Annotated in this window: 54 protein-coding genes (1 of these 54 only partly in view); 10 read left to right on the top strand and 44 right to left on the bottom strand. The window is 67.1% G+C overall.

What is annotated here, in order from left to right:
- The 3 genes from Q1W26_RS05095 to Q1W26_RS05085 form a co-directional block, all read right to left on the bottom strand.
- Positions 1 to 592 carry the start of a cytochrome D1 domain-containing protein gene (locus tag Q1W26_RS05095; RefSeq protein ID WP_300436714.1) on the bottom strand. The gene continues 971 nt to the left of window position 1, outside the view, so the window shows 592 of its 1,563 coding nt (coding positions 1-592); the start codon lies at positions 590 to 592; the stop codon falls past the left edge of the window.
- 20 nt (positions 593 to 612) lie between these two features.
- Positions 613 to 1,806: a heme d1 biosynthesis radical SAM protein NirJ gene (gene nirJ, locus Q1W26_RS05090; protein WP_300436711.1), complete on the bottom strand. Its 1,194-nt coding sequence runs from the start codon at positions 1,804 to 1,806 to the stop codon at positions 613 to 615.
- Positions 1,807 to 1,922: 116 nt separating this feature from the next.
- The gene (locus Q1W26_RS05085) at positions 1,923 to 2,387 is read right to left on the bottom strand and encodes a CreA family protein (protein WP_300436708.1); all 465 of its coding nucleotides are present in this window, start codon (positions 2,385 to 2,387) and stop codon (positions 1,923 to 1,925) included.
- A gap of 88 nt (positions 2,388 to 2,475) precedes the next feature.
- Between Q1W26_RS05085 and Q1W26_RS05080 the strand changes: the two genes are divergently transcribed.
- Positions 2,476 to 4,125: an ATP-binding domain-containing protein gene (locus Q1W26_RS05080; RefSeq protein WP_300436705.1), complete on the top strand. Its 1,650-nt coding sequence runs from the start codon at positions 2,476 to 2,478 to the stop codon at positions 4,123 to 4,125.
- A 20-nt stretch (positions 4,126 to 4,145) separates the two neighbouring features.
- On the top strand, positions 4,146 to 4,571 hold the full coding sequence (locus tag Q1W26_RS05075; protein ID WP_300436702.1) for a gamma-glutamylcyclotransferase family protein: 426 nt from the start codon (positions 4,146 to 4,148) through the stop codon (positions 4,569 to 4,571).
- Between the two features lie 49 nt (positions 4,572 to 4,620).
- On the opposite strand, the gene Q1W26_RS05070 is transcribed toward Q1W26_RS05075, so the two are convergent.
- The 7 genes from Q1W26_RS05070 to Q1W26_RS05040 all read right to left on the bottom strand — a co-directional run bounded on the left by Q1W26_RS05070 (position 4,621) and on the right by Q1W26_RS05040 (position 12,184).
- The gene (locus Q1W26_RS05070) at positions 4,621 to 5,529 is read right to left on the bottom strand and encodes a recombination-associated protein RdgC (RefSeq protein ID WP_300436699.1); all 909 of its coding nucleotides are present in this window, start codon (positions 5,527 to 5,529) and stop codon (positions 4,621 to 4,623) included.
- Positions 5,530 to 5,614: 85 nt separating this feature from the next.
- Positions 5,615 to 6,274 carry a 5,6-dimethylbenzimidazole synthase gene (gene bluB, locus Q1W26_RS05065; RefSeq protein ID WP_300436696.1) on the bottom strand — a complete coding sequence of 220 codons (660 nt, stop codon included), beginning with the start codon at positions 6,272 to 6,274 and terminating at the stop codon, positions 5,615 to 5,617.
- A gap of 125 nt (positions 6,275 to 6,399) precedes the next feature.
- Positions 6,400 to 7,884, bottom strand: coding sequence for an ATP-dependent RNA helicase DbpA (gene dbpA, locus Q1W26_RS05060; RefSeq protein WP_300436693.1), 1,485 nt, complete (start codon positions 7,882 to 7,884; stop codon positions 6,400 to 6,402).
- Between the two features lie 118 nt (positions 7,885 to 8,002).
- Positions 8,003 to 8,884 carry a DnaJ domain-containing protein gene (locus Q1W26_RS05055; RefSeq protein WP_300436690.1) on the bottom strand — a complete coding sequence of 294 codons (882 nt, stop codon included), beginning with the start codon at positions 8,882 to 8,884 and terminating at the stop codon, positions 8,003 to 8,005.
- A 114-nt stretch (positions 8,885 to 8,998) separates the two neighbouring features.
- A complete protein-coding gene (locus Q1W26_RS05050; RefSeq protein ID WP_300436687.1) occupies positions 8,999 to 9,697 on the bottom strand; it encodes an ABC transporter ATP-binding protein in 699 nt (232 codons plus the stop codon).
- The gene (locus tag Q1W26_RS05045) at positions 9,694 to 10,914 is read right to left on the bottom strand and encodes an ABC transporter permease (protein ID WP_300436685.1); all 1,221 of its coding nucleotides are present in this window, start codon (positions 10,912 to 10,914) and stop codon (positions 9,694 to 9,696) included. Before Q1W26_RS05045 ends, Q1W26_RS05050 begins: the two co-directional genes overlap by 4 nt.
- A gap of 31 nt (positions 10,915 to 10,945) precedes the next feature.
- Positions 10,946 to 12,184, bottom strand: coding sequence for an efflux RND transporter periplasmic adaptor subunit (locus Q1W26_RS05040; protein WP_300436682.1), 1,239 nt, complete (start codon positions 12,182 to 12,184; stop codon positions 10,946 to 10,948).
- Between the two features lie 184 nt (positions 12,185 to 12,368).
- Here Q1W26_RS05040 and Q1W26_RS05035 point away from each other — a divergent pair, with 184 nt between their 5' ends.
- Genes Q1W26_RS05035 through Q1W26_RS05020 form a run of 4 tightly spaced genes read left to right on the top strand, consistent with a single transcriptional unit; the run spans position 12,369 to position 15,557 of the window.
- Positions 12,369 to 13,028 (top strand): DUF4197 domain-containing protein, encoded by a 660-nt coding sequence (locus Q1W26_RS05035; RefSeq protein ID WP_366143639.1) that lies wholly within the window; start codon positions 12,369 to 12,371, stop codon positions 13,026 to 13,028.
- Positions 13,029 to 13,031: 3 nt separating this feature from the next.
- Positions 13,032 to 13,730, top strand: coding sequence for a 5-oxoprolinase subunit PxpB (pxpB, locus tag Q1W26_RS05030; protein ID WP_300436676.1), 699 nt, complete (start codon positions 13,032 to 13,034; stop codon positions 13,728 to 13,730).
- Entirely contained in the window at positions 13,727 to 14,743 is a 1,017-nt protein-coding gene (locus Q1W26_RS05025; RefSeq protein WP_300436674.1) for a biotin-dependent carboxyltransferase family protein, read from the top strand. Before pxpB ends, Q1W26_RS05025 begins: the two co-directional genes overlap by 4 nt.
- A gap of 37 nt (positions 14,744 to 14,780) precedes the next feature.
- A complete protein-coding gene (locus tag Q1W26_RS05020; RefSeq protein WP_300436672.1) occupies positions 14,781 to 15,557 on the top strand; it encodes a 5-oxoprolinase subunit PxpA in 777 nt (258 codons plus the stop codon).
- A 6-nt stretch (positions 15,558 to 15,563) separates the two neighbouring features.
- Here the strand turns inward: Q1W26_RS05020 and Q1W26_RS05015 are convergent, their stop codons facing one another.
- The 4 genes from Q1W26_RS05015 to Q1W26_RS05000 form a co-directional block, all read right to left on the bottom strand.
- A complete protein-coding gene (locus tag Q1W26_RS05015) occupies positions 15,564 to 16,325 on the bottom strand; it encodes a hypothetical protein (protein WP_300436669.1) in 762 nt (253 codons plus the stop codon).
- 118 nt (positions 16,326 to 16,443) lie between these two features.
- Positions 16,444 to 17,136, bottom strand: a complete 693-nt coding sequence (locus Q1W26_RS05010) for a DUF799 domain-containing protein (protein ID WP_300436666.1) — start codon at positions 17,134 to 17,136, stop codon at positions 16,444 to 16,446.
- Entirely contained in the window at positions 17,136 to 17,516 is a 381-nt protein-coding gene (locus tag Q1W26_RS05005; protein ID WP_300436664.1) for a DUF4810 domain-containing protein, read from the bottom strand. Before Q1W26_RS05005 ends, Q1W26_RS05010 begins: the two co-directional genes overlap by 1 nt.
- A gap of 22 nt (positions 17,517 to 17,538) precedes the next feature.
- Complete coding sequence (locus tag Q1W26_RS05000) at positions 17,539 to 18,225, bottom strand: CsgG/HfaB family protein (RefSeq protein WP_300436662.1); 687 nt, start codon at positions 18,223 to 18,225, stop codon at positions 17,539 to 17,541.
- 312 nt (positions 18,226 to 18,537) lie between these two features.
- On the opposite strand from Q1W26_RS05000, the gene Q1W26_RS04995 reads away from it, so the two are divergent.
- The 3 genes from Q1W26_RS04995 to Q1W26_RS04985 all read left to right on the top strand — a co-directional run bounded on the left by Q1W26_RS04995 (position 18,538) and on the right by Q1W26_RS04985 (position 24,007).
- Positions 18,538 to 19,824, top strand: coding sequence for a Glu/Leu/Phe/Val dehydrogenase (locus Q1W26_RS04995; protein ID WP_300436660.1), 1,287 nt, complete (start codon positions 18,538 to 18,540; stop codon positions 19,822 to 19,824).
- A 319-nt stretch (positions 19,825 to 20,143) separates the two neighbouring features.
- Positions 20,144 to 22,852, top strand: a complete 2,709-nt coding sequence (locus Q1W26_RS04990; protein ID WP_300436657.1) for an ATP-binding protein — start codon at positions 20,144 to 20,146, stop codon at positions 22,850 to 22,852.
- 129 nt (positions 22,853 to 22,981) lie between these two features.
- Positions 22,982 to 24,007 (top strand): transporter, encoded by a 1,026-nt coding sequence (locus tag Q1W26_RS04985; protein WP_300436654.1) that lies wholly within the window; start codon positions 22,982 to 22,984, stop codon positions 24,005 to 24,007.
- A 219-nt stretch (positions 24,008 to 24,226) separates the two neighbouring features.
- Here Q1W26_RS04985 and Q1W26_RS04980 read toward each other — a convergent pair whose 3' ends face one another.
- The 26 genes from Q1W26_RS04980 to Q1W26_RS04855 form a co-directional block, all read right to left on the bottom strand.
- Positions 24,227 to 24,973, bottom strand: a complete 747-nt coding sequence (locus Q1W26_RS04980) for a polysaccharide deacetylase family protein (RefSeq protein WP_300436651.1) — start codon at positions 24,971 to 24,973, stop codon at positions 24,227 to 24,229.
- A complete protein-coding gene (locus Q1W26_RS04975; protein WP_300436648.1) occupies positions 24,970 to 26,040 on the bottom strand; it encodes a glycosyltransferase in 1,071 nt (356 codons plus the stop codon). The genes Q1W26_RS04980 and Q1W26_RS04975 overlap by 4 nt, the downstream gene beginning before the upstream one ends.
- On the bottom strand, positions 26,037 to 27,119 hold the full coding sequence (locus tag Q1W26_RS04970) for a glycosyltransferase family 4 protein (RefSeq protein WP_300436646.1): 1,083 nt from the start codon (positions 27,117 to 27,119) through the stop codon (positions 26,037 to 26,039). The genes Q1W26_RS04975 and Q1W26_RS04970 overlap by 4 nt, the downstream gene beginning before the upstream one ends.
- Positions 27,116 to 28,165: a glycosyltransferase family 9 protein gene (locus tag Q1W26_RS04965; RefSeq protein ID WP_300436644.1), complete on the bottom strand. Its 1,050-nt coding sequence runs from the start codon at positions 28,163 to 28,165 to the stop codon at positions 27,116 to 27,118. Before Q1W26_RS04965 ends, Q1W26_RS04970 begins: the two co-directional genes overlap by 4 nt.
- A gap of 19 nt (positions 28,166 to 28,184) precedes the next feature.
- Entirely contained in the window at positions 28,185 to 29,243 is a 1,059-nt protein-coding gene (pseI, locus tag Q1W26_RS04960) for a pseudaminic acid synthase (protein ID WP_300436641.1), read from the bottom strand.
- The gene (pseG, locus tag Q1W26_RS04955) at positions 29,240 to 31,537 is read right to left on the bottom strand and encodes a UDP-2,4-diacetamido-2,4,6-trideoxy-beta-L-altropyranose hydrolase (RefSeq protein ID WP_300436638.1); all 2,298 of its coding nucleotides are present in this window, start codon (positions 31,535 to 31,537) and stop codon (positions 29,240 to 29,242) included. The genes pseI and pseG overlap by 4 nt, the downstream gene beginning before the upstream one ends.
- Before the next feature lie 114 nt (positions 31,538 to 31,651).
- Positions 31,652 to 32,695 (bottom strand): glycosyltransferase, encoded by a 1,044-nt coding sequence (locus tag Q1W26_RS04950; protein ID WP_300436635.1) that lies wholly within the window; start codon positions 32,693 to 32,695, stop codon positions 31,652 to 31,654.
- Between the two features lie 21 nt (positions 32,696 to 32,716).
- The gene (locus Q1W26_RS04945) at positions 32,717 to 33,256 is read right to left on the bottom strand and encodes an acyltransferase (RefSeq protein WP_300436633.1); all 540 of its coding nucleotides are present in this window, start codon (positions 33,254 to 33,256) and stop codon (positions 32,717 to 32,719) included.
- A 14-nt stretch (positions 33,257 to 33,270) separates the two neighbouring features.
- Entirely contained in the window at positions 33,271 to 34,293 is a 1,023-nt protein-coding gene (locus tag Q1W26_RS04940) for an NAD(P)-dependent oxidoreductase (RefSeq protein ID WP_300436630.1), read from the bottom strand.
- A gap of 74 nt (positions 34,294 to 34,367) precedes the next feature.
- Positions 34,368 to 35,063, bottom strand: a complete 696-nt coding sequence (gene pseF, locus Q1W26_RS04935) for a pseudaminic acid cytidylyltransferase (protein ID WP_300436627.1) — start codon at positions 35,061 to 35,063, stop codon at positions 34,368 to 34,370.
- A complete protein-coding gene (pseC, locus tag Q1W26_RS04930) occupies positions 35,060 to 36,208 on the bottom strand; it encodes a UDP-4-amino-4,6-dideoxy-N-acetyl-beta-L-altrosamine transaminase (RefSeq protein ID WP_300436624.1) in 1,149 nt (382 codons plus the stop codon). The genes pseF and pseC overlap by 4 nt, the downstream gene beginning before the upstream one ends.
- A 2-nt stretch (positions 36,209 to 36,210) precedes the next feature.
- Positions 36,211 to 37,209: a UDP-N-acetylglucosamine 4,6-dehydratase (inverting) gene (gene pseB, locus Q1W26_RS04925; protein ID WP_300436621.1), complete on the bottom strand. Its 999-nt coding sequence runs from the start codon at positions 37,207 to 37,209 to the stop codon at positions 36,211 to 36,213.
- Between the two features lie 122 nt (positions 37,210 to 37,331).
- Positions 37,332 to 38,360, bottom strand: coding sequence for a polysialyltransferase family glycosyltransferase (locus tag Q1W26_RS04920; protein WP_300436618.1), 1,029 nt, complete (start codon positions 38,358 to 38,360; stop codon positions 37,332 to 37,334).
- A complete protein-coding gene (locus tag Q1W26_RS04915; RefSeq protein WP_300436616.1) occupies positions 38,357 to 39,652 on the bottom strand; it encodes an O-antigen ligase family protein in 1,296 nt (431 codons plus the stop codon). Before Q1W26_RS04915 ends, Q1W26_RS04920 begins: the two co-directional genes overlap by 4 nt.
- Positions 39,639 to 40,667 carry a hypothetical protein gene (locus Q1W26_RS04910; protein WP_300436614.1) on the bottom strand — a complete coding sequence of 343 codons (1,029 nt, stop codon included), beginning with the start codon at positions 40,665 to 40,667 and terminating at the stop codon, positions 39,639 to 39,641. The genes Q1W26_RS04915 and Q1W26_RS04910 overlap by 14 nt, the downstream gene beginning before the upstream one ends.
- A complete protein-coding gene (gene msbA / locus Q1W26_RS04905; RefSeq protein ID WP_300436611.1) occupies positions 40,664 to 42,415 on the bottom strand; it encodes a lipid A export permease/ATP-binding protein MsbA in 1,752 nt (583 codons plus the stop codon). The genes Q1W26_RS04910 and msbA overlap by 4 nt, the downstream gene beginning before the upstream one ends.
- Positions 42,412 to 43,074, bottom strand: a complete 663-nt coding sequence (locus Q1W26_RS04900) for a tyrosine-protein phosphatase (protein WP_300436608.1) — start codon at positions 43,072 to 43,074, stop codon at positions 42,412 to 42,414. Before Q1W26_RS04900 ends, msbA begins: the two co-directional genes overlap by 4 nt.
- Before the next feature lie 9 nt (positions 43,075 to 43,083).
- The gene (gene rfaE1 / locus Q1W26_RS04895) at positions 43,084 to 44,394 is read right to left on the bottom strand and encodes a D-glycero-beta-D-manno-heptose-7-phosphate kinase (protein WP_366143638.1); all 1,311 of its coding nucleotides are present in this window, start codon (positions 44,392 to 44,394) and stop codon (positions 43,084 to 43,086) included.
- A 100-nt stretch (positions 44,395 to 44,494) separates the two neighbouring features.
- The gene (gene ureG / locus Q1W26_RS04890) at positions 44,495 to 45,109 is read right to left on the bottom strand and encodes an urease accessory protein UreG (RefSeq protein ID WP_300436605.1); all 615 of its coding nucleotides are present in this window, start codon (positions 45,107 to 45,109) and stop codon (positions 44,495 to 44,497) included.
- Positions 45,110 to 45,113: 4 nt separating this feature from the next.
- A complete protein-coding gene (locus tag Q1W26_RS04885) occupies positions 45,114 to 45,806 on the bottom strand; it encodes an urease accessory protein UreF (protein WP_300436602.1) in 693 nt (230 codons plus the stop codon).
- Positions 45,807 to 45,808: 2 nt separating this feature from the next.
- Complete coding sequence (gene ureE, locus Q1W26_RS04880) at positions 45,809 to 46,330, bottom strand: urease accessory protein UreE (protein ID WP_300436600.1); 522 nt, start codon at positions 46,328 to 46,330, stop codon at positions 45,809 to 45,811.
- 8 nt (positions 46,331 to 46,338) lie between these two features.
- Positions 46,339 to 48,057 carry an urease subunit alpha gene (ureC, locus tag Q1W26_RS04875; RefSeq protein WP_300436597.1) on the bottom strand — a complete coding sequence of 573 codons (1,719 nt, stop codon included), beginning with the start codon at positions 48,055 to 48,057 and terminating at the stop codon, positions 46,339 to 46,341.
- Positions 48,057 to 48,362 carry an urease subunit beta gene (locus Q1W26_RS04870; protein ID WP_300436594.1) on the bottom strand — a complete coding sequence of 102 codons (306 nt, stop codon included), beginning with the start codon at positions 48,360 to 48,362 and terminating at the stop codon, positions 48,057 to 48,059. Before Q1W26_RS04870 ends, ureC begins: the two co-directional genes overlap by 1 nt.
- A complete protein-coding gene (locus tag Q1W26_RS04865; protein WP_300436592.1) occupies positions 48,359 to 48,538 on the bottom strand; it encodes a hypothetical protein in 180 nt (59 codons plus the stop codon). Before Q1W26_RS04865 ends, Q1W26_RS04870 begins: the two co-directional genes overlap by 4 nt.
- 15 nt (positions 48,539 to 48,553) lie before the next feature.
- Positions 48,554 to 48,856, bottom strand: coding sequence for an urease subunit gamma (locus tag Q1W26_RS04860; RefSeq protein ID WP_300436590.1), 303 nt, complete (start codon positions 48,854 to 48,856; stop codon positions 48,554 to 48,556).
- Between the two features lie 9 nt (positions 48,857 to 48,865).
- On the bottom strand, positions 48,866 to 49,720 hold the full coding sequence (locus Q1W26_RS04855) for an urease accessory protein UreD (RefSeq protein WP_300436588.1): 855 nt from the start codon (positions 49,718 to 49,720) through the stop codon (positions 48,866 to 48,868).
- 132 nt (positions 49,721 to 49,852) lie between these two features.
- Here Q1W26_RS04855 and Q1W26_RS04850 point away from each other — a divergent pair, with 132 nt between their 5' ends.
- Positions 49,853 to 50,734 (top strand): ACP phosphodiesterase, encoded by an 882-nt coding sequence (locus Q1W26_RS04850; protein WP_300436586.1) that lies wholly within the window; start codon positions 49,853 to 49,855, stop codon positions 50,732 to 50,734.
- A 16-nt stretch (positions 50,735 to 50,750) separates the two neighbouring features.
- On the opposite strand, the gene urtE is transcribed toward Q1W26_RS04850, so the two are convergent.
- The 4 genes from urtE to urtB form a co-directional block, all read right to left on the bottom strand.
- Positions 50,751 to 51,443 (bottom strand): urea ABC transporter ATP-binding subunit UrtE, encoded by a 693-nt coding sequence (urtE, locus tag Q1W26_RS04845; protein ID WP_300436584.1) that lies wholly within the window; start codon positions 51,441 to 51,443, stop codon positions 50,751 to 50,753.
- Positions 51,444 to 51,445: 2 nt separating this feature from the next.
- Positions 51,446 to 52,219: an urea ABC transporter ATP-binding protein UrtD gene (urtD, locus tag Q1W26_RS04840; protein ID WP_300436752.1), complete on the bottom strand. Its 774-nt coding sequence runs from the start codon at positions 52,217 to 52,219 to the stop codon at positions 51,446 to 51,448.
- 68 nt (positions 52,220 to 52,287) lie between these two features.
- Entirely contained in the window at positions 52,288 to 53,391 is a 1,104-nt protein-coding gene (urtC, locus tag Q1W26_RS04835) for an urea ABC transporter permease subunit UrtC (protein WP_300436582.1), read from the bottom strand.
- A gap of 12 nt (positions 53,392 to 53,403) precedes the next feature.
- Positions 53,404 to 54,990 carry an urea ABC transporter permease subunit UrtB gene (gene urtB, locus Q1W26_RS04830; protein WP_300436746.1) on the bottom strand — a complete coding sequence of 529 codons (1,587 nt, stop codon included), beginning with the start codon at positions 54,988 to 54,990 and terminating at the stop codon, positions 53,404 to 53,406.
- Positions 54,991 to 55,023: the final 33 nt, after the last annotated feature.

The raw sequence follows: 55,023 nt of genomic DNA, 5'->3' as shown, positions 1-55,023 counted from the left end.
AGATGTCGAACTTGCTCACCCAGCCGTCCCGCGAGGCGAAGAACACGTAGCGTCCGTCGGGCGTGAACTTCGGCCCGCCGTGCAGCGCGTAGCGGGACGGGAAGCGGTGGATGCGCTCCATGCGGTCGCCGTCGAGCACGCTCACGTGGTGGTCGCCGGCTTCGACGACGATGAACAGGTTCATCGGGTCGGCCCTGGCGATGTCGCCCTGGCGGGCGTCGGGCAGGCTGCCGGGCGGGAAGGGCTCGAGGCGCGAGGCGCGGATGTCGGCCTCGCTCCAACTCGGGGCTGGCGTGACGGGCGAGTAAACCCATTCAGCCAGCGCGTCGATGTCGGCGGCCGACAGCACGGCGCCGAAGGCCGGCATCTGCGTGGCGGCGCGCCCGTCGCGGATGGTGGCGACGGCGTCCTTGCGCTTGAGGCGTTCGAGGCTTTCGGGGAGCAGGGCCGGGCCCATCGCGCCGAGGCGGCTGGCGCCGTGGCAGCTGGCGCAGTGCTGGGTGAACAGCGCCGGGGCGTCGGCGCGGGCCGGGCTGCTCAGGCCGCCGAGGGCCAGCGCGGACAGGAGAAGCGTGGAGAAAAGGCGTTTCATCGCGGGATTCCTTGTACGCGTCAGGCCGCCGGAGCCAGGCGTATCCACGGCTTCACTTCCAGGCGATCGCCTTCGGCCACGCCGATTTCGGCGTTGTCGAGGTAGCAGCCGGGGTCTTCCTGCCAGGGGTCGCCGGTGAGTTGCTGGGCGCGCACGCGGGTGTTGCCGTTGCACATGGCGAGGTAGCGGCATTGGGCGCAGCGCCCGGTGACCGGCCGTGGCGATTGCTTGAGGCCGGCCATGAGCGGATCGGACAGGTCTGTCCAGATGTCGCCGAACCTGCGTTCGCGCACGTCGCCGAGGGTGTGGTGCCACCACATGGTGTCGGGGTGGACCTTGCCCAGGTTGTCGATGTTGGCGACGTTGATGCCGCTGGAGTTGCCGCCCCACTGCATCAGTTTGGCCTCGACGTGGGCGGCGTGTTCGGGGAAGCGGCGCTGCACCCACTGCAGGAAGAAGGGCCCGTCGGCGTCGTTGTTGCCGGTGGTGAAATCACGGGTGAGGCCGCGGGCTTCGTAGTTCCAGGCGGTTTCGAAGAGCAGCTCCATCGCCTCGCGGGTGAGGATGTGGTGGGCGTCGTCGGCGCGGTTCTTGTTGCCGCGGCCGGCGTAGTTGAGGTGCGAGAAATAGAAACGGTCGATGCCTTCGTCCTCGACCAGTTGCAGCACGCCGGGCAGGTCGGCGGCGTTGTCCTGGGTCATGGTGTAGCGCACGCCCACTTTTACGCCCAGCTCGCGGCACAGGCGCAGGCCGGCCAGCGAGCGCTCGAAGGCGCCGTCGAGGCGGCGGAAGCGGTCGTGGGTGCCCTTGATGCCGTCGATGCTGACCCCCACGTAGTCGAAATCGGCGGTGGCGATGGCGTCGATGTTCGATTTGTCGATCAGCGTGCCGTTGGACGACAGGCCCACGTAGAAGCCCATTTTCTTGGCGCGGCTGGCGATTTCGAAGATGTCGGGGCGCAGCAGCGGCTCGCCGCCGGAGAGGATCAGCACCGGGACGCGGAAGCCCTTCAGGTCGTCCATCACCTTGAAGACTTCGGTGGTGCCCAGCTCGCCGGCAAAGTCCTTGTCGGCGGAGATCGAGTAGCAGTGCTTGCAGGTCAGGTTGCAGCGCCGGATCAGGTTCCAGATCACCACCGGCCCGGGCGGATTGCGCTTGGGCCCTATGGGGGTGGGCGCGGCAATCTCGCGGATGTAGCTGGAAATTCGGAACATGGCCTGACTCTCCTGAGGGTTTTACGGATTGTCGCTGCCGCGGGGCTGGCGGGGCCTTGATGGGAGTCAATGGCGGCGGGAGGTGGTGGATCCGGCCGCCCGGGTTGGGCCGGGGCCTATTTGCCGCCCCACGGCATCACCGGCACGGTAGAAATGCTGTTGGCCGGGGCGCCTTCGATGAGCTTGCGGCTGATCGCCAGGTAAACAAGGGTGGTGTTGGCCTTGTCCCACAGGCGCACGACGCGGGTTTCCTTGAAGAGCAGCGAGGTGTCTTCGGAGAACACCGTTTCGCTCTCCGGCAATTTGGCCGGCAGGGTGATCGGGCCGGTCTGGCGGCAGGCCAGCGAAAACTGGGACGGATCCTGGGCGAGGCCGAAGCTGCCGGACAGGCCGCCGGTGCGGGCCTGGCTCACGTGGCAGGTCACGCCGGGCACCTTCGCGTCATGGAAGGCTTCGACGCAGATCCGGTGATTGGCGCCGACCAGCTTCCAGGTGGTGGTCACGCAGCCCACCTCGTCGGCACCGGCCGCCGTGGCGGCAAGGCAGAGCAGGGCGGCGGGCAAAAGTCGTTTTGGCAGCATCGGGGTTTTCCTTTCTGACAGAATGGGCGCACGCCGGGTTTGTTCCGGACGTCATCCAAATCCACTCTACCCGAATCGCCGTTACCTCATGGCCATTGTGCATCCCGAAGGCTGGCGCGAGCTGGCTGCCAGCGGCGCCGCCGGGCGCGAAATCGAAACCCTGGCCCGGCTCGCCGAGGGGCTTTCCGACGACTACACGGTTTTTCACGGCGTGCACTGGACGCGGGTCCGGAACGGCGGTTTTGCCATCGTTGGCGAGATCGATTTCGCCATCGTCGGCCCCACCGGCAAGCTGCTGCTCATCGAGCAGAAATCCGGCTTTCTGGCCGAAACGCCGGAAGGGCTGGTCAAACGCTACGCCAAGAAAGACAAAAGCGTGCCGCAGCAGCTGGCGCGCAGCGTCGATGCGCTGAGCCAGCGCCTGCGGGCGGTGTGCGGCGACGATCCGGTTTTTGTCGACGCCCTGCTGTTCTGCCCGGATTACGTCGTCAAGCAGCCTGGCACCGCCGGCCTCGATCCGGCGCGCATCGTCGACGCCACCAACCGGCAATACCTGCTGGAGATTATCCGCGCCATTCTGCCCGCCCACGGCGAGCGCCTGCCGAGCCGCCCGAAGGTGGAGCGTTTTCTCGGCGATGTGCTGCAACTGGTGCCCGAAGTGCATGCGGTGGTCGGCGAAGCCCACGCGCTGTACACGCGCCTCTCCGGCGGGCTGGCGGAGTGGGCGCGGCGCATCGAATGCGAGCCATTCCGGCTGCGTGTCATCGGCACCGCCGGTTCGGGCAAGACGCAGTTGGCGATGGCGGTCTTTCGCGACGCCCTAGCCGCCGGGCGGCGCCCGCTTTACGTTTGCTACAACCGGCCGCTGGCGGATCACATCGCGCTGATCGCCCCCCACGGCGGCGAGGTGGCCACCTATCACCAGCTCGCCGACCGTCTGTGCCGCGCCTGCGGTGAGGTGCCGGATTTCAGCCGCCCCGATGCCTTCGCGCGGCTGGAAGCGGCGCTCGACGCCCATAGCCCGACTGACGCTGCGTGCTTCGACGAACTGATCGTCGACGAAGGGCAGGATTTTCGCAGCGACTGGGCCGACAACCTGCTGCGCTGGCTGCGCCCCGGCGGCCGCGCCTGGTGGCTCGAAGATCCGCTGCAAAACCTCTACGAACGCCCGCCGGTGGCGCTGCCGGGCTGGGTCACGCTGCGTTCGGACATCAACTACCGCAGCCCGCAGGACATTCTCGGCACGCTCAGGCCGCTGCTGCCGCTGGAGCACCCCATCGAGGCCGGCAGCCCGCTCACCGGCCCGGAGGTGGATATCCTCACCTACGCCAGCCCCGATGAACTCGTCAGCACCTCGGTGCATGCCGTCACCCGCGCCATCGGCCTCGGCTTCAAGCGCTCGCACATTGCGCTGATCAGCTACCGCGGCCGCGAGCATTCGCTGCTGGCGCCCCTGGCCCGGCTCGGGCCGTATTCCCTGCGTGCGCCCACCGGCCGCTACGACCTGCTGGGCAATCCAATCCTTACCGACGGCGACATCCTCATCGACTCGGTGCTGCGCTTCAAGGGCCGCGCCGCGCCCTGCGTGATCCTCACCGAAATCGATTTCGAACAGCTCGACGACAAGGCCGTGCGCCGGCTTTTCGTGGGCGCCACGCGTGCCACCATGAAGCTGATGCTGGTGGTGTCGGAACGCTCGAGCGCCGTGCTGCGGGCGCGTCTCGCCGCCGCCTCATGAACCCTCTCCCGGAGATTTCCATGCCCCAGCATTGCTTTACCTACGGTTCGCTGATGTGCGATGACATCATGGCCGCCGTCGCCGGCCTGCGCGCGGCAGCCGTACCCGCCCGGCTCGACGGCTACCGGCGCTCGCCGGTGATCGGCGAGCACTACCCCGGCATGGTGCCGGCCGCCGGGGACAAGGTCGAAGGCGTGCTTTACCTCGAACTGCCCGACACCGCCTGGGCGCGCCTCGATGCCTTCGAGGGCGACGAATATCGCCGCGAGCAGGTGTCCGTGGCGTGTGCCGACGGCCGCATCGAAACCGCCTGGACCTACGTTTTCAAGCCCGAATACGCCGCCCGGCTGGCCGCCGGCGCATGGGATTTCGAGCGTTTCCTGGAAACCGGCAAGGCCCGTTTCGAGGCGCGTTACCTGGGTTTCGACTCCCTCGGCCAGACATAAAAAACGGCGACCCGCAGGCCGCCGTCGGTGTGCTGCCGTCCGTCGCCGATCAGATCACGCCGTCCGGCTGTTCGCCGCCCAGCACCTCGAGCAGCGCCGGGATCAGGCGCGCCAGTTCGCCGCTCATCAGCGCGAAGTCGGCTTCCATCTGCATGTCGGTGGCGTCGGCCTGCTTCTCGGCTTCTTCCTTGATGATGTCGAGGAAGGCGAGGCGCTTGATCTCCATCTTTTCGGTGAGGATGAAGGAGATGCGGTCGTCGAAGGTCATGGCCAGGCGGGTCGGCAGCTTGCCGGCGGCCAGGTGGTCCTGGATGTCCTTGCCGTCCAGCGCGTGGCGCACGTAGCGCACCGCGGCCTTCTCGTCGGTCACGGCGCGCAGTTCGCAGTCGAGGTCGATGGTGAAGTTGCCGGCGGCTTCGTTCGCGGCGAGCCAGGCGGTCATCACCGACACCGGTGAAAGCTGGGTCTTGACCATCTTCACGGGCAGCTCGTCCAGCGTGTCGCGCAGGGCTTCGAGGATTTCCTCGGCGCGGGCCGGGCTGGAGGCATCCACCACCAGCCAGCCGCCCACCGGGTCGATCCACGCATAGGCCTTGCGGCGGCGCGTGAAGGCGCGGGGCAGGAGTTCCTGCAGCACGGCTTCCTTGATTTCCTTCATCTGCTTGCGGCCGGGCTTGTAGCCCTGCTGGGCTTCGATCATCTCGGCCTTGTCGGCGGCGACTTCATTGACCACCGACGAGGGCAGCAGCTTTTGTTCGACCGCCAGCGCAATCAGAAACTGGCCGCCGACGGCCAGCACGAAGCGGTCGTCCTTGGTCGGCGAGGCCCAGCCGCTGGTCGACATGTCCTGGCTGCCGCAGGGCTGGAAGGGGCGAGCGGCGAGCTTTTCCTGAAGCGTTTCAGCCGAGAGGCCCCAGTTTACGGGGAGACGGTAGATCTGGAGATTGCGGAACCACATGGCGGGATAAATCCGTGCTGAGGGAAAAGAGGCGGCATTGTAGCGATTGCCGGGCCGGGTGCCAGCCCGGAAAAGCGGGGGGGTTTCAGGTGCCGGCGGGCCAGCCATTCTCCGCCATCACCGCTTCGATGGGCATGCGCTCGGCCCAGTGTTCCATCTCGAGCATGGGCCGGGGGTAGAACTCGGCCACGTGGCCGATGCACAGGATCGCCACCGGGCGGGCGCCTTCGGGCATGGCGAGCAGTTTTGCGAGTTCGAGCGGCTCGAAGATCGACACCCAGCCGAGGCCGATGCCTTCGGCGCGGGCGGCCAGCCACATGTTCTGGATGGCGCAGGCGACCGAGGCCAGGTCCATTTCGGGCAGGGTGCGGCGCCCGAAGACGTGTTGCTCGCGTTTGTCGGCCAGCGCCACGACGATCACCTCGCCGGCATCGAGGAGGCCTTCCACCTTGAGGCGCATGAAGTCTTCTTCGCGCTCGCCCAGGGCGCGGGCGGTGGCCTTGCGCTCCACCTCGACCAGCGCGTGCATGGCTTCGCGCAGGCTGCGGTCGGTGATGCGGATGAAGCGCCAGGGCTGCATGAAGCCCACGCTGGGCGCGTGGTGGGCCGCCCACAGCAGGCGCTCGAGGAGCGCCGGCTCCACCGGGTCGGGGCGGAAGTGGCGCATGTCGCGCCGCTCGGCGATGGCGTGATAGACGCCGGCGACTTCCGCGTCCGGGAAACGGTGGGGGTTGGGAGCGGCCATGATGGAGATCCGGTATCTGGGCGATTTGCAGGGACGACTTCAGTCGCCCGTTTTTTCGTTGATCGACCACCGATGGGCGACTGAAGTCGCCCCTGCAGTTCGTCTTTGGTGGTTGATCGAAGCGTTTACTCGTCGAGCAGGAAGACGCGGACTTTCTTGCCCTTGATCTTGCCTTCGGAGAGGCGTTTGAGCGCCTGGCGGGCAATGCTGCGCTCGACGGCCACGTAGGTGGATTGCTCGTTCACGTTGATCTTGCCGATCTGGCTGGCGGTAAAACCGGCCTCGCCGGTGAGGGCGCCGAGCACGTCGCCGGGGCGGATCTTCTCCTTGCGCCCGCCGAGGATCTGCAGGGTGACCATGGGCGGCACCAGCGGCGTCTGCACTTCGGCCTGCAGTTCGGCGATGGATTCCCACACCGGCTCGAAGCCGTTGGTCTGGGCGATGTTGGTGACCCGCTTCTTTTCGTAGGGAGCGACCAGGCTCAGGGCCCAGCCGTTTTCGTCGGCGCGGCCGGTGCGGCCGATGCGGTGGACGTGCACCTCCGGGTCGGGGGTCACGTCCACGTTGATCACCGCTTCGAGCTTGGCGATGTCGAGGCCGCGGGCGGCCACGTCGGTGGCCACCAGCACCGAGCAGCTGCGGTTGGCAAACTGCACCAGCACCTGGTCGCGTTCGCGCTGCTCCAGTTCGCCAAACAGCGCCAACGCGCTGTAGCCCTGGGCCTGCAGCACCGCCACCAGGTCGCGGCATTGCTGCTTGGTGTTGCAGAAGGCCAGCGTGCTTTCCGGGCGGTAGTGGCGCAGCAGCAGGCCCACGGCCTGGAGGCGCTGGTCGGCGGCGACTTCATAGAAACGCTGGCGGATCTTGTCGGCTTCGTGCTGGCCGGCCAGGGCGATCTCCTGCGGCTGGCGCATGAACTGGCGGGCCAGGCGCACCACGCCTTCGGGGTAGGTGGCCGAGAACAGCAGGGTCTGGCGATTACGCGGGCAGGCCTTGGCCACGTAGGCGATGTCGTCGAAGAAGCCCATGTCGAGCATGCGGTCGGCTTCGTCGAGCACCAGCGTGGCGAGCGAATCGAGCTTGAGGCTGCCGCGGGAGATGTGGTCCATCAGCCGGCCCGGCGTGCCCACCACCACGTGGGCGCCGTGGGCGAGGCTGTCGGCCTGCGGGCGGATCGGCGTGCCGCCGCAGAGGGTGAGGATCTTGATGTTGTCTTCGGCGCGGGCGATGCGGCGGATTTCCTGGGTGACCTGTTCGGCCAGCTCGCGGGTCGGGCACATCACCAGGGCCTGCACGGCAAAGCTGCGGGCGTCGAGGCGCTGGAGCAGCGGCAGCGCGAAGGCGGCGGTCTTGCCGCTGCCGGTTTTTGCCTGGGCGATCAGGTCGTGTCCGGCCAGGGCCACCGGCAGGCTGGCGGCCTGGATCGGCGTCATCAGGTGATAGCCGAGGCGGGTGAGGTTGGCGAGCACCGGGGCTGGCAGGGCCAGCTGGTCGAAAGGCGCGGCAACGACGGCTTCGGGGGGCGGGACGAAAGTGGCTTCCGCCGCGGGGGCGAGGGAGGCGTCGGGGCCGGAATCGGCGTCCGGCGCGGGGGGCAAGGTCGAGTTCATGCCGGATTATCGCGGAAAGCAGGCGGGTGCGGCGGGATGGCGGGTAAAAGTCCGGCCCGCCGGCTAAGAGCGTGTCCGTAAATAGCCCGGCGTCGGCCTCTTCTTTACGGACACGCTCTTAGCGCTGCAGCTCCTGTTGCCAGCGGGCCCGCTCCCTGGCCACGCGTTCCTGCACGCGGCGCTGCTCTTCCTGGTCGGCCCGGCGCTCGGCGTCCTGCTTCTGGCGTTTCTCCCATTCGGCCCGGCGTTGCTCTTCCTCGGCCTTGCGGCGGTCGGCTTCTTCGGCGCGCTGCAGCTCGGAGGAAACCTGGTCGGCATAGCGCTTGCGTTCCTGGAGCGCCCACTCGCGCTGGCGCTCTTCTTCTTTCCTGGCGTAGTCCTTGCGGCGTTCGGTTTCCTGTTCGCGGCGTTCGGCTTCCTGCTGGCGGGATTCGGCGCGCCGTCGGGCGGCCTCGGCTTCCTCTTCGGCGATCTCCTTGTCACTCATGTCGCCGTAGGTCAGGCGCCGCTCGGCGGCCATCAGGCGGGCCTGATGGGCTTCATAGGCGGGATCGCTACCGGCCGCCCGGCTGATCTGGCGGAAGGCAAAAACCGAAAAGAAGATCTGGATCAGCATGCCGATGATCGCCAGCCCGCCAACGACGCCCAGCATGATGAGCATCGGCGAGGGCTTGCCGCCGGCCTTGAGCGCTTCCTTCAGGGGGAGCGCGGGGCGGATTTCCGGTGCTTCGGGCTGTGGTTCGGGAGCGGGAGGCGGGGGCGGCGGCGGTGCCGGGGGTTCGAGAAGGCTCGCATCGTAGGCCGCCCGCCGGCCGGGGTTGGAGAGCACCCACCAGGCTTCCTTGATGACCTGTATCTGCTTGTCCGCATCGGCCTGATTCAGGCCGTGGGCGCCGATCAGGTAATACTTGGTCAGGCGGATCTGCGCGGCGTGGATGTCGCCCTCGCGTGCCGAGGGGCTGAGCCCGAGGATGTCGTAAAGGGTGGTCGTGGCCGTCATGGAAGGGGCTCAGGGGTGCTCGAACTGGGGCGGATTATATCGGCGGGATAGCCCCGGCGAGAACGCCAGCCTTCACGCTGAGGGCATGATTCGGGCCGCCGGCCCGAGCGGCGCTCAGGCGGTGGGCAAGTCGTCCGCGATGCGCCCGTCCACCAGCCTGATCACCCGGTCGCAGCGGGCGGCGAGGCGGGGGTCGTGGGTGACGATGAGACAGGCGCAGTGGCTGTCGCGGTTGAACTCGCGGAGCAGCGCAAAGATGTCGTCGGCGGTGCGGGTGTCGAGGTTGCCGGTGGGTTCGTCGGCGAGGATCAGGCGCGGCTTGAGGGCCAGCGCGCGGGCGATGGCGACGCGCTGCTGCTGCCCGCCGGAGAGCTCGCCGGGCTTCTTGTAGGCGTGGGCCTTGAGGCCTACGGCGTCGAGCAGCTGCAGCGCGGTGGCTTCCAGTGCGTCGCTGGGGGCGCCGTGGGCGATGATGGCCGGCATCATCACGTTTTCAAGGGCGCTGAAGGCCGGCAGCAGGTGGTGAAACTGGAACACGAAGCCGATGCTGCGCCCGCGAAGCTGGGTGATTTCGGCCTCCGGCAAGGTGGCCGTGTTGCGCCCGGCAAACGCGAGCCGCCCGCCGGTGGGGCGCTCCAGCAGGCCGATGATGTTGAGCAGGGTGCTCTTGCCCGAGCCGGAGGGGCCGATCAGCGCGGCAAATTCGCCTTCCATCAGCGACAGGTCCAGCCCGTGCAGCACTTCGGTTTCGACCGGCGTGCCAATGTTGTAGGTTTTGGTGAGGCCGGTGAGTTCGATGACGGGCGCAGTCATGAGCGGATCGCCTGTACCGGGTCCATGCGGGCGGCGCGGCGGGCCGGGATCAGCGCCGAGGCGAGGCCCACCGAGGTTGCGACCAGCGCGGCCATGAGGATGAAGCGCGGTTCGAGTTCGGCGGAAAACAGCGGCGTGCCGTCGGCGTTGCGGTAGATGGCCGAGAAGGTCTGGAGCAGGCCGAAGGCGAGCAGGCTGCCGATCACCGAGCCCACGGCGCCCACCAGCGAGCCCTGGATCAGGAACACCTGCAGGATCATCGCCCGGCTGGCGCCCATGGCGCGCAGGATGCCGATCTCCTTCTGCTTCTGGACGACGCTCACCACCAGCACGCTGGCAATGCCCAGCGCGACGATGATCACCACGAAGCTGCGGATCAGGTTGTTGGACACCGTCTGGTTGCGCAGCGCGGCGAGCAGCTGGGCGTTGGTCTGCATCCAGCTATCGACGGTGAGGCCGGTGGCGCCCTTGAGGCGGTCGGCAAGCGCCTGGGCCTCGAAGATGTCGGCCACGGTGAGATCGAGGCTGGACACGCCGCCGGGCAGATCGAGCAGGCTCTGGGCCAGCGGCAGCGTCACGAACACCCAGCGGCGGTTCAGATCCTTGTTGCCGATGTCGAAGATGCCGCCCACCTGCAGCAGCTCGTCGCGGCCGTTGGGCAGCATCACGCGCAGCTTGTCTTCAAGGCCGATGCCCAGATCCTTGGCCAGTTCGGTGCCGATCACGGCCCGCGGCCCCTCCACGGCAAAGCGGCCGGAGAGCATGTATTCGTCCATGCGCACGATGCGCCGGTAGAGGGTGGGGTCGACGCCCATCAGCGCCACCGATTTGCTGGCCTGGCCGCGCAGCGCGAAGGCCGGGCCGGTGGCCATCGGTGACACGGCGGTGACGCCGGGCATGTCGGCGGCGAGGCGGGCCACGTTTTCCCACTGGTCGATGGAGCGCAGGCGCTGGGCGCGGGGCTCGATGAGGGTGGCGAACGCCGGGTCGTCGATGGCGCGGAGGTTGGCTTCTTCGAGCGGGCGGATCACCACGTGGGCCTGGCTGCCGAGTACCCGGTCGACGATCTGGGCCTGCAACTGGGTGATGAGCTGGGTCAGGAACACGATCACCGCCACCCCGCCGGCGGTGCCGGCGAGAATCAGCAGGGTCTGCATGCGCCCTTCGCGCAAAAAGCGCAGGGCGACGAGGGGGGCGAAGGGCAGGCGGAGCTTCATCGCGCCGGCCCGGTGAGCCGGGACCCGGCCATCATTTGGTGAAACCCTGCGGAACCTGGACGCCGCCGACCTTCGGTTTCCTGGGTTCGCGGATACGCACCTTGTCGCCGTCGAGGGCGCCCGCGGCCGGCAGGATGGCCTGGTCGCCCTCGGCAATGCCGCCGAGGATTTCCACCCGGCCGATGCCGGTCAGGCCCAGGCTCACGTCGCTGCGGCGGGCGATGCCGTCCCTGGCGAGCAGCACCCACGGTTTGGCGCTGGCGGGTTCGCGCACGGCTTCGGCGGGCAGCACGAGGGTGGAATCCTTGTGGCCGGTGACGGTTTCGACCGAAACGGTCATGTCGGGGCGCAGAAAGGCGGGCGGGCGCGCCACGCGGAAGCGGATCTCGACGGTGCCGCGCAAAGGGTCGACGGCCGGGGCGAGGTAGTACAACTCGGCATCGAAGGCCTGGTTGGGAAAGGCGTCGGCCACGCCGCGGGCCTTTTGGCCAGTGGCCAGCAGACGCAGGTTTTTCTCGTCGACGGTGGCGTGGATGCGGGTTTCGCCGGCGTCGGCGATTTCCAGCAGCACCTTGCCGGCGCTGGCCACGTCGCCGGGTTCGGCCTTGCGGGTGAGCACCGTGCCGGCGGCCGGCGCGGTGAGGGTGAGCTGCGCGGCGCGGGCTTTGGCGTTGGCGAGCTGGGCGCGGGCCTGCTCGACGCGGGCGCGGGCGGCGTTGTGCTCGGTGCCGCCGGGGGCCTGGGCGAGCAGCTGGGCGCGGGCGGTATCGACGGCGGAGGCCGCGTTGGCGGCGTTGCGCAGCGCATCGTCGGCCTTGGAGCGGGCGTAGAAACCCTGGGCGACGAGCTGGCGGGCGCGCTCGGCTTCGGCCTGCGCAACCTTGAGGTTGGCCTCGGCCTGGGCGAGTTGCTGGGCGGCAACCGGGCGGCCGACTTGCACGGTCTGCTCGAAACGGGCTTCGGCTTCGGCCAGCGCCGCGGCGGCCTGGGCGATGAGTGCGGCGGCGTCGTCGGAGCGGAGTCGGGCCAGCACCTGGCCGGGCGCAACCAGGTCGCCCTCGCGCACGGTGATTTCGAGCACCGTGGCGGTCAGCGGGCTGCCGATGGCAATGCGCGCCGGCGTGGCGATGCGCCCGGTGGCGACCACCGACTGGGTCAGCGGCGCCTTGTTTACCGTGACGACATCCACGTCGCGGCCCTTGGGCCACAGCGCGACCGCCGCCACCGCGCCAGCCACCGCCAGCGCCACGATCAGCGTGCCGCCCTTCACGCGGCTTCGGCCAGCAGGGCGGCGGCGGGTGTCGAAGGCAGGTTGGGCATACGCCTGTGAAGGACTGCAACGAGGGGAGCAGGGGTGACGGAGCGCGTGATAGCCTTGAAAAACATCTTTTTGTTAACCGTGTTGCGATAGCTGAAATGGGAGGTTTGTCGTGCGTGCGATTCTGAGAGCTTTGGTGCTGCTTGTCATCTGTTCCCAGGCCTGGGCGCTGGGCCTGGCCGATCTGACCGACAAGGACGCTTCCGGCGGGCTGAAGGAGGCGCTGGTGCAGGGCGCTTCCAAGGCCGTGGGACAACTGGGTGCCGACGGCGGTTTCATGAACAACCCCAAGGTGAAGATCGGCCTGCCGGACAGCCTCGCGCCGGTTGAGGGCATGCTGCGCACGATGGGCCGCGGCAAGGATCTCGACGCCCTCGTCGCCAACATGAACAAGGCCGCCGAAGAGGCCGTGCCCCAGGCCAAGGCGCTGCTTGTCGATGCCGTGAAAAAGATGAGCGTGGACGACGCCAAGAAGATCCTGTCGGGGGGCGACGATTCCGGCACCCAGTATTTCAAGGAAAAAACCGCCGCCCAATTGACCGAATCCTTCCTGCCCAAGGTGCGCGAAACCACCGGCAAGCTGGCTCTTGCCGAACAGTACAACAAGCTCGCCGGCAAGGCCGGGCAGTTCGGGCTGGTCAAGGGCGACGACCTGAAGATCGAAAACTACGTGACCCGCAAGGCCCTCGACGGGCTTTACCTGATGATCGCGGAAGAAGAACGGGCGATCCGCAAGGATCCGATCGGCGCTGCCGGCAGCCTGGCCAAGAAGGCCTTCGGTGCGCTCGGGCAGTAAGCCTTGAACCTGCCTGCCGCAGGCTATCCCCGCCTGCTGGCGCTGGGCGATGCCGCCTTCACCGTCGAGTTCGGCGACGGCATCGCTCCCGAAACCCATGCCCGCGTGCTGGGGTTTGCCGCGGCGCTCGATACGCTGGCGGCTGACGGAAGGCTGCCCGGCCTTGTCGAACGGGTGCCGACCTTTCGCTCCGTCACCGTGCATTTCGACCCGGACCGGGCCGATTCCGGCGTGCTCGGCGAAACCCTGCTGGCCCTCGCCGGCGAAGGCCGCCGCGCCGCGGCCAGCGGCCGGCTGTGGACGCTGCCGGTGTGTTTCGACGACGATCTGGCGCCCGATCTGGCCGACGTTGCCGCTCGGGCCGGCCTGACGCGGGAGGCGGTCATCGCGCTGCTGACGGCCACCGAATTCTCCGTTTACATGCTGGGTTTTCTGCCCGGCTTTCCCTATCTCGGCGGCCTGCCGGCGGCGCTGGAGATGCCGCGTCTGGCTACTCCGCGCAGCCGTGTTCCGGCCGGTTCGGTGGCCATTGCCGGGCGCATGTGTGCCGTTTATCCGTGGCACAGCCCCGGCGGCTGGCGGCTGGTGGGGCGCACCGGGGCACGGCTGTTCGATGTCACCCAGGCGGCGCGCCCGGCCCTGCTGGCCCCCGGCGACCGGGTGCGCTGGCAGGCGGTGGGGCGGGAGGCGCTGGGCGAATGAGCCATGCCGCGCTGGAAATCCTCTCGGGCGGCATCGGCGTCAGCATCCAGGATGCGGGCCGTACGGGCTATCGCAGCATTGGCGTGCCGGTGTCGGGCGCCCTTGATCCGCGCTTGCTTGCTGCCGCCAATGGGCTTGCCGGCAACGCGCCGGACGTGGCCGGGCTGGAACTCCGGCTGGTCGCGACGGCGCTCAAGGCCGTGGGCGGCCCGCTGCGGGTGGCGCTGGCGGGCGATGTGTCGGCCCGGCTGCTTGCAGCCTCGGGCGACGGCCGTGCCGTGGCGGCGTGGTCGTCGGTTACGCTGTTCGATGGCGATGTGCTGCAGATCGGGCGCCCGCGGGGCACCGCCTACCTCGCGGTGGCGGGCGGAATCCTCACCCCGGAGATGCTCGGCAGCCGCTCCACCTACGCCCGCGCCGGCCTGGGGCAGTCGCTGGCGCCTGGCTGCCGGCTGCCCTGCGCGGTTTTTACGGGCGATCTGGAGCGGGATTGGCGTGCCGCCGGGCCTCTCTTTCACGCCAGCGGCCCGATTCGCGTGATGCCCGGCCCCCAGCTGGACCACTTCAGCGCGGCCGCACGTGAAGCCTTTTTCGGCACCGCTTTTGTCGTGACGCCGGCCCACGACCGCATGGGCCTGCGGCTGGCCGGCCCGTCTCTGCAGCACCTCGAAGGCGGCGCCGATATCGTGTCCGACGGGGTGACGCCCGGCGCCATCCAGGTGCCGGCCGACGGCCAGCCCATCGTGCTGCTGGCCGATTGCCAGACCGTTGGCGGCTACCCCAAGATCGCCACCGTCATCCGCGCCGACCTGCCGCGCCTGGCCCACGTAGAGGCCGGTGACGTGCTGCGCTTTTGCTGCGTCGATGCCGCCGAAGCCACCGCCGCCCGCCGCGCCCAGGCCCGCGGGCTGGCCGACTGGCTGGCGGCACTGCAGCCGGCCGGCACGCTCGATACCGCGTCACTTTTGTCCGCCAATCTGGCCGGCGCCGCGGTGCGCGGCGACGAGCCCTGAGCGGCTTTTTCAAACCTTCCAGAAAACGAGGCTTTCCGTGACCCGAACCGTCAATCTCAACGCCGATCTCGGTGAAAGCTTCGGTGCCTGGGAGATGGGCAGCGATGCCGAGATGCTGGCCACCGTCACCAGCGCCAACATTGCCTGCGGCTTTCATGCGGGTGATCCGCTGGTGATGCGCCGCACCTTGAGCCTGGCGAAGAAGGCCGGCGTCAGCGTCGGCGCCCATATCGCCTACCCCGATCTGCAGGGTTTCGGCCGGCGCCCGATGACGATTCCGGCGCCCGAGCTGGAGGCCATCATCCTTTACCAGCTGGCCGCGCTGTCCGGCATGGCGCGTGCCGAAGGGCTGACCATGTCCCACGTGAAGCCCCACGGCGCGCTCTCCAACATGGCCTGCGCCAGCCTCGAGCTGGCCCGCACCGTGGCGGCAGCGGTCAAGGCCTTCGATCCGGCGCTGATCCTCCTCGCCCCGGCGCTGTCCGAGCTGTGTCAGGCCGGCTACGAGACGGGCCTGCCGGTGGTGGAGGAAATCTTTGCCGACCGGGCCTACCTCGACGACGGCAACCTCGTGCCGCGCCGCCGCCCCGACGCCATGATTCACGGTGCCGAAGCCTCGCTGGCCCACGTCAGCGCCATGCTCGACGAACAGGCGCTGATCTCCGTCACCGGCAAGCGCCTGCCCACCACCATAGGCAGCATCTGCGTGCATGGCGACGGGCCGGATGCGGTGCGCACGGCGCGCTATCTGCGCGAGGAACTGCTCCACCGGGGTTACCGTCTGGTGGCGCTGGATGCCCTCGACGTGGCCTGAAGCCGCTTAAAAGCGCAGCCCGGCGGTCAGGCGTGTGGCGGTGATGCGGCTGAAGTTCTGATAGGGCTCGCGGGCGAGGTGTACAAACCAGTCCGGGAAGTCGTAGCCGAGGGAGGCGCCCCAGCCTTCCACCGGGCCCGTGTCGCCGATGCCGGTCTTGCGCAGGATGTCGACGGTGGCCCGCTGGCCGTCCCGCAGTGGCCAGCGGGCCACCGCATGGGTGTGCTGCTGGTGGGTGCCGAGGCGATCGTCGCGGATCGTCATCAGGTAAAAGGTGCGGCCGCTGTCGTCCCGGTAGCCAGCGGCCAGGGACAGGGCGTCGTTGGGGTCGAAGTTGAGGTTGAAGTAGGGCCGGGTGTTGGTGCGTCCGATGCCCGCCTGCACGAACCACGGCTCACCCAACTCCACGCTGAAGCTGCCGCCCCAGAAACCGCCCGAGGCCCATTGCAGCGAGGGTTGCAGCGCCAGCGTCGAGCCGCTGAAGGGCTGCCAGCTGGTATCCATGCTGCCCCGGGCCTGGTTGCCGAACGCCCGGTCGCGGTAGGCGCCCAGCCACACCGAGGAATCGCCCCGGCGGTAGCGCAGATTGAGGTCCTGTCCGCCGAAATTGCCGCCGTAGCGGTATTCGCCGATGCTGAGCTTGAAGGGCTTGTCAGCCGCCGCGGCCTGCACCGACGCGGCGTCGCCGGGCAGGCGGGCCTCGTCGCTGGCCAGGGCCGGGCCGGCGAGGCTGGCGACGAGAAGCACGAGGCGGCACGGCGTGCGCATGACAGGATTCCGTTCAGGGCGGGCGTATCGCGCCGATGATAGCGGAGCCGCTCCCCGCCGGAACACTCGCCCTGCCCGGCACAGCCCGCCGGGCAGGGCTGCGTGATGCCTTGCGCGCTCAGGGCCGGGCGTTGCCGTCCGTCTGGTACTTGGGCGAGCGGGGGCCGTACAGCATTCCGTTCTGCATCCCGGCGCCCAGCAGGCGATAGCTGGTGATGCCGGCGATCGGGTGCGAGCGGTTCGTCGAGCTTTCGATGATCTGGCTGACGACTGCCTGAACCAGCAAACCCACCAGGCCGCCGCTCGAATTGCGGCCTTCCGCGCTGGAGGCGGTGGCCGTGCCGTTCCACAAAACCTGTTCCGAGCGCAGATCGATCAGGCGCGCTTCCGCGGTGACGCGGCTTTCGCTCGAGATCACCGTGTAGCTGGTGCCGTATTCCTTGACGGTGATGTAGAGCGCGGCGTCGGCACCGAAGATTTCCCGCAGTTTCTGCAGTTTGACGTCGTGCATTTCGGCCGGGTTGTGCAGACCGTTCTGGTGGAAGGTTTCATCCACCAGGCTCACGGGAAAAACGTAATAACCCGATTCGGCCAGCGGCAGCGTGACCTGCGACAGCATGCTGTAGCTGGCGTTGATGTCCGGCGAGCCGTTCAGCGGCGGCAGCACCAGGATCGAGGCCGGCCGGCTTTGTTTGAACTGGGTGTAGTCGTACGGGCTTTTCGTCGTGGCGCAGCCCGTGGTCAGGGCCGCGGCAAAGAGGGCCAGGCAAGCGCCCTTCACGCTGCGGGCATTCAGAATATCCAGTTGCATCAGCGGGCCCCTTGTTGTGGTTGTTTGACTTTGCGCAGCAGAAAATCGATGTACGCAGCGCTTTCGGGGTAGCGCGTTTTTTCGGCTTCGAAGTATTTCAGCATCTGGTCCGGATGTTCGGCCTGGGCATGCAGGATGCCCAGGTGGGCCAGGTAGCCGGGCGGGACGGATCTGCCGCTGGCGCGGGCCTCTTCAAGCCCGGCTTCGAGCGTGGCGATCTGCTCCTGCGGGGCCTTCTCCTTCATGAAGTGCCCGTAGAGCTGGGGTTGATAGTCACCCCAGTAGTAGAGCGGCTGGGGCTTGGTGGCGCAGCCAGCCATTAGCAGGGCGCCGGCGATCGAAAGGCTGGCCGCCACGTTTGTGCAGCTAAGACGTGTCATGGTGGATTTTATGTTTTGAGGATTACTGGCCGGGTTGCCATGCACCGGACTGGATGCCATTGACCAGGTTGTTGACGGCCTCGCGCATGGCCAGATCGAGCACCTTGCCGTTCAGGGTCGAGTCGTAGCTGGAGGTTCCGCCAAAGCCGATGATTTCCCGGCTGTCGAGGCTGTATTCACCCGCGCCCTGGGCCGAGAAGACGACTTCCGAGCTCTGCACGTTGACCACGTTCAGGTTGACCTTGGCGTAGGCGACCTGGGATTTTCCCCGCCCGAGGAGGCCGAACAGTTGCTTGTCGCCGGTTTCCTTGCGGCCGAATTCGGTGACGTCGCCGGTGATCACGTAGGCTGCGCCCTTGATGTTCTGAGCGCTTTTGGCAAAGCCGGCCTCTTGCTTGATCTCGCTGAGATTGTCCCGGTCGAGCACGTTGAAACGGCCGGTCTGCTGCAGGTGGGTGATCAGGATGGTCTTGGCCTGGCTGCCGAGCCGGTCGACGCCATCCGTGAAAATGCCGCGCATGTAGTTGGAGCGGTTGTCGAACTTGCCGACCGAAATCAGGTTGCGCGTGCCGCTGTAAGGGGTGCCGGCGCTTGCAACCTTGGCGACTTCCAGCGTGCGGGATTGCTCCGTTGCGCAGCCGGCGACCAGACATACACCGCCCAGCAGGGCACAGCCGGCAAGAAATTTGCCTGCATTGATTTTTTTCATGATGGGGAAACGCTCCTGGGTTGAAGAACGGGTGGATGAGTGATGCGGAATCGGGCGGAAGGCCCGATGAGGGCGTCATTATCCTTTTTTCAGGGCATGCCTGCGCAGGGATGTGCCCTCTTGTCATAAGTCGGCGACGCCGGCTCCCGTGCCCTCGCAAGCCCGCGTGACGCGGATACGACAGGATGCCGTTCAGGGCGGGACGATTGGGCCGATGATAGCGGTGCCACCGCACCAATCTTGAACAGGCAGGCCCATTGCTGCGGCGAGCTGCCCCTGCCACGCACCCGCGCGACCCGAGGAGGAACAACCATGAACAACGTCTCCCACATTCCGTCCTACCTGTCGGCCGAGCATCTCGGCCCGTGGGAAACCTACCTGGTCCAGATCGACCGGGTCGAGCCCCACCTTTCTGCCGAGCTGCGTCCGCTGGCGCCTCTCCTTACCCGGCCCAAACGGGCACTGATCGTCGATGTGCCGATCCGCCTCGACAACGGCGAGATCGCCCATTTCGAGGGCTACCGGGTGCAGCACAACCTCTCGCGCGGGCCGGGCAAGGGCGGCATCCGCTACCACCCGGATGTCACCCTGGCCGAAGTCATGGCCCTGTCGGCGTGGATGACGGTGAAGAATGCGGTGGTCAACGTGCCCTTCGGCGGTGCCAAGGGTGGCGTGCGGGTCGATCCCAAATTGCTGTCGATGCCCGAACTCGAACGCCTGACCCGCCGCTACACCAGCGAGATCAACATTCTCATCGGCCAGGACAAGGACATTCCGGCGCCCGACATCAACACCAACGAGCAGGTCATGGCGTGGATCATGGACACCTTCTCGATGAACGAAGGCAAGACCTCGATGGGGGTGGTGACCGGCAAACCGATCAGCCTTGGCGGCAGCCTTGGCCGCAAGGACGCCACCGGGCGCGGCGTGTTCGTGTCCACCGTTGAAGCGGCCCGGCGTCTGGGCATGCAGATCGAGGGCGCCAAAGTGGCGATCCAGGGTTTCGGCAACGTGGGTGAAGCCTCTGCCCGGCTTTTCGCCAACGCCGGTGCCAAGGTGGTCGCCCTGCAGGACAGCAGCGGCGCCATCGCCAACCCGGCCGGCCTCGACGTGCGGGCAGTCAAGGCCTTTCGCCACCAGCACGACACCTTGATCGGTGCCCCCGGCGCCGAAACCATCGATGCCGGGCACTTCTGGCGCTGCGACGCGGACATCCTCGTCGCCGCCGCCATGGAAAACCAGATCACCGCCAGCAACGCCGGCTCGATCAAGGCCCGCATCCTCACCGAAGGCGCCAACGGCCCCACCACCCCGGAAGCGGATCTGATCCTGCAGGAAAACGGCGTCACCGTGATTCCGGACGTGCTCGCCAACGCCGGCGGCGTCACGGTGAGTTACTTCGAGTGGGTCCAGGACATCAGCGCCTTTTTCTGGACCGAAGAAGAAATCAACGCCCGGCTGGACCGGATCATGCGCGAGGCCTTTGCCGCGGTGTGGGATGCGGCGCAGGCGAAGGGCGTGGTGATGCGCACGGCGGCCTTTGTGCTGGGGTGCGAACGGGTGCTGATGGCGCACAAGCTGCGCGGGCTGTACCCGTGACGGGCTAAGCACAGGATGCCGGCCCCTTTGCCGGGCGCGTTCGGGCATCCATCCGTCGATGCCCGCCTGAATTTATGTGAAAGGGGTATTCCTTTCGGGTTTTTAAGGCTCTCCCGGCCAAGCGGAGCTGACGCTACCCGCGCCGGGAGGCTAAATCTTTCACTCCATTTTTCCGTAATGGTTATTACCCTGTTTCGCGCGCGGGGGCCGGACGGGCGCCGGCGAGGCGGGACCGACAGGATTCTGCGGTCCGTCCAGGGCGAGGTGGAGCCGATCCGAGCCAACACAACACTATAAAGAGACACGTGGGGAGCAATGCATGGCCGGTCTTTCATGGCAGTCCTTGAGAACGCGACTGGTCGCCGGGGCCTTGTGCGCTTCTGTCGTGTCGATCTGGATCGTTACCCTGATCATCGGCACCTATCTGCGTTCGGACATGGAGCTGGCCATCTCGGCGCAGCAGTTTTCGACGGTCTCGCTCATCGCTTCCGAGATTCACCGCTCCGTGAATGAACGGAGCGCGATCGTGGAGAGTCTCGCGCAACGCCTGGGCCGGCTCGGAGACGTTAATGGCGCCAGTGCGCAGGCCCTGCTCGACTCCCAGTTCGGACTCGCTCCGCTGTTCAACTGGGGCGTCATCGTGGTGGATGCGGACGGACTCGCCCTCGCCAGCGAGCCGGCCAGGCACAAGCGTGTCGGTACGCGATACGGGGATCTGCCGTACTTTGCCCAAGTGAAGACGGCAGAGAAGCCCGTCATCACCCCGCCGATGACAGGCCGGCGCACCGGCGCGCCGGTGATCGGCATCGTGATGCCGATCCGCACGCCGGAAGGCCGCTACGTCGGTGCGGTGATCGGGGTCATCAATCTCCGCGAGCCCAACTTTCTCGACCAGATCAGCAACGCCAAGTATGGCCATACCGGTGACTTTCTCATCACCGACATCGCGTCACGCATCTGCATCGCGTCGTCCGACAAGCGCCGCGTGATGAATGCCGGCCCGGCGGCGGGCGTGAATCCTGTCTACGACCGCTATCTTGGCGGGCATGAAGGCTCCGGTGTCGCCGTCAGCTCCCGGGGTATCGAGGAGTTGTCGTCGTCGGTGAAGATCGGCACGACAGGATGGCTGATGCAGTCGGTGCTGCCGACCCAGGAAGCCTTTCTGGTGGTCCACCAGATGCAGCGGCGCCTGCTGTTCTCGGCGGTGGCGCTGACCCTGTTCGCGGGGCTGGTGGCGTGGTGGTGGGTGCGCCGTCAGTTGAAGCCGCTGGAACGATCCGCCGTCCTGCTCGACGAGATGCGCCAGGGCAGCCGGCCGCGCCAGCCCTTGCCCGTCGAGCGGGAAGATGAAATCGGCAAGCTGGCCGTGGCCTTCAACGGGCTGCTCAAGTCCATCGTCGACCAGGAGGCGCTGCTCGCCCGGATCGCCGCGACCGAGCAGGTGCGCAAGATCCTTACCCACGTGCCCGGCATGGTCTTCCAGTATTGCCAGCACCCGGACGGCACGGGCGCGTTTCCGTTCGCCAGCGAGGCGGCGCGGGAACTCTACGGCGTGAGCCCCGAAGTCCTGGAGTCGAGTGCCAGCAGCATCAGGGAGCTTGTCGCGCCGGAGGACAACGAGCGCTTCTTCATGTCCCTCCAGCAGTCAGCGACGAGCATGGAGCGCTGGCTTGTCGATTACCGCATCCGTCCGTCCGGCGGCGGGGTCAAGTGGCTGCACATGGATGCGGTGCCCGAACTGGATGAGGCTGGCAGGATCGTCTGGTATGGCTTCGTGACCGACGTGACGGCGACGAAGGCGCTGGAGCACGAACTGGAAAAGCACCGCCTGCACCTGGAGGAACTCGTCCGGGACCGGACCGAGCAGCTGGAGGAAGCCCGCAATATCGCCGAGTCGGCCAACCGGGCGAAGAGCACCTTCCTGGCCAACATGAGCCACGAGATCCGCACGCCGCTCAACGCCATCACGGGCATGGCCTACCTCATGCACCGCACCGGCGTCACGCCCGAGCAGGCCGACCGCCTGAACAAGATCGAGGCGGCCAGCAATCACTTGCTGGAGATCATCAATTCCATCCTGGATCTGTCCAAGATCGACGCCGGCAAGCTGACCCTCAACGCCGAAATCATCCAGATCCAGAAACTGCTCGCCAACGTGGTGTCGATCATGAACGACCGCGCCGCGGGCAAGGGCCTCCGGCTGAACATGAACGTGCCCGCGCACCTGCCGGGCTTGGTTGGCGACGGCACGCGCATCCAGCAGGCGCTGCTCAACTATGTCGGCAACGCGATCAAATTTACCCGCCAGGGCAGCGTCACCATCGGGGTGAAGGTCGAGGCTGACGAGGGCGAGCACGTGCGTTTGTGCTTCGAGGTTCAGGACACGGGGATCGGCATTGCACCCGAGGTGCTCGGAAAAATCTTCAATTCCTTCGAGCAGGCGGACAGCTCGACGACGCGCGAGTACGGCGGCACGGGCCTGGGGCTGGCGATCACCAAGCGGCTGGCCGAGCTGATGGGCGGCACGGTCGGCGTGAGCAGCACGCCCGGCGTGGGCAGTACCTTCTGGTTTACCGCGCGGCTCGGCAAGTGCGAGCCGTCGGGTACGGAGCACGGCGTGCCGGACTTCGACAGGGCCGAGGCGATGCTGGCAGAGGCCGGCCAGGGCAAATCCGTGCTGCTGGTCGAGGACGAACCCACCAGCCAGATGGTGGCCGAGGAGTTGCTCGCGGCCGTGGGCTTCCTTGTCGACACGGCGGACAACGGCAGCCAGGCCGTCGAAATGGCCGAGCGGAAGGCCTACGACCTGATCCTGATGGACATGCAGATGCCGAAGATGGACGGCATCACGGCCACCCGCTGCATCCGCCAGTTGCCGGGACGCCAGTCGGTGCCGATCCTCGCCATGACCGCCAACGTGTTCAGCGAGGACAAGTCCAATTGCCTCGACGCCGGCATGAACGATTTTCTGACCAAACCCGTCGTGCCCGAGGTGCTCTACTCGACCCTGCTGCGCTGGCTCGGCTGACACCGCGCCCACCGGCTTGCCGGTGCGTGTTGATCCTGACGTTTTGCCGGCGGCCCAAAGGTCTGGCTGTCATGCCCCTGTGACACGGCCCCGGTATCCTCGTGGCCCCGCCACCCTTCAGGCTGCCCAGTGATTCCCGCCGACGCTTCTTACGGCTCCGATCGTTCGGGGCTGATTTCCGGATTTCTTTTTCGCCCCGGCGCTGCCGGTTCCCCGCTCGATACGGCGGGCGCGGCGCGGTGGCTGGCGGGGGTGGGCGCCGAGGCGAAGGCCGGCGACGGCGCCTTCGCCTGGCTGCATTTCAACCTAGCCCACGCGGCCACCGAGCGCTGGCTGCGGGATCACCTGGGCGAGGTGGACGAGTTTTTCGATGCGCTGCACGAGGGCTCGCGCTCGACGCGCATCGAGTACGCCCACGCCGCGCTGATCGCGGTGGTGAACGACGTGCTCTACGAGTTCGACTTCGAGCCCTCGCAGATCGCCACGCTGTGGATGTGGGTGGATGAGCGCACGGTGGTGACGGCGCGGCTGCAGCCGCTGCGATCCATCGACCGCCTGCGGGCGGCGGTGAAGCGGGGCGAGAGCTTCGGCTCGTCGGTGGCGCTCCTGACCCACCTGCTGCGTGACCAGGCCGACGTGCTGGTGCAGATCGTGCGGGCCGCCACGGGGCGGGTGGACGAGGTGGAGGACAGCCTGCTGGCCGAGCGGGTCGCCCGCAGCCGGACCCGCCTTGGCGCGCTGCGCCGGGTGCTGGTGCGCCTGCGCCGCCTGCTGGCACCGGAGCCGGGGGCCTTGTTCCGGCTGCTCAACCAGCCGCCGGGCTGGGTGGCGAATGAGGACGTGCAGGAACTGCGCCATTCGACGGAAGAGTTTTCGGCCGTGCTGGCCGACATGACGGCGCTGCAGGAGCGCATCAAGTTGCTGCAGGAAGAGATTGCCGCGCGGGTGACCGAAGAGACCAGCCGCAGCGTGTATGTGCTGACGATGGTGACCGTGCTGGCGCTGCCGATCAACATGATCGCCGGCCTGTTGGGCATGAACGTGGGCGGCGTGCCGCTGGCGGAGCATGCCGAGGGCTTCTGGATCGTCGTGGCGATCATCGCCAGCTTTACGGCGGTTGCCGGCTGGTGGGCCTTCCGGCGGCGTGAAGAGTAGGGCGACTGAAGTCGCTATGTCACCGCCGTCTATGGAAATGCATCAACCCGACGATGCACCCTGTGAGATCCAGGGGCCATGCAGATACTGTTAGCCCGCAGGGCGTAACCCGACACCAACATGAACATCGATGGACACGTCCGATGTCGGGTTACGCTGCGCTAACCCGACCTACCCAAGATTCCACAGGTAACGATTACAGAGCTCATTCATTAACCCCTACGGGCGGCGGATTGGCGGGCGCTTGGGGGTGTTCTTGGCCAGCAGTTTCCAGGCCACGCCGAACACGTCGTCGCCGCGGGACACGGCCTTGCGCGGCAGGGTGAGGAGGTCGTCCTCGGGCGTGGCGGCGGCGCGTTCGCAGGTGGTGCCGGTGAGGTAGCCGGCGGCGGCGGCGGCGTTCACGGCGCGGATGTCGTGGCTGCCGTAGGGGTAGCAGAAGTGGTCCACGCGCCGGCCGAGGAGATCTTCGAGGGCGGACTTGCTGTCGCCGAGTTCGGCGGTGATGCAGGCGTCGTCCTGTTGGGCGAGGCGCAGGTGGCTTCTGGAGTGGGAGCCGATGGTGAAGCCCATGTCCTGCACTTCACGCAGTTGCGCGGCGTTCATCAGCGGGGCGGGTTCGGGCCCCACGCCGTAGTCCCAGCTGGACGTGGTGCCGACAAGCCCGCTGACCGCGTAGATGGTGGCCGGGTAGCCGTGGGCCTTGAGCACCGGGGCGGCGTTGTCGAGAAAATCCACGTAGGCGTCGTCAAAGGTGAGCACCAGCGGGCGGGCCGGCAGCGGGGCGTTGCCGCGCAGGCCGGCGGCGGCCGCGTCGAGGCTGATGACCTCGTAGCCCAACAGCTTGAACATCGTCATCTGGGCCTTGAAGCGCGGCAGGTGGCAATACAGCGCGCCATGGGCCTTCACGCGGCCGGGAAAATCGCCAACCCGGTGGTACATCAGGATGTGCACGCGTTTCATCATGGGCCTTCGCAGGCTTCCCGGTAGACCGCCACGGTTTTGTCGAACATGGCTTTTTCGGTGAAGCCGGCTTCGAAGCGTTGCCGGGCCCGGGCGCCGCAGCGCGCGCGGAGCGCCGGGTCGCCGAGCAGCGGGGCGAGGGCCGCGGCCAGTGCGGCGGGGTCGTCGGGGGGGACGAGAAAGCCGCTGGCGCCATCCTCGACCACTTCGCCGATGCCGCCGACGCGGGTGGCGACGATGGGCAGCGAGCAGGCCGAGGCTTCGAGCAGGGTGAGCGACAGGGCCTCGCGGCGCGAGGGGGCGAGCAGCACGTCGGAGGCTTTGAGCAGGGCCGGCACGTCCTCCCTCAGGCCCAGGAAGCGGACCCGGTCGGCAATCCCGAGCGTCTGCGCAAGGGCCTGCATTTCAGGGCCGAGATCGCCTTCGTGGTCGCCGGCCAGGAGCAGCGTCCAGCGTGTGTCCTTGAGCAGGGCCAGGGCCTTGAGCGCGGTGTCGTGTCCCTTGGCGGGCACGATGCGGGCGGCCATCAGCAGGCAGGCCTCGTCGGGCGGCAGGCCCAGTTCGCGGCGGGTCGTGTCGCGGATGTGGGCGGGCAGGTGGGCGGTGATGTCGGCGATGCCGTGATGCACCATGCGGATGCGGGCGGCGTCGTAGCCACGCCGTTGCAGAAAATCGGCCACCGCCTGGGACACGGCGATGATGCGTCTGGCGCGGCCGAAATGCTTGCCGGCGTTGTCGGAGTGGGCGGTGGCCACGCTGGGCAGGCCGGCCAGCTTGGCGGCCAGCCCGGCGTACCAGGCGCCACGGGTCAGGTGGCCGTGGATCAGGTCGGCGCCGACGCGGCGGGCGTACAGGGCCAGGCGCGTGATGGAGGGCAGGTCGTAGAGGCCGACGAGGGGCAGGTCGATGCCGCCAAAACCGTCGGCGCTGAGCTGCTGGCCGAGCCAGCCGTCCATCGGGCCGGCGTAGAGCGCCTCGTGGCCGCGGGCGCGCAGGCCGCGCATCAGCTGCAGCGCGTGGCGTTCGGCGCCGCCGCTTTTCATGCTGTGAAGAACGGTGATGATTTTCATCGGCCGAGCACCTGGCGGTAGATGGCGAGGTTGCCGTCCACCATCGCGTCGATGGAAAACTCGGCAAGGATGCGGGCGCGGCCGGCGGCGCCAAAGCGTGCGCGCAGGGCCGCATCGCCGGCCAGACGGTCGATGGCGGCAGCCAGCGCGGCCACGTCGCCCGGCGGGCACAGAATGCCGGTGACGCCGTCCTGCACCGCTTCGGGCAGGCCGCCGGCGCGGCTGGTGACGATGGGCACGCCGGCCGCCGAGGCCTGCAACAGCGAGACGCCCAGGCCTTCCATGTCGGCCGGGTGGATCAGCATGTCGAGCCCGCCGAGCCAGCGCGGCAAATCGTGGCGAAAGCCGGTGAAGCGCACTGCGGCAGCAAGATTGCGGGATTCGACTTCGGCGCGCAGTTCGGCCTCGAGCGGGCCCTGGCCGAAGATCAGCACCTGCAGATCCGGGTGGCGCTCGAGCAGGCCCGGCAGCGCCGAGAGCAGGTAGCGGTGGCCCTTGCGGGGGATCAGCTGGGCCACCACGCCGGCCACCAGCGCGTTCGGCGGCAGGCCGAATTCGGCGCGAAAGGCGGCACGGTCGACGGGCGGAAGATAAGGCGCGGCATCCACGGCGCTCCTGACGCAGCTGACCTTTTGCGGCGCGAGGCCTTCGGACAGCAGCACCTGGCGGATGCCCTCCGAGATGGTGATGACGTGGTCGTACAGGCGGTATTTGAGCGCCACCGCCCAGCGGGATTCGGGGTTGTCCACCCGGCGCGACAGCACACAGGGCACGCCGGCCAGCTTTGCCGCCAGGCCGCCCCAGGTGTCGGCGCCGCGGCGGCTGTGGAGGTGCACCAGATCGGGCTGCTCGGCGCGAATCAGCCGGGCGAGCCGGAGGACGAGGCCCATGTCGCCGTCGCCACCCATCTTCATCGGCAGCACGCGGGCGCCGACGGGCTGCTGGCGGGACATTTCGCTGCCGGCGGGGCAGGCGAGCAGGTTGTCGACACCGCGCGCGGCAAGGCCTTCGACGATGTAGAGCACCTGCCGGGCGCCGCCGTAGAGGTGCTTGCCGGCTTCGACGTGGAGGATTTTCATGGGGCTGCGGCTCCGGCCGCGAGCATGGCCTGGGCACGTTCGAGCACCATTGCCGGGGTGATGTCGCGCAGGCAGGTGAACTTGCCGCCGCAGGTGGGGCGGCGCCGGCAGGGCGAGCACACCATGCCGAGCCAGATCACGCTGCCGGTGGGGCGGCCGGTGTCGGTGTAGGGGCAGGTGGAGCCGAAGATGGCCACGGTGGGCCGCGCCAGCGCGGTGCCCATGTGGGTGAGGCCGGTGTCGACGCCGATGAGCAGCGCCGAGTGGGCGATGGCGGCGACGGCCTCGGGCAGCCGGGTTTGCCCGGCGAGGTTGACGATGCGCGAATCGCCGGCCGCAATGCGGGCCGCGGCTTCGGTATCGCCCGGGCCGCCGAGGATGACCGGAATCAGCCCGGTGGTGTCGATGAGCCGGGGCGTCAGCGCCTGCCAGGCGTCTTCGAACCAGTGCTTTTGCGGGCGCGTGGTGAAGGGCGCGAAAACCGCATAGCGGCCGGAGGCGAGGCCGTGGGCGGCCAGCTTGGCGAGCACGGATTCCTGCGCCGCCGGGGTGACGGTGAGCGTGGGCAGAAAATCGCCGGCGTCGAGGCCGAGCTGCCGGGCGAGAAACTGGTATTCGGAGCCGATGCGCCCCTTTTGGCCGCTGCGGGGGATGACCTCGCTCATCAGCCACTGGCTGCCTTCCTTGGAGCCGAGGCCGACGCGCCGCGGGGCGCCGCTGAGCCAGGTGAGGAAGCCGCTCTTCATCAGGCCCTGCAGATCGAGGGCGGTGTCGAAGTGGCGGGCGTGGAGTTCGCGGCGCAGCTTGAGCACGCGGCGGGCCAGCTCGAGCTTGTGGCCGCCCTTCCACAGCTTGACCCACTCGGCCTTCGAGAAGGGAATGACCTCGTCGATGTCCGGGTCGGCCAGCAGCAGCTCGTGGATGCCCGGCTCGACCAGCCAGGCGATGTGGGCATCCGGGTGGCTGCGGCGGATCGCCGCCGGCAGGGCCGACGAGAACACCACGTCGCCGATGGCGGACGTGCGGACGATGAGGATGCGTTTCACGGGCGGCTTGCGGCGGGGCTCAGAGCAGCAGATCCCAGGAAACCGGGGTGCCGCGCTTCACGTCGTGCTTGACCGCCTTGCCCATCACCATGTCGATGAACTTGGGCGCCAGGCCGAGGCCCGGGCGGATGGCGCGCACCGAGGTGGCGTCGAGGATTTCACCGGCCTTGAGGTCGCGGGAGACGTACAGCGAGCGGCGGTAAACCTTGGACTTTTCTTCCTGGGCCGAGGCCGCGCCGTAGGTGATGCGGCCAAGGGCCTGCCAGGCGCGTTCGGATTCAAGCACCAGCGAGGCCATTTCGGCCGGTTCCATCGAAAACGCCGAATCGACGCCGCCTTCGGCACGGCTGAGGGTGAAGTGCTTTTCGATGACCGTTGCCCCCAGCGCCACGCTGGCGACCGACACGCCGGTGCCCATGGTGTGATCGGACAGGCCGACTTCGGTGCCGAACAGATCCCGGAGGTGCGGAATGGTGCGGATGTTGGTGTTCTCGGGGGTGGCCGGGTAGGTGCTGGTGCACTTGAGCAGGATGAGATCCTTGCAGCCGGCTTCGCGGGCGGTGCGCACGCTCTCGTCGAGTTCGGCCACCGAGGCCATGCCGGTGGAGATGATCATCGGCTTGCCGGTGGCGGCCACCTTGCGGATCAGCGGCAGGTCGGTGTTTTCAAACGAGGCGATCTTGTAGCAGGGAACGTCCAGGCTCTCGAGAAAATCCACCGCGCTTTCGTCGAAGGGAGTGCTGAAGGCCAGCATGCCGAGTTCGTTGGCGCGCTTGAAGATCGGCGCGTGCCATTCCCAGGGCGTGTGGGCGAGCTGGTAGAGCTTGTGCAGCGAGGCACCCTTCCACAGCACGTTAGGGTCGGAAATGAAAAACTCGCCCTCGTCGATGTCGAGGGTCATGGTGTCGGCGGTGTAGGTCTGCAGCTTCAGCGCGTGGGCGCCGGCCTTGGCCGCGGCTTCCACGATGGCCAGCGCCCGGTCGAGGGACTGGTTGTGATTGCCGGACATCTCGGCGATGACGAAGGGGGGATGGTCCTGGCCGACCTGGCGGTTGCCGATGGTGATGGAGGTGTTCATCGGGTGATCCTTTTCTCGTAATGGGTCGGAAGGCAGGTGTAGCCGTTCTTCAGGAACAGCCGGTGCGAGGTGTCGTTGGCGCCGAGCACGACGGCGACGAGGCGCTGGATGGCTGGCCGGGTGGCCCTGATCCAGGCTTCCTGCGCCCGCAGCAGGGCGCTGCCGTTGTTCTGGCCGCGGGCGTCCGGCGTGAGGTAGATCGACACTTCGCCGGTGTCGTCGCGCTCGTCGAGGCGCACCACGCCGATGGGCTTGCCGCCACGGTAGCCGATCAGCAGGTGGCGGGCGGGGTCGGCAATCACCGTGGCGAGCCAGTCGGCGTGTTCGGCGAGGTCGATGACTTCCTGGCTGCGGGAGTGGACGCGCACGTCTTCCTGGTTGCGCCAGGCGAGCAGGTCGCTGGCATCGTCCTGGTGGGCGGAGCGCAAGTGCACGCCTTCGAATTCGAAGGTTTCCTCGCCGGCGAGGATGTCGTCGAGGGATGGGCCGGTCGCCTGCATCAGCGCCAGTGCCGCGGTCGACATTGCGCGGCAACGGGCCGGGTTGGTGGCCAGGCGGTCGAAGGCGGCGCTGATATCCGTGACGCCGACTGCATCGGCGTGCCCCAGGCTCTCCACGGCGCCGGCTTCCACGAGACCGCGGGTCGGTGCTTCCTGGTTCTGCGCGAAGATCACCACAATAGCCGGCAGGCCAAGCAGGCAGCGTTCCCAGCTGGCGGTGCCGCAGGCGCCGAAGGCGAGGTCTGCAGCGGCCATCAGCTCGGCCATGTTGCCGGGCTGCACATGCAGGCGGACGTATGGGGTGGCGGCGCAGCGCTCGCGCAGCACCTCGACGTGGGGGTTGATCGCACCCACAACCACGTCCACCTCGATCTCCGGGCCCAGGCGCGGAGCGAGGGCGTCAATGGTGCGACCGGTGAAGTCGTTCGGGTCGGCGCCGCCGTAGAACACGAAGATGCGGTGGATGCTGCCGTCGCGCTGCCGCAACTTTGTCCGGGCGGCGTGAAACTCGGGCCGCAGTGGCGCGTGGCCTGGTCCGAAGAGACTGCGGCATGCCGTCGGCAGGAGACCGTGGTAGCGGCTAGCCGGGTTGGTGACGAAGTTCTGGTCGAGTAGCACGTCGCAGTCGTGGGGGCGGTCGGCCAGGTCGTCGATGACGCAGATCAGCCCGGCGTGAGGACGCAGCACGGCTTCCCAGCGTTGGTCTACCCCGTAGTGGTCGATGACCAGCACGTCGGTGCCGCCCCAGGCTTCGATGGCGGCGGCCGTCTGCGCCGCGTCGTCCTCCCAGTGGGCACCGAGCCAGGCAGCATGAGCCGGGCCGGCGGCGGTGTCGGCCGGACGCGGAGCGGAGGGCAGCATGGCGACGCCGCAGCCGAAGCTCAGGATTTCGTCACGATAGGTGTCCGGCAGAGTGCGGGCGATGAAGCGGACCTCGCCACCGCGCTCGCGCAGGCGCCGCGCCAGGGTCAGGCAGCGCATCACGTGGCCGATGCCGATGTCGGTGGAGGCATCCGCCCGAAACGCATAGCGGCGCGGGGGCGCGGGGATGCCGAGGGGGCGGGCCGGACGGCGGCCGCTACGCAGGATCGCGAGGGCTTCCGGTCCGGTGTTGAAGATCAGATCGAGAACGCTGGCATAGGGCTCGAAGGGCTTGAAACATTGCCGGTATTCGGGGTGCTCATAGACGTGCAGGCACACCGAAATGTTGCGCCGGTCGAAGGCCGGGCGATCGAGCAGGAGGTATTCCTCGGCACCGGCTGGCGACAGGTAGCGGGTTGCACCGACCTCCTCGCACAGCGCGGCCACGTACTCGCCGCGCTTGCCGTCGGTTTCGAGCTCGCTGGCGCGGACAAGCGGCACGCTGATGCCGAGGGTCTGCATGATCCAGCGGATCACCGCGATGTTGAGTTCAGCAAGCTTGCCGGTGGCGGCGCCTTCCCGCATCGCGGTGCCAAGGCCGGGGAACAATTCACGGAAATAGGGTGCCCGTGCGTAGTAACCCTGGACCGTGCGCAGCAGCTTTTCCACCGAGGCCTCGTTGGCCAGCTCGACCTCGTTGATGAGTTGGTGGCTGCGGCCGGCGCTCTTTACCGACACCGACAGGAAGTCGAGCCCCTGCGGGGTGCGCAGGCGGTTGCGCTGCTGCCAGCTCTGCTTGGAGAACTGCACGTCGTCGAGAATGATCATCACGTCCGCCTGATCGGCCAGGTCGAACCAGCCCATCCACGGAATGAAGGTTGGCTGTGCGATCACGCAGGTGCGCGGGATGGGGGCAACGGGGGGCTTGCTCATGGGCTTTGGTCGGTCGGATCACTCCGGCAGGTGCGTCGTCGGGCTGGGTCTTGGCGGGCTGTTGTGGGATTCCCTTGCGGCGGATCTGAAGGCTGACGATGGACGCTCATGGGGTCATTGGGGGAGGATTGAATCGATCAGTTCCTCGAGTCCGTCGCCGATTTCCATCGCGGCGATGATGGGGTTCCCGGAGCTTGAGAAATCCCCCCGCCCAATGATGTCTCCCAGTTGCGCGAGTTCATCCACCTCCAGCAGGCGCATCACGCCCCGGTAGGTGTCCCTCTGCAGGGTGTCCTGGGGGATCACGATGACCGGGGTGCCTACGCACAGGGCCTCGAACATGGATATTCCGGCGGCGGTGATGGCGAGGTCAGCCGCGTACATCAGTTCGGCGACATTGCTCACGTTGCGGTGCAGCGTGACTGCCTGCCGGCGTTCCGGATGGCGCTCGAGGACGCGCTCGACGGCGTCCTGGTGGGCGAAGTGCCGGCCGAGGATCACGTCGATTGCGTTAAGGGTTTCCCCTCCGAGCAGCGTGTCGAGGACGACGGAGGTCAGATTGGTTGGGTCGCTGCCCCCGAAGGCCAGCAGAATCCGCTGTGGCGGGCGACGGGGCGTCTTGCCGCGCTGCCGGTAGGCATGGAACTCGGGGCGGAGCACCCAGTAGCGCGGCCCGTAGAAATACCGTGTGCCGCTGGTCGGGTCGGTGAAGGCCTCGTTCCTGAAGCGGCTGGCAGGATCGGTGCCGAGGTCGGCCGCGCGCTGCAGCACCACCATGTGCGCGACTGCGTTGGCTGCGGTGAGGTTGGTGAAAATCACCAGCCGCGAGGGCAGGCCGGCACGGATCTGCCGGGCCAGGCCCACGTCCACGTCGATCTTGTCGAACAACACCACGTCGGGGGGGGCGGACTGTAGAAGGGCGAATATCTGCGCGTCGTCGGCGAGTGCGCTCACCTTGAAGCCGGCCTCGCTGATCGCGGCCACGACGTGTTCGTCGCTTTTGGTAAGGAAGAACACGTCGGCTGAGCGTCGGAGCGCTTTCGCCAGCGTTGTCGATTGCTGGACGTGCCCCATGCCCATCTGCTGGCCACCATCGGTGATTACACAGATCCGCGGGCGGGGTCCGCCGTCCGGCAGGTGCTTTTCAGTGGTGACCACTAGTCGCGCCTGGTGCCGTGCTCAGAGCTTCGGCCGCTCGCCGATCCGCCGGGCTGGGCTGCCCACGTAAATGCCCCAGGGTTCGCAGTCTTTGTTGACGAAGCTGCCGGCGCCGATCACGCAGCCTTCGCCGATCTTCACCGGCATGATCACCGAGCGGGCACCGATGTAGACGTCGTTGCCGACTTCCAGGTGGCCGCCGAGGATCGCGGTTTCGCCCTCCTGCATGCCGTCCACCATCTTGAGGCCCGCGGCATGGGAGTAAGTGGCCGACAGGAAGACGGTGCCCGGCCCGGTGGATACGCGATCGCCGATGATGGTCAGGCCACCGCCCCAGATCACCGTGTGGGGCTGAACGTCGGTGTACTCGCCGATCTTCACACCCTCGCCGGCGAAGATGAACGCGAAGTCGCGGATCCGGCAGTTGGCGCCCAGGTCCACCACATGGGGGAAGGCGATCTTGGCCATCGGGTAGATGCGCGCGCCTTCGCCGCAGGAACGTAGTTTGTCGCGGACGTTGTCGCCCATCAATTCGATGCCATCGAGCTTGTATTCTTCCATTTTCATCTCCCTGTTTATTTCAGCATTTTCAAGCGTTTGTCCACGAGGTAACGGTACTTTCCAGTTTCCGTTTCGTTCTGGTAATCGATCAGCATGGCGCGGAAGTCGTACCGAGGGCTCCAGTCCAGATCGCGGCAGGCCTTGGCATTATCGTAGAGGAAGGCGTCCATGCCGTTGTCGATCTCAGGCCGGAACACGATTACCGGCTCCTCGTCCGAACCCCAGAAGGTGCGGGCAATCGTTTCGGCCTGGTCGCGCAGGGTCAGATAGACCCCCGAGGTGATGTTGTACAGGCCGGTAATGCCGGGCCGGCTGATCGCCTGCAGGAATGCGGCAACCACATCCTTCACGTAGATGATGTCGCGCCCGACCTCGCTGTCGCCCCAGACCTCCAGGGGCTGGCAGGCGAGGGCTTTGTCGATGAATATCTGGAAGCCGGTCTTGATCGGCTTGCCGTCCTTGAAGATCTCGGTGTGCGGCCCATAGCCATACACTGGCGGGAGGCGGAACAGGATGCCCGGCAGGCCGTGCTGGGCTTGATAGTGCAGCACGCAGTCCTGCGCGGCGCTCTCCGAGATGCTGAACATCGCGTATTCGCCGCTGTATTTGACGGCGCGGCCGTCCTCTTCGGTGATGGCCCGGTTCGCGGCCCACAGCCCCTGGGTGTTGCGGTGGGAACTGGCGTAGATGATCTTGCCGGCCCCGCATTCCCGGCAGAAGTCGAGAATGTTCAGGGTGCCGATCACGTTGACGTTGATGTAGTCCCGCGGATCGTATTTCTTCTCGGCCACGTTGGCGGGCTGACAGGCCGCCAGATGGACGACAGCGTCGTAGGCCTTGCGCTCCAGGCGGTTGAAATCTTCCCTGCGGGTGATGTCTACATTGACGTAGGCGACGTTCTTGTGGGCGTAGAAATCCCGGCCCTCGTCGCTGATGTCAGACGCGGTGACCTCATGCCCTTCGGCCAGAAGTGCGTCGATCAGATAGGTGCCAATGAAGCCGGAGGCTCCGAAGACAAGGATGTTTTTTTTATCCACGGTGGGGGTTCCAGGTGCGGTCTCGAGGGGGCTCTGCAGGGCGGCGGGGGAGGCAGATGCGTCGCGGGCAGGCATCAAACACCGTGCTCGCTGATCAGCTGGGCCAGCAGTTCGGCACGCACCCAGTCCTCGGGGGTGTCGATATCCTGCACGCGCCAGCGGGGGATCACGACGACCGTCGAGCTGGGGGCGAAAACCCTGCGGCCTTCCAGCCAGGCGACGGGTTTGCCCCAGTAGAACTGGGCCGCGTCGTGCAGCGCGGCGGGCAGGTCCTGGGAGCGGGTGTTGAAGTGTTCGGGGAAGAACATCTCCACGCCGCCCTCCGGCGTTTCCTGGAAGGCGCGGAAGATTGGTGCCGCGAAGTCGGTGGCCGAGAACACGTAATCCCAGTCGCCGCTGGAGAAGGCCTTCCAGCCTGCCTGCAGGTCGGACTGCTGCACGAAGGGGGCCGTCGCGAACAGGCAGCACACCGCTTCCACGTCCAGGCCCGCCCCGATTGCCCACTCGGTAGCGTGGGCGACCACCGCCGTTGCTCCGGTGTAGTCGTTGGCCAGTTCGTCGGGGCGCATGAACGGAACCTCAGCGCCCCACTGTCGGGCTACGTCGGCGATCTCGGCGTCGTCGGTGGACACCACGATTCGCTCGAAAAGCCCCGATGCGCGCGCAGCCTCGATAGACCAGGCAATCATCGGTTTGCCGCCGAATGGCTTGATGTTCTTGCGTGGGATGCGTTTGCTGCCGCCACGCGCTGGGATTACGGCCAGTCTCATGTGAGGCTCACCTTCAGCGCAGAGATCACTTCGTCCTGCTGGACGGGGGTGAGGGTCGGGAACATCGGCAGCGAGATGGCGCCGGCGTAGTAGTTTTCGGCCTCGGGGAAATCGCCGGCACGGAAGCCGAGCCGGAGGTAGTGGGGCTGGGTGTGCACCGGGATGTAATGCACGTTCACGCCGATGCCGGCGGCGCGCAGGCCCTCGAAGACCTGCCGACGCTGGCCGGCGTCGTGCAGGCGGATCGGGTAGAGGTGCAGCGCGGAGCGGGAATCCGGGTGCTGGTGGGGCGTGGTCAGCGGCAGGCCGGCGAGGGCTGCGTCGTAGCGGGCGGCGATGGCGTGGCGGCGGGCCACGTAGTCGTCGAGGCGCTGGAGCTGCGAGTGGCCCAGCGCGGCCTGCATGTCGGTGATTCGGAAGTTGTAGCCGAGTTCGATCTGCTGGTAGTACCACGGGCCTTCGGTTTCCGATTCCATCAGCGCCGGATCACGGGTGATGCCGTGACTGCGCAGGCGTTCCATGTGGTCGGCCAGCGCCGGGTCGTTGGTGAGCGCCATGCCGCCTTCGCCGGTGGTGATGATCTTGACCGGGTGGAAGCTGAAAATCGTGATGTCGCTGTAGCGGCAGTTGCCCACCGGCGCGTCGAGGTAGCGCCCGCCGACGGCGTGGGAGGCGTCCTCGATGATGCGAAAACCGTACTTCTGGCCGAGGGCGTGGATCTCGCGCATCTCGCAGCTCTGGCCGGCGAAATGCACCGGGATCACCACCTTGGGCAGGCTGTTGCTGGCGGCGGCCTGGACGAGCTTGGCCTCCAGGGCCGCTACCGACATGTTGTAGGTGAGCGGGTCGGTGTCGACGAAATCCACTTCGGCGCCGCAGTAAAGGCCGCAGTTGGCCGAGGCCACGAAGGTGTTGGGGCTGGTCCAGAGGCGATCGCCGGGGCCGAGGCCGAGGGCCATGCAGGCCATGTGCAGGGCCGCCGTGGCATTGCACACGGCCACCCCGCGGGCCGCGCCGCAGTAGGCCGCCAGCGCTTTCTCGAAGCCCGGGATGGCCGGGCCCTGGGTGAGGAAATCGGAGTGAAGGACCGCTTCGACGGCGGCGATGTCTTCGGGGGTGATGTCCTGGCGGCCGTAGGGGATCATGCTCAGATGTTTCCGATCTTGTGCTGGTTGGCGGCGATCCAGGCCTGCAGATCGGCCGTGCTCATCCATTCGGGATTGTTGTCGCTGGAATACTCGAAGCCCTCCGCGACCTTCCTGCCGTCCTTGATGCGCTCGGTGGTGGTGTCCCAGTTGTGGATGGCCGGCAGGATCTTGTAATGCTCAGGATATTCGTAAGTGTAGAAGGAATCTTCCGGGCTGATCATCTGCTCGTGGAGTTTCTCGCCCGGACGGATACCGACGAACTCGACCCGGGCCTCTGGCGCGACGGCTTTGGCCAGTTCGGTGACCTTCATCGACGGGATCTTCTTCACGTAGATCTCGCCGCCGACCATGTCGTCGAAGGCGTGCCACACCAGCTCGACCCCCTGTTCAAGGGAGATCATGAAGCGCGTCATGCGCTCGTCGGTCACCGGCAGCACGCCCTTGTCACGGATCGACATGAAGAAGGGAATCACCGAACCGCGCGAGCCCATCACGTTGCCGTAACGCACTACCGCGAAGCGGGTTTCGTGGCCACCGGCGTAGGAGTTGCCGGCGACGAAGAGCTTGTCGGAGGCGAGCTTGGTGGCGCCGTAGAGGTTGACCGGGCTGCTGGCCTTGTCGGTGGACAGGGCCACGACGCGCTTGATGCCCTTGTCGATACAGGCGTCGATGAGGTTCATCGCGCCGTTGATGTTGGTCTTGACGCACTCGAAGGGGTTGTATTCGGCGGTCGGGACGATCTTGGTGGCGGCGGCATGGACCACGTAATCCACGCCATCCAGCGCGCGGTAAAGGCGTTCGCGGTCGCGCACGTCGCCGATGAAGAAGCGCACGCGGGGATCGCCCTGGAACTTTTTGGCCATGTCCCACTGCTTCATCTCGTCACGGGAGTAGATGATCAGGCGCTTCGGGTTGTACTTCGCCAAGGTCATCGGCACGAAGGTGTTGCCGAAGGAGCCTGTCCCGCCGGTGATGAGGATGGATTTGTTGGTGAGCATGAGCGGACCTCGGTAAATGGGGGCAGCACGCCAACTGCGCGGGCGGCATGCAGGGGTGGGATTTTCGGTCAGAATCGACGGCGAGGAAAGGGGGCGTCTGGGCTTGGCTTGGGCGGCAGGCCTTAGCGGACCTCTATGGCGAGCTTTTTCAAGAGTGCCAGCAGGCGTTCGTCCTCGCCACTGATCTTGAATTCGAGCCTGTCCATTCCAAACGACAGGATGGGCGTGGCGGGGCCGCAGATCTGCCGGGCCATGAAGAGCGAGGTCGAACAGACGCCGACAATGGCGCCGTAGCCTGCGTGGGCGATATGGCTTTCGAGGGGCTCGTCGATTTCCAGCAACGTGCTGCCGGGGGGGCGGAACTCGTGCTTGGGGTCGCGGGGGTGCGCCTTGTAGGCCACATCGGCGAAACCGTGTTCCGACAGCCAGTTGGCGATGCGCTGGGTGATGTCCTGGAGGCCGGCCTGGTCCAGGGCGCCGATGCCCACCAGCGGCTGGCCGACAACGAGCGCGCGCTGTCCGAGGCCACCGGCGGCGGCTTCAACCAAGGGGGGGAGTTCGACGACCTTGTGCGGAGGGTAGGGGTTTGGAAAGCCAGGCAGCGTGTAGATGCGGTCGACGAAGGGCGCGTCGGAGCCGATGCGGTCGCCGCTAAAGCTCCAGTAGTCGAGTTCGGGGGATATCAGCCGGCGCAGCCGGCGGAAGTGCTGGGTGATGCGCTTGGCGCGGCTCAGCGGGTAGCGCTGGATGTTGAGCAGGCCGTCCGGCAGGATGCGTGCGCGCATGTGGCGTGCGCTGCACAGGCGCTGCAGGCCGCGCAGGAAGTAGTTGACCGCCTCGGTGTCAAAGACCGGGCTGTGCAGGCGCAGCTCTTCGACGGGGCCGACGGCGGCGGCCACCCGGCGCAGGTTGTCGAGCAGGCGCCGGTGGCTGCCAAAGCGTCCGGGCAGCGGGTCGAAGCGTGGCCATGGGGCGTAGATGACCTGTTCCCAGTCGCCGGGCCGGACCAGCTTTTCCACCTTGTCCCGGTAACACACCAGGATGCAGCGGCTGTCCGCCTCGAAATGCTGGGCGACGCTGCGGGCCGCAAGGTAGTGGAGCGGCGAGGCGACGAAGAACAGGCTCGCCGGCCGGGGGGATGTTGTCGTCATGGTCGGGTCGGGGGTGGGGTCACTACCGGCCTCCAGCGGTAGCCGTAGGCCAAGCCTCCGAAAAGCACCAGGAAGTGCCAGCCCTGCTGAAAAAACAAAATGCTGTTAGCCGTACAAAGGAGGGCGTAGATCAGGAAGCTAACGAGCAAGAAGTCACCGAGCGCACGCGGCATTGCTCCGGTCCGGGTCGCCTGCACCGCCGCATGCACGACCAAGAGCGCAGCACTGAGGTAGAAGGTGGCACCGATCAAGCCGGTACGAAGCAGCAGTTCCACGTAACTGTTGTGAAACTGGTTGAATCCGGCCAGGAAGGGCCGTTGGGGATCGCTGGCCAGCAAGTGCGACACGCTAGGCCCGACACCTGTGAGGGGGTGAGCTATCCAGTAAGAATGCGCCAGTTGCCACATGTGGATGCGATAACCTGTCGCGTCGATTTCCACGGCATCGAGGCGGCCGCTGATCAGTGCTCGCCATGTGGCGCCATCCTTGATGAGTTCGGCGGCAATCTCTGACCAATAGGTCGCCACGCCCAGTGCCATGCCGAGGAGCAGCGCAACATAAAGCGCCCGCACCGTTCTGTGATTGTGGGGCAGGGTGCGCCGACGGAGCACGAAGAGGAGCACAAGGCACAGCGGGAGGCCGATCAGGGATAGCCGGGAACGTGCTTGCACCCAGGCGTACACAAGAAGGACAACGCAGGCTCCAATAGCGACAATTGCCGTGAAACGTCTCACTGGCGGCCATGAACGGCCAAACAGGCACGTCAGGAGCGTAATGCATCCCAGAATCCCCACGTCGATGAAGAGCACGCCGAGATTTCGCCCCCCGCCCAGGGCAAAAGCGTCATAACGGAGCCACGCCCCCCCGTCGAAATTGAGATCGCGAACGAGACGAAACATCAATCCGCCCAGCGCAAGTAAAAGCACGCCAAGCACCCGCCGCGAATTGCCGCGGGTCGCCAGCGCGACGAGGGGAATGAAGGCGAACGACCACGTTTCGGTCAGCGCAGAATACTGCCCCGTATCGGGATCGCGCCAGTTGGCCCAACTTGCGAGAGCGAGGATGTAGCCCATCCACGCCAGCCCCAGCAGTACCAGCGGATCACGCCGCAGAAAACGGTGACAACGAGGCAGCTGGAGTAGAAACGCCAGCAGTAACAGGCCCAAGCCGATGTTGGCTATTGCACGGCCACCGATGTAGCCAAAAGCAAATACACCCAGCCCGAGCAAGCCGGCGGCTTCTGCAAGGCGCTGCGCGACGGGGGCCTGGCAAGCCGTCTTATTGGGCCACATTCGCCGCTCCGGCGGGATTCATGTCGATGATCTTGAATCTCTTTTCCATGGCGCTCGTGTACATGCCGCGTACGGACTCGCGACGAACCGGATCGACGGCTTCGTCAGGAATCCGGAAAAGGGTAATCGGCGGGTGCACGAGAATGTCGATGGTGTCCACCGCGCTGCTGCCGAAGGACACGAAGGCAGCCGGGATGGTCGCTGCATTGATCAGCTCGATCTCGAGAATGTCGTTCAGACGGCGGATCTCCATGCCGAAGCGGCGCGAGATCGTCGCAAGATAGTCGTCCGGCTCCTTGCGGTGGGGGATATAGACGACCCGCGACAGATCAATGTGGCGATGCACCTGCTCGAGGAAGTCGTCGTAGTCGTCCATGCGAATCAGTACCTCGCGACGGATGTTGCTGCCGATGAACCAGATCTCCTCCGAGCGTGGCTTCTCGCCGATGCGCGACTTGCAGAAGGACAGCGGGTTGCGGACGACCCGTCCGCGCAGCGCCGGCTGCGGGATGTCGTAGATCGTGAACAGCTTGGCGCGGTAGTTGAAGGTCGGGCTGAGGCCTAGCCCGGCCAGCACCCAGGAGGCCAGCGGGTTGCGGTAGGTAAAGTTCTTGCGCTGCAGGTGCAGGGTGCGTTCGGCGATCTGGCGCGCGTGGTGCAGCGTTGCGGTGCCGTCATCGACCATGTAGAGCGCGTCGAAGTGCCCCACCTTGTTGAGGAAGAAGTTGATCAGGTGGGTCGAGTCACCATAGAAGAGGTGAGCAAAATGGCGCCGCCCGCGGAACACCTTGAGCATCACCGGCAGCTGCGCCTTGGTGGGATAGAGAGGGAAAAAATACAGCTCGGACCAATGGGGGTAGTGCTCGAGCAGGCGCCGCATCAGATCCCGGTCGCGCTCGGCGCGCCAGGCGCAGACCAGCACGTTGTGGCCGTCGCGCAGCCCGAACTGTTCGCAGGCCTCGATGCAGTTGAGCAACTGCAGCGGACTGCGGCAGATGTAGAGGCTGGGTTTCATGGGGCCAGCCTGGCAGGCTCGCCTGCCTCGCCGCTGGCCAGCAGCCGGGCGTAGGCGCCGCCGGCGGTCTGCAGGGATTCGTGGGTGCCGGTTTCGACGATGCAGCCGCGTTCCATCACGACGATCTTGTCGGCGTCGTGGATGGTGGACAGGCGGTGGGCGATGACGATCACGGTGCGGTTCTTGCGGAGTTGGACCAGCGCGTCCTTCACGGCGCGCTCGGATTCGTTGTCGAGGGCCGAGGTGGCTTCGTCGAGGAGCAGGATCGGTGCGTTGCGCAGGAAGGCGCGGGCGATGGCGATGCGCTGGCGCTGGCCGCCGGAGAGCTGGCTGCCGTTGGCGCCGACGCGGGTGGCGAGGCCCTGGGGCAGCTTGTCGATGAATTCCATCGCGTGGGCGGCGCGGGCGGCGGCAACGATGTCGGCCTCGCTCACGTCGGGGCGGCCGTAGGCGATGTTGGCGGCGATGGTGTCGTCGAACAGCACCACCTGCTGGCCGACCCAGCCCAGTTGCGCGCGCAGGTGGGCCAGCGGCAGGCTGGCCAGCGGCGTGCCGTCGAGCAGGATGCGGCCTGCGCCGGGCTCGAAGAAGCGGGCGATCAGGTTGACCAGGGTGCTCTTGCCGCTGCCCGATGCGCCCACCAGGGCTACCGTCTGGCCGGGATGCACGTCGAGGCTGAAGTGCTGCAGGGCCAGTTCGGCCTGGCCGGGGTAGCGAAAGCTCACGTCGTCGAAGCGCAGCTCGCCTTTGGCGCGGGGCAGGCTGGCGCTGGCGCTGTCCACTTCGGGCGGGGTGTCGAGAAGCTCGAAAATGCTCTGGGCGCCGGCCAGGCCGCGCTGGATCACCGCGTTGATGTTGGTGAGGCGGCGGATCGGCTCGAAGAGCATCGACATGGCGGTGACGAAGGAGACGAACTCGCCGGGGCTGAGCTTGTCCTGGGCCGACAGCGAGCCAGCCGTCCAGATCACCGTGGCCACGGCCGCCGCGGCCAGCACCTGCACCAGCGGCACGTTGATGGCCGACACGCGCACGGTGCGCATGGTTTGCTGGCGCAGTTGTTCGGAGACGCTGGCGAAGCGCGCGTCCTCGTGGTCGTGGGTGCCGAAGAGCTTGATCTCGCGCACGCCGTTGAGGGTTTCCTCGACCATGCCGGTCATGCGGCCGGTGGTGTCCTGCATTTCGCGGTTGGAGCCGCGCAGCTTGCGGCTGGCCACGCGGATCAGCCAGGCCACGATGGGGGCGATGGCCAGGATCACCAGGGTCAGCTCCCAGGCGGTGTAGATCAGGTAGCCGGTGAGGCCGATGATGACCATCGTGTCGCGGATCACGATGATCCAGGCGTTGGACAGCGCGGCGCCCACCTGCGGAATGTCGTAGAGGATGCGCGACAGCATGCGCCCGCCGGTTTCAGCCTGATGCACCGGGATCGGCAGGTGCATCTGGTGGCGGAACACCTGCTGGCGCAGATCGGTGATGGCCTTGTTGGCGATCCACTGGCTCGACACGCTGGCCACGTATTCGGCGACGCCCTTGGCCAGGAAGGCCAGCATCAGGAACAGCGGCACCTGCCACTGGGCGGTGTGGCTTTTCTTGATGAGGCTTTCGTCCACCAGCGGCTTGAGCAGCGCCGGCAGCACCGGTTCGAGGGAGGCCGCGGCGATCATCGCCAGAATCGACAGCACCACCACCTTGAGGTAAGGGCGCGCCGAGCCGAGCAGGCGGCGGTAAAGCTGGAAGGAGTCTTTCATTCCCGGTGCAGGACCTTGTCGACGATCAGGCTGGCCCAGCCTTCTTCCCGGAAGCGGGTCTGGGTTTCGAGGCGGTTGTATTCGGTGTCCACCCATTCCAGGAAGCCGATCGGCGACTGCTGGTTGCGGGCGACGTAGGTGGCGAAGAAGAAATCCAGCACGCCGGTGCGGGCGCGCTTGAAGTGGCCGTACTTCCAGCCGAGTTCGCTCATGGCGTCCTCGACCTTGTGTCCCAGGTGCAGGATACGGTACAGCGCGGCGCCGATGCCGGCCCGGTCGGCGCCGGATTTGCAGTGCAAGAGCGCCGGGTATTCGATTTTCTTGAAGAGTTCGTCCATCGCGTGCACCTCTTCAATCTCGGGCGGGGTGCGCGAATACAGCTTGATGTCGTGGAGTGCGATACCCAGCGCCTCGCAGGCTTCCTTTTCCAGCGCGTAGGAGCCGTAGCCGTGGGGGCCGCGCAGGTTGATGACGGTGCGGAGGCCGAATTTTTTCTGGTACTTGGCGAGCTGGGCCGGGCTGGGCTGGCTGGAGCGGTACATGCCGCCGCCCAGGTCGTAGAAATTGTTGTAGATGGCCCGGATGGCCCCGTGGTCAACAAGATGCATGTCGAACCAGGCGCGAATGCGGCCGCTGGTCGTGGAGATGTCCATCGTCATCGGGTGACCTCAGGTCGCGAGCAGCACGGATTTCAGGCCGGCCGGCAGGCTGGCGGCGGTGGCAGCGTCGCACAGGAGCGCGTCCGGGCGGATCTGCAGCAGCAGCCCGGCGCCGGTGGCGGGGTCGGCCTGCACCACCCAATCCACCGGGCGCAGGGCCGCCAGCACGGCCAGCGTGCCGGCGTCGGTGGTGGAGGGCTCCAGCACCAGCACCCGCTCGGCGGCCTGGCCGGCTTTTTCGAGCCGGGCCAGCAGGGCCGCGTCGGGCAGGCCCAGCGGCCCCAGCAGCACCGCAACGCGCTCGCCGGCGGCGCGGGCGCGCTGGCAGGCGGCGCTTGCCGCGTCGGCGGCCAGCAGGCCGTGGGCGAGCGGGGCGTGGGTGTTCATCGCGGCGTAGAGTTCGTCGGGGCTGGCGGTGGCGGTGCCCAGCTTGCCGACCACCACGCCGGCGGCGAGGTTGGCCAGCGCGGTGGCTTCGCGCAGGTCGAGGCCGGCGGCAATGCCACAGCCGAGGGCCGCCGAAACGGTGTCGCCGGCGCCGGTCACGTCGAAGACTTCGAGCGCGCGGGTGGGCTGGTGGTGGGCGGGCTGGCCCTTTTGCAGCAGGGTGACGCCGGCTTCGCCGCGGGTGACCAGCAGCGCTTCGAGATCAAGCTCGGCGCGCAGGGCCTCGCCCTTGGCCACCAGCGTGGCTTCGTCCGGGCAGGGGCCGACCACGGCTTCGAATTCGGAGAGGTTGGGCTTGACGATGGTGGCGCCGCGGTAGCGCGAAAAATCCGAGCCCTTCGGGTCGACGACCACAGGGATGCCCTTTTTGCGGGCGGCGGCGATCAGCGCCTGCACGTCGGAGAGGGTGCCCTTGGCGTAGTCGGAGAGCACCAGCACGTTCACGCCGTCGAGGTGCCCGGCCAGCGCCGCGCTGATGCTGGCCGCGTGGCGGGGGTCGAAACGTTCTTCGAAATCGAGGCGGATCAGTTGCTGGTGGCGGGAGATGACGCGCAGCTTGGTGATCGTGGGGGCGTCCGGCAGGCGGGTGAAGGCGCACTCGACGCCCCGGGCGGCGAGGCTTTCTTCGAGCAGGCGGCCGGCCTCGTCGTCGCCCACCAGGCCGATGACCCGCGCCCTGGCGCCCAGCGAGGCGGCGTTGAGCGCCACGTTGCCGGCGCCGCCGGCGCGCACTTCATCGTTTCTCACCTGCACCACCGGCACCGGCGCCTCGGGCGAAATGCGCGCTGTCGCGCCATGCCAGTAACGGTCGAGCATCACGTCGCCGCACACGAGCACGCGGCAGGCGGAAAAATCCGGCAGGGAAAAATGCATGGTGGTACGGATCGTACGCCGCAGCGTGGCGCGCCGATGGAAGCAAAGGCCGGATTATCGCACCAAGGGGGGAGGGGCGGGAGAGGACCGCTCGGCCCGATCAGCCGCGGCCCAGCATTCCGTGTTCGCGAATGAACGCGATGATCATTTCAAGGCCGTCGCCGGTCTTGAGGTTGCTGAAGACGAAGGGCCGCTGGCCACGCTGGGCGCGGGCGTCGTGGGCCATGACATCCAGCGAGGCGCCCACCATGGGGGCAAGGTCGATCTTGTTGATGATCAGCAGATCCGACTTGGTGATGCCGGGGCCGCCCTTGCGCGGAATCTTCTCGCCGGCGGCAACGTCGATCACGTACAGGGTGAGATCGGAGAGTTCGGGCGAGAAGGTGGCCGCCAGGTTGTCGCCGCCGGATTCGACGAGGATCAGTTCGAGACCGGGAAAGGCGCGCTGCAGGCGGTCGATGGCTTCGAGGTTGATCGAGGCGTCTTCGCGGATGGCGGTGTGCGGGCAGCCGCCGGTTTCGACGCCGATGATGCGCTCCGGGGCCAGGGCCGAGTGATTGACGAGGAATTTCGCGTCCTCGGCGGTGTAGATGTCGTTGGTGACGACGGCCATGTCGATCTCGCCGCGCAGGGCCTGGCACAGGGCCAGGGTGAGGGCGGTTTTGCCGGATCCGACGGGGCCGCCGATGCCGACGCGCAGTGCTTGCTGGGTCATGGTTTTACGATCTGAAAAGACGTGAATACTGGGTTTCGTGACGGGCGCAGGCGATCGCGAAGGCCGGGGCGAGGTTGGACCACGCGGCCTCCGGTCGCACCCGCGCGTCGGCGGCAATGGCGGGAATCCGGCTGCCCAGCCCGGCCAGCAGGCGCTGGCCCGAGGCCTGGCCGAGTGGCACGGCCTTGAGCGCGGCCATGACCTGGTTTTCGGCCCACGACCACAAATAGGCCGTGAGCGCGGCGTCAGTGGGGATGCCCCACTGTGCGGCAACGCCGCTCCAGGCTACCGGAAAGGCCACTTCCGGCAGGGTTTCGATCTGTTCGGCAACACAGGCCAGGCGCTCGTCGCGCAGGTCGCGAATCAGGCGGCGCAGCGAAAAGCCCATCTGCACGGTTTCGGCGCGCAGCTCAAAGGATTCGCGGCTGGCCAGGAATTCGGCATTGAGGCGGCGGATTTCGGGGTGCTTGCCGGCCGTCCAGGCCTCCATCAGGGCCGCCACCAGCGGTGCTTCGTAGCGGCCGATGCCGTGTCCGAGCAGATCGGCAATCCAGCGGCCGGCGCTGGCTTCGTCGCGGATCACGCCGGATTCGACGGCCCATTCGAGGCCCTGCGAATAGGTGTAGGCGCCCACCGGCAGGGCCGGGCTGGCCAGTTGAAGCAGGCGGACGAGTTGCAGGCTGGCAGGGGGCGTCACGGTCAGCGCGGCTTGAATTCGTGGATCCTGGGAATGGAGCGGTGGGGGCCGTGACCGGGGTCGTGCAGGTCATCGTCGTCAGCGTGTCGGTGGCCACCGCCGTAGGCGCCGGATTCCGGCTGGAAGGGCGCCAGGGTTTCGCTCGCGGCACAGCCCAGCCCGCGCACCATTTCGGCCAGCACGTGGTCGGTCTGAAAAAGCAGGCGGCCGCCGCCGGGCTCGGGAATGATCTGCACCGGCACGTGGCGGTTGCCCAGGTGGTAGGCCGCGCGGGCGAACAGCAGCGGGCTGTCGGCACGGGCTTCGATGAGTTTTTCGGGCGCCGCGACGACCTCGACCACGGCGCTGCCATCTTCTGAAATCAGCCGGTCACCGCCCTGGAGGTGCTCGCCCCGCTCCAGAAAGATGCCGGCCTCCGCGCCGGACGCCAGCTTGACGCGCAGGCGGCTGCGCTTGCGGGAATCGTAGGTGAGCGCCACCGTATCGGTGGCGGGCTGCCGGGTGCGTTGGGTCAGGATCAGCATGGGCGGGGTCAGAACAGGAAGTAGCGCTGCGCCAGTGGCAGTTCGGTGGCGGGCTCGCAGCTCAGCAGTTCGCCGTCGGCGCGCACCACGTAGGTTTCGGGGTCGACGTCGATGACGGGCGTGGCGCCGTTGTGAACCATGTCGGATTTTTGCAGCTGGCGGGTGCCGGAGACGGCAATCAGCGGTTTTTGCAGTCCGAGGGCGGCAATCGCCGGATTATCCAGCGCCGCCTGTGACACGAAGGTGACCGAGGTTTTGAGCGCCTTGCCGAAGCTGCCGAACATCGGGCGGTAATGCACCGGCTGCGGTGTCGGGATCGAGGCGTTCGGGTCGCCCATGGCGGCGGCGGCGATCATGCCGCCTTTCAGGATCAGGCTCGGCTTGGCGCCGAAGAAAGCCGGTTTCCAGAGCACCAGGTCGGCCAGCTTGCCGACTTCGATGGAACCGACCGTGTGGGCGATGCCGTGGGTGAGCGCCGGGTTGATGGTGTATTTGGCGATGTAGCGCTTGACCCGGAAGTTGTCGTTGCGCGGGTTATCTTCCTTAAGTGGCCCGCGTTGCAGCTTCATTTTGTGGGCGGCCTGCCAGGTGCGGATGATTACTTCGCCGACGCGGCCCATGGCCTGCGAATCGGACGACATCATCGAGAAGGCGCCGATGTCGTGGAGGATGTCTTCGGCGGCGATGGTTTCGCGGCGGATGCGCGACTCGGCAAAGGCGATGTCCTCGGCGATGGCCGGGTCGAGGTGGTGGCACACCATCAGCATGTCGAGATGCTCGTCGATGGTGTTGACCGTGTAGGGCATGGTCGGGTTGGTGGAGCTGGGCAGGACGAAGGGCAGCCCGGCCGCCTTGATGATGTCCGGCGCGTGGCCGCCGCCGGCGCCTTCGGTGTGAAAGGTGTGGATGGTGCGGCCCTTGAAGGCGGCGATGGTCGCCTCGACAAAGCCCGATTCGTTGAGCGTGTCGGAGTGGATGGCCACCTGCACGTCCATGGCGTCGGCCACCGACAGGCAGCAGTCGATGGCGGCCGGGGTGGTGCCCCAGTCTTCGTGCAGCTTGAGACCGATGACGCCGGCCTCGACCTGCTCGACGAGGGCTTCCGGCAGGCTGGCGTTGCCCTTGCCGAGAAAGCCGAGGTTCATCGGAAAGGCCTCGGCGGCTTCGAGCATGCGGTGAATGTGCCATGGCCCCGGCGTGCAGGTGGTGGCAAAAGTGCCGGTGGCAGGGCCGGTGCCGCCGCCGATCATGGTGGTGACGCCCGAGTCGAGCGCCTCCTCGATCTGCTGCGGGCAGATGAAATGGATGTGGCTGTCGATGCCGCCGGCGGTGACGATCATGCCTTCGCCGGCGATCACCTCGGTGCCGGGGCCCACCACGATGGTGATACCGGGCTGGATGTCCGGGTTGCCGGCCTTGCCGATGGCGGCGATGCGGCCGTTCTTCAGGCCGATGTCGGCCTTCACGATGCCGGTCACCGCGTCGACGATCAGGGCGTTGGTGATGACGGTATCGACCACCTCGGCGGACACCCGCTGGCTCTGGCCCATGCCGTCGCGAATCACCTTGCCGCCGCCGAACTTCACTTCTTCGCCGTAGATCGTGTAGTCGTGTTCGACTTCGATGATCAGGGCGGTGTCGGCCAGGCGCAGGCGGTCGCCCTTGCCGTCGAGGTGGGTGGGGCCGAACATTTCGGCGTAGGCCTGACGGCTGATTGTGCTGGCCATTACAGCGCTCCCTGAATCAAGCCGCGAAAGCCATACACCTTGCGCTCGCCGCCCAGTGCCACCAGTTGCACGGTGCGCGTCTGGCCCGGCTCGAAGCGCACGGCGGTGCCGGCAGCGATGTCGAGGCGGTAGCCGCGGGCGGCGTCCCGGTCAAAGTCGAGCGCGGTGTTGGTTTCGAAGAAGTGATAGTGCGAGCCCACCTGGACCGGGCGGTCGCCGGTGTTGGCCACGGTGAGGGTGAGGGTTGGCCGGCCGGCGTTGAGTTCGATGTCGCCGGGCTCGGCGAGGAGTTCGCCGGGGATCATCGTCCATCCTTCCGGCGCATCAGCAGGTAGGCGACCAGGCCCGCGGCAACGATGGCCGGCAGGATGTGCTCCGCTTCGAAGAGATGGGCCAAGCCGTCGAGGACGCCATGCCCCGGGTGGGCCAGCGCGGTGGCGGGCAGGGCCGCCAGGAGCAGCAGGTGGAAACGGGTTTTCATGGACGACTCCCTGGGTCAGACGATGGGGTGATGCACGGTCACCAGCTTGGTGCCGTCGGGGAAAGTGGCTTCGACCTGGATGTCCGGAATCATTTCGGCGATTCCGTCCATCACGTCGGCGCGGGTGAGCACTTGCGTGCCGGCGTGCATCAGTTCGGCCACGCTGCGGCCGTCGCGGGCACCTTCCAGGATGGCGCAGGTGATCAGCGCCACGGCTTCCGGGTAGTTCAACTTGAGGCCGCGGGCCTTGCGCCGCTCGGCGAGCAGGCCGGCGGTGAAGATCAGCAGCTTGTCCTTCTCGCGGGGGGTGAGTTCCATGGGGTTTCCTCAGGTATTCCAGATTCGGGGCACAAGGGCCGGCCGGCCGCAGCACAGGGGGCGGAGGATGGCCCACAGCGCGGCAAACCACAGGCGCGCGGCTTCGCTGCTGGCGCCCAGGTAACGCGCCACCAGCAGGCCGGGCAAGGCGGTGACGGCGTGCCCGGCGCCATCGGCGGGCGCCACCTGGCGGCAGCGTTCGAGCAGTTCGGTGCTGTGCGTGGAGAGTTCCGGGAAGCTTGCCAGCAAGGTGCCGCAAACGGGGGCGCCGGCCCAGCCGGCGGGGCTGGCGAGCATCGGGTCGGCGCCCTGAAAGCTGCCGCGCTCGATCCAAAGGGGGCTGCCGGCGCGCTCGATGCGGTAGTGCAGGTCGACGTGGCCCGTGTCAAAGCGTTCGCCGGAGGCGGTGCGGCCAAGGCACAGGATGTCCCAGCCGATGAAGCGGCTGTCGGCGGCGAGGGACACGCGGGTGTGCATGCGCGCCCGGGCGCCGTTGAAAACGATGGTCTCCTGCGGGAGCCATTCGAGGGTGGCGCCCTCGGCCACGCTCAGCTCGATGTCCTGCGAGGCCTCGGCCCCGCCTGTGCGATACCATTTTCCGGCGCCCGGCGTGGTGAGCTGGGCATGGGCGCTGGCGCCAACAGTGGCGCGGATCTTCAGGTGATCGCCCCCCGCGATGCCAGAGGGCGGGTGCAGCAGGATGGCCTGGCACACCGGGCTGCCTTCCGGGTAAAGCGCCTTTTGCACCCGCAGCGGGCCAAAATGCCGGTTCTCCACGAGCGCGGTGCGTTCACCGTCGCGGGCGAAGCCCAGGTGCAGCTCGGCATGCCAGGCAGGCGAAGTGAGCGGAGGGCGGAAGTTCATGGGGCGGATTGTGGCCCAAGGCGATGGGCCGTGAAATACGCAATACTGCGCACGCGCCACATTTTCATGGAGTCGAAGCATGTACCCGGAAGCCTCTCCCGCGTTCCGTGAGCCGTCGCCGGCTGTGCGGCCATGAACTACCTCGCTCATGCCTTTCTGGCCGGGCCGGTGGCGGCGGATCGCGTCGGCGGGGTCGTGGGTGACTTCGTAAAGGGCTGGCTCGACCCCCTGCCTGCCGGTCTGGACGCGGCGCTGGCCGCTGGCGTGATGCTGCACCGGCGCATCGACAGCTACGCGGACACCCACCCGGCCTTTCGCCGCAGCCGGGCGCGGGTGAGCCCGGAGCGGCGCCGGGTGAGCGGCATCATGGTGGACATGTTCTACGATCATTTTCTGGCGCGGCACTGGTCCCGTTTCAGCGACCAGCCGCTCACGCACTTCACCGCCGACACGTACCGGCTGATCGCGGCCCATCCCGCGCCGCTGCCGCCCGCCTTCGGGCCGGTGTTCGAGCGCATGTCCGGCCATGACTGGCTGGCGAGCTACCGCGACGCCGAAATGCTTGCGCTGGCCCTGGATCGCATGGCCGAATTCCGCCTGCGCCGGCCTAATCCGCTGGCTGGCTCCGGGGCGGAACTGCTACGCGAATACGCCGGCCTGGAGGCCGATTTTCTGGCGTTTTTGCCGGACGCGCTGGCGTTTGCCGACGCCGTGAGGCGGGCGCGGGATGCGGGGGCGAGATGCGGGCACGCCGGGCCGCAAGGTTTGATTTCAAGCAAAAAAGGAAGATTCGTGACGCAAGACAACCCGATCTGGAAAATGCGCTTCGAGGGCCTCAAGCGCTACGCCCACGCCAACCAGTGGGGCCGGGAATCCGTCCGGCAATGGGCCGAGGAAGGCCTCATGGACGACGCGCCGGACGTGGTGGCGCTGCTCGAGCAATGGCCGCTGCGCTACAAGGATCTGGAACCCGGCGCCTGGCCCGCCGCGCTGCTGCCCGAGAACCCGGGCTGAGCGCGCGGCTGGCGCGTCACACCGCCAGCGCCTCCCGCACGCCGTCCCGGGGCATGCTTTCGCCCTTGCCGCGCATGATGAATTCGCCGCGTTCCATCAGCAGGTACTGGTCGGCCAGGGATTCGGCGAAGTCGTAGTACTGCTCGACCAGCAGGATCGCCATTTCGCCGGTTGCGGCCAGCATGCGGATGGCGCGCTCGATGTCCTTGATGATCGAGGGCTGGATGCCTTCGGTCGGCTCGTCGAGGATCAGCAGGCGCGGCCCCATGGCCAGGGCGCGGCCGATGGCGAGCTGTTGCTGCTGGCCACCGGAAAGATCACCGCCGCGGCGGTGCATCATCTGCTTGAGCACCGGAAACATCTCGAAGATGCGGCTCGGAATCGGCGTGCTGCCGGGCAGGGTGGCGAGGCCCATCAGCAGGTTTTCCTCCACCGTGAGGCGCGGAAAGATCTCGCGCCCCTGGGGCACGTAGCCGATGCCGGCCTTCACGCGCTCGTGGGGCGCCAGGTGGGTGATGTCGCGGCCGTCCAGGTGCATGGCGCCGGATTTGGTTTTGACCAGCCCCATCAGCGATTTGAGCAGCGTGGTCTTGCCCACGCCGTTGCGGCCGAGGAGCGTGGTGACCTTGCCGAGTTCCAGCTCGAACGACAGGCCGCGCAGGATGTGGCTGCCGCCGTAGTACTGGTTGAGGTTTTCAACTTTAAGCATGTTCAGCGCCCCAGATAGACTTCGATGACCCGCGGGTCGTTTTGCACCGTGGCGAGATTGCCCTCGGCCAGCACCGATCCTTCATGCAGCACCGTGACCTTGCCGCCGAGTTTCTCGATGAAGGCCATGTCGTGTTCGACCACCACCAGCGAATGCTTGCCGGCCAGCGACACGAAGAGTTCGGCGGTGCGCATGGTTTCGTCGTCGGTCATGCCGGCGACGGGTTCGTCGAGGAGCAGCAGCTTGGGTTCCTGCATCAGCAGCATGCCGATTTCCAGCCACTGTTTTTGCCCGTGGGAGAGCAGCCCGGCCGGGCGGTCGGCCTCCTTGTCGAGGCGGATCAGGCGCAGGGTTTCGGCGATGCGGTCGCGCTCGTCGGCGGCCAGCCAGGCGAGCAGGCTTTTCCACACGCGCTTGTCGGTCTTCATGGCCAGTTCGAGGTTTTCGAACACGCTGTGGTTTTCGAAGATGGTCGGTTTCTGAAACTTGCGGCCGATGCCGGCGTGGGCGATCTCGGGTTCGGTGAGGCGGGTGAGATCCATCGTCTGGCCGAAGAAGGCCGAGCCCGAGTCGGGCCGCGTCTTGCCGGTGATGACGTCCATCATGGTGGTCTTGCCGGCGCCGTTGGGGCCGATGATGCAGCGCAGCTCGCCGGCGTCGATGGTCAGGTTGAGCTTGTTGAGGGCGCGAAAGCCGTCGAAGCTCACGGTGATGTCATCGAGATACAGCGCGACGCCGTGGGAGAGGTCGAGTTCGCCGGTGACCAGGTGGCCCATCTGGTCGGCGCCGTCGCTGCCTGAAGGGCGGTCGTCGAGGAGGGCTTCGGCGGTGGTGTTGAGCGCGTTCATGCGGCGACTCCTTTCTTGAGCATCAGTTTCTTCCACAGGCCGACGAGGCCCTGGGGCAGCATCAGCGTGACGACGATGAACAACAGGCCGAGGAAGAACAGCCAGTATTCGGGAAAGCTCACCGTGAACCAGCTCTTGGCCAGGTTGACCACGAAGGCGCCGATGACCGGCCCGATCAGCGTGGCGCGGCCGCCTACCGCCACCCAGATGGCGATTTCGATGGAGTTGGCGGGTGACATTTCAGAGGGGTTGATGATGCCCACCTGCGGCACGTAGAGCGCCCCGGCAATGCCGCACAGCACGGCCGACACCACCCAGATGAAGAGCTTGTACCAGAGCGGGTTGTAGCCGATGAACATCATCCGGGATTCGGAATCGCGGATGGCCGTGAGCACCCGGCCAAACTTTGACGTGACCAGCCAGCGCGAAAACACCAGCGTCGCCGCAAGCATGATCGCGGTCAGGCCGAACAGCACCAGCCGGGTTTGCGGCGAGGTGATGCTGTGTTCGAGCACCAACCTGAAGTCGGTGAAGCCGTTGTTGCCGCCAAAGCCGGTTTCGTTGCGGAAGAACAGCAGCATGGCGGCGTAGGTGAGGGCCTGGGTGATGATCGAGAAATACACGCCCTTGATCCGCGAGCGGAAGGCGAAGTAGCCGAACACGAAGGCCACCAGCGCCGGCACCACGACCACCAGCAGGATCACCCACACAAAGCTGTCGCTGCCCAGCCAGAACCACGGCAGCTCCTTCCAGTCGAGGAAGATCATGAACGCCGGCAGCGCGCCGGCATCGCTGCCGGCCTGGCGCATCAGGTACATGCCGAAGGCGTAGCCGCCGAGCGCGAAGAACAGCCCGTGGCCCAGCGACAGGATGCCGCCGTAGCCCCAGATCAGGTCCATTGCCACGGCCACCAGCGCGTAGCACATGATCTTGCCGATCAGCGTGATGGCGTAGGCCGACATGTGAAAGGCGCTGTCTTCCGGCACGGCCAGGTTGAGCACCGGCACCAGGATCAGCGCGAGGGCAAGGAAGATGCCCAGCGCCAGCCAGCCTTTGCTGTCCAGCGAGGACAGCACGCGAAGGGTGAGGGGTTTGCGCATGATGTCCGGCCCTTACTCGACGAAGCGGCCCTTGAGGGCAAAGATGCCCTGCGGACGCTTCTGGATGAAGATGATGATGCACACGAGGATGGTGATCTTGGCGATCACCGCACCGGCCCAGCCCTCCAGCAGCTTGCTGAAGATGCCCAGGCCCAGCGCCGCCCACACGGCCCCGGCGAGCTGGCCGACGCCGCCCACCACGACCACCATGAACGAATCGACGATGTAGCCCTGGCCCATGTCCGGCCCCACGTTGGAGATTTGCGACAGCGCCACCCCGCCCAGCCCGGCAATGCCGGCGCCCAGCGCAAAGGCCATGGTGTCGATGCGCGCGGTGGGCACGCCCACGCAGCCGGCCATCGCCCGGTTTTGCGTCACGGCGCGCACGAACATGCCGAGCCGCGTCTTGTTCATCAGCACCCACACCAGCAGCAGCACGAACAGCGCAAAGCCGACGATGATGATGCGGTTCCAGGGCAGCACCAGGTTGGGCAGCAGCTCGATGCCGCCGGACATCCAGCCCGGGTTGGCCACTTCCACGTTTTGTGCGCCGAACAGCACCCGGGCGCCCTGGATCAGCACCAGCGACAGGCCCCAGGTGGCGAGCAGGGTTTCCAGCGTGCGGCCGTAGAGCCAGCGGATCACCGTGCGCTCCATCACCACGCCCACCAGCGCCGCGGTGAAGAAGGCCACCGGAATCGCGGCGGGCAGATACCAGTCGACGTAGTCCGGCAGATAGGCCCGGAACAGGCTTTGCATGCCGTAGGCCGAATAGGCGCCCACCATCAGCAGCTCGCCGTGGGCCATGTTGATCACGCCCATCACGCCGTAGGTGATGGCCAGCCCCAGCGCGGCCAGCAGCAGGATGCTGCCCAGCGACAGGCCCGAGAACACCCGCCCGAGGTTTTCGGCAATGGCGAGGCGGCCGTCGATGGCCTTGATGGCGGCCACGGCGGCAAAGCGCACTTTCTCGTCGCTCTCGGCGGTCTTGTCGGTGAGCGGCTGCAGCATGCTTTTCACGGTGGGCGAGCTGGTTTCGGCCAGCGCATTGACGGCCGCCAGACGCACCGCCGGGTCGGCACTGCCGAGGCTGGCCTGGGCGTGGGCCAGCACGAGCAGCGCCTTGATGTCGGCATCAGCCTCCTTCTCCAGGGCCCGGGCCAGCAGCGGGGCCATGTCGGCGCCCACCTTGTTCTGCAGCTTTTGCGCAGACGCCAGGCGCACGGCGCGGTCGGCGTCGAACAGGCTGAGGGCCGCCAGCGCGTTGGCCAGCTCGCCGCGGATGCGGTTGTTCACCGTGACGGCTTCGGGGGTGGCCGGCGTTGCGATCGCTGCGCCGCTGGCGGCGTCGAAGGCCGTGTCGCCTTCGAGGATCACGGCCTTGTCGCCGGCCAGATAAAGGCTGTCGTCGGCCATGGCCTTGAGAATGCGGGCCGCGTCGGGGTCGGCCGCCTGCGCAAGCTGGCGGATCGCGGCGACCTTGTCGCTGGAATCCTCAGCCGCCAGCTGGCGGACCAGGGCGGCATCCGGGGTGGCCTGGGACAGACTGGCCCACAGGCAGAGAACGAGGGGAATGATAAGAAGAACTGAGATATTCACCCAGCAGTGGGCGCGATAAATCCGGGATTTAGT

This window comes from Zoogloea sp. (genome assembly GCF_030157465.1).
Classification (GTDB): Bacteria; Pseudomonadota; Gammaproteobacteria; order Burkholderiales; family Rhodocyclaceae; genus Zoogloea.
This window is presented reverse-complemented; position numbering and strand designations above follow the sequence as displayed.

Excerpts from the sequence above, each read along its gene's own strand:
- nirJ (WP_300436711.1), bottom strand. The coding sequence starts at position 1,806 with ATGTTCCGAATTTCCAGCTACATCCGCGAGATTGCCGCGCCCACCCCC.
- Q1W26_RS05085 (WP_300436708.1), bottom strand. The coding sequence starts at position 2,387 with ATGCTGCCAAAACGACTTTTGCCCGCCGCCCTGCTCTGCCTTGCCGCC.
- Q1W26_RS05080 (WP_300436705.1), top strand. The coding sequence starts at position 2,476 with ATGGCCATTGTGCATCCCGAAGGCTGGCGCGAGCTGGCTGCCAGCGGC.
- Q1W26_RS05075 (WP_300436702.1), top strand. The coding sequence starts at position 4,146 with ATGCCCCAGCATTGCTTTACCTACGGTTCGCTGATGTGCGATGACATC.
- Q1W26_RS05070 (WP_300436699.1), bottom strand. The coding sequence starts at position 5,529 with ATGTGGTTCCGCAATCTCCAGATCTACCGTCTCCCCGTAAACTGGGGC.
- bluB (WP_300436696.1), bottom strand. The coding sequence starts at position 6,274 with ATGGCCGCTCCCAACCCCCACCGTTTCCCGGACGCGGAAGTCGCCGGC.
- dbpA (WP_300436693.1), bottom strand. The coding sequence starts at position 7,884 with ATGAACTCGACCTTGCCCCCCGCGCCGGACGCCGATTCCGGCCCCGAC.
- Q1W26_RS05055 (WP_300436690.1), bottom strand. The coding sequence starts at position 8,884 with ATGACGGCCACGACCACCCTTTACGACATCCTCGGGCTCAGCCCCTCG.
- Q1W26_RS05050 (WP_300436687.1), bottom strand. The coding sequence starts at position 9,697 with ATGACTGCGCCCGTCATCGAACTCACCGGCCTCACCAAAACCTACAAC.
- Q1W26_RS05045 (WP_300436685.1), bottom strand. The coding sequence starts at position 10,914 with ATGAAGCTCCGCCTGCCCTTCGCCCCCCTCGTCGCCCTGCGCTTTTTG.
- Q1W26_RS05025 (WP_300436674.1), top strand. The coding sequence starts at position 13,727 with ATGAGCCATGCCGCGCTGGAAATCCTCTCGGGCGGCATCGGCGTCAGC.
- Q1W26_RS05015 (WP_300436669.1), bottom strand. The coding sequence starts at position 16,325 with ATGCGCACGCCGTGCCGCCTCGTGCTTCTCGTCGCCAGCCTCGCCGGC.
- Q1W26_RS05010 (WP_300436666.1), bottom strand. The coding sequence starts at position 17,136 with ATGCAACTGGATATTCTGAATGCCCGCAGCGTGAAGGGCGCTTGCCTG.
- Q1W26_RS05005 (WP_300436664.1), bottom strand. The coding sequence starts at position 17,516 with ATGACACGTCTTAGCTGCACAAACGTGGCGGCCAGCCTTTCGATCGCC.
- Q1W26_RS05000 (WP_300436662.1), bottom strand. The coding sequence starts at position 18,225 with ATGAAAAAAATCAATGCAGGCAAATTTCTTGCCGGCTGTGCCCTGCTG.
- Q1W26_RS04995 (WP_300436660.1), top strand. The coding sequence starts at position 18,538 with ATGAACAACGTCTCCCACATTCCGTCCTACCTGTCGGCCGAGCATCTC.
- Q1W26_RS04990 (WP_300436657.1), top strand. The coding sequence starts at position 20,144 with ATGGCCGGTCTTTCATGGCAGTCCTTGAGAACGCGACTGGTCGCCGGG.
- Q1W26_RS04980 (WP_300436651.1), bottom strand. The coding sequence starts at position 24,973 with ATGATGAAACGCGTGCACATCCTGATGTACCACCGGGTTGGCGATTTT.
- Q1W26_RS04975 (WP_300436648.1), bottom strand. The coding sequence starts at position 26,040 with ATGAAAATCATCACCGTTCTTCACAGCATGAAAAGCGGCGGCGCCGAA.
- Q1W26_RS04970 (WP_300436646.1), bottom strand. The coding sequence starts at position 27,119 with ATGAAAATCCTCCACGTCGAAGCCGGCAAGCACCTCTACGGCGGCGCC.
- pseI (WP_300436641.1), bottom strand. The coding sequence starts at position 29,243 with ATGAACACCTCCATCACCATCGGCAACCGCCAGGTCGGCCAGGACCAT.
- pseG (WP_300436638.1), bottom strand. The coding sequence starts at position 31,537 with ATGAGCAAGCCCCCCGTTGCCCCCATCCCGCGCACCTGCGTGATCGCA.
- Q1W26_RS04945 (WP_300436633.1), bottom strand. The coding sequence starts at position 33,256 with ATGGAAGAATACAAGCTCGATGGCATCGAATTGATGGGCGACAACGTC.
- pseF (WP_300436627.1), bottom strand. The coding sequence starts at position 35,063 with ATGAGACTGGCCGTAATCCCAGCGCGTGGCGGCAGCAAACGCATCCCA.
- pseC (WP_300436624.1), bottom strand. The coding sequence starts at position 36,208 with ATGATCCCCTACGGCCGCCAGGACATCACCCCCGAAGACATCGCCGCC.
- pseB (WP_300436621.1), bottom strand. The coding sequence starts at position 37,209 with ATGCTCACCAACAAATCCATCCTCATCACCGGCGGGACAGGCTCCTTC.
- Q1W26_RS04920 (WP_300436618.1), bottom strand. The coding sequence starts at position 38,360 with ATGACGACAACATCCCCCCGGCCGGCGAGCCTGTTCTTCGTCGCCTCG.
- Q1W26_RS04915 (WP_300436616.1), bottom strand. The coding sequence starts at position 39,652 with ATGTGGCCCAATAAGACGGCTTGCCAGGCCCCCGTCGCGCAGCGCCTT.
- Q1W26_RS04910 (WP_300436614.1), bottom strand. The coding sequence starts at position 40,667 with ATGAAACCCAGCCTCTACATCTGCCGCAGTCCGCTGCAGTTGCTCAAC.
- msbA (WP_300436611.1), bottom strand. The coding sequence starts at position 42,415 with ATGAAAGACTCCTTCCAGCTTTACCGCCGCCTGCTCGGCTCGGCGCGC.
- Q1W26_RS04900 (WP_300436608.1), bottom strand. The coding sequence starts at position 43,074 with ATGACGATGGACATCTCCACGACCAGCGGCCGCATTCGCGCCTGGTTC.
- rfaE1 (WP_366143638.1), bottom strand. The coding sequence starts at position 44,394 with ATGCATTTTTCCCTGCCGGATTTTTCCGCCTGCCGCGTGCTCGTGTGC.
- ureG (WP_300436605.1), bottom strand. The coding sequence starts at position 45,109 with ATGACCCAGCAAGCACTGCGCGTCGGCATCGGCGGCCCCGTCGGATCC.
- ureE (WP_300436600.1), bottom strand. The coding sequence starts at position 46,330 with ATGCTGATCCTGACCCAACGCACCCGGCAGCCCGCCACCGATACGGTG.
- ureC (WP_300436597.1), bottom strand. The coding sequence starts at position 48,057 with ATGGCCAGCACAATCAGCCGTCAGGCCTACGCCGAAATGTTCGGCCCC.
- Q1W26_RS04870 (WP_300436594.1), bottom strand. The coding sequence starts at position 48,362 with ATGATCCCCGGCGAACTCCTCGCCGAGCCCGGCGACATCGAACTCAAC.
- Q1W26_RS04865 (WP_300436592.1), bottom strand. The coding sequence starts at position 48,538 with ATGAAAACCCGTTTCCACCTGCTGCTCCTGGCGGCCCTGCCCGCCACC.
- Q1W26_RS04860 (WP_300436590.1), bottom strand. The coding sequence starts at position 48,856 with ATGGAACTCACCCCCCGCGAGAAGGACAAGCTGCTGATCTTCACCGCC.
- Q1W26_RS04855 (WP_300436588.1), bottom strand. The coding sequence starts at position 49,720 with ATGAACTTCCGCCCTCCGCTCACTTCGCCTGCCTGGCATGCCGAGCTG.
- Q1W26_RS04850 (WP_300436586.1), top strand. The coding sequence starts at position 49,853 with ATGAACTACCTCGCTCATGCCTTTCTGGCCGGGCCGGTGGCGGCGGAT.
- urtE (WP_300436584.1), bottom strand. The coding sequence starts at position 51,443 with ATGCTTAAAGTTGAAAACCTCAACCAGTACTACGGCGGCAGCCACATC.
- urtD (WP_300436752.1), bottom strand. The coding sequence starts at position 52,219 with ATGGGCCACCTGGTCACCGGCGAACTCGACCTCTCCCACGGCGTCGCG.
- urtC (WP_300436582.1), bottom strand. The coding sequence starts at position 53,391 with ATGCGCAAACCCCTCACCCTTCGCGTGCTGTCCTCGCTGGACAGCAAA.